Source organism: Novosphingobium sp. (assembly GCF_020852455.1).
Lineage (GTDB): Bacteria > Pseudomonadota > Alphaproteobacteria > Sphingomonadales > Sphingomonadaceae > Novosphingobium.
This window is the reverse complement of sequence record NZ_JADZAT010000030.1, coordinates 1-48,024: the sequence shown is the minus strand read 5'-3', so window position 1 is coordinate 48,024 and position 48,024 is coordinate 1. Positions and strand designations below refer to the sequence as shown.

Genomic DNA, 48,024 nt, shown 5'->3' with positions numbered 1-48,024 from the left:
CCCCCGCCGAGATCGCCGGCCAACGTGTCTGGGGGCATGCCCCCAGACACGTTGCCATCCCATCAAACAACCATCATGAAAGAGCCAGACTCTCCCTCTGAATGGTAACAATCAGGGGAGCACGTCAAGCTACACCCGCCCGGGGGATGGATCCTTGCCACGGGCGCGCTTGGCGGTCAACACGAGTCCGCAAGGAGAGGGCAGGATGAGCGAACAGCCGATTACGATTGAAGCGCGCGGGGGCATCGAGGTGGTGAGCCTCAACCGGCCTGACCGGCTGAACACCATGAACGAGCCGCTGATCGCCGCACTGCTCGACTATTTCACCGGCCTGCGCGATCGGCAGAGCGTACGGGTGGTGGTGCTGCGCGCCGAGGGGCGGGCGTTTTGCGCCGGGCTTGACCTGACCGGGTGGGCACCCGATCCCGATGCCGGCCCGATCCGCCAGAGCTGGCGCACCCAGCGGATGATCGCGGCGGTGATGCAGGCGATGCGCAAGTGCCCGCAGCCGGTTATCGTGGCAGCCCAGGGGCCGGCCTGCGGTGGCGGTTTCTCGCTGCTGCTGGCCAGCGACGTGCGCTATGGCGCGCCGGACCTTCGGATGAACGCCGCCTATATCAAGATCGGCCTGGGCGGCTGCGACATGGGCGCGAGCTATTTCCTGCCGCGGCTGGTCGGATCGTCGGTGGCCAGCGAGTACCTGCTGACCGGCAAGTTCATGAGCGCCGAAAAGGCCCTGGCCTGCGGTCTGATCAGCGAGATCGTTCCGCATGACGCCCTGCTGGACAAGGCGCTGGCGCTGGCTGAGGAAATGCTGCTGACCAGCCCGATGGGGCTCAGGCTGACCAAGGATGCGCTCAACCTCAACATCGATGCGGCAAGCATGGAGCACGCCTTTGCACTGGAAGACCGGCAGCAGGTGATGCTGGGCCAGGCCGGCGATTTCGCCGAGGCCAAGGCTGCCTTCTTCGAAAAGCGCCCGCCGAATTGGCAGGATCGCTAGTGGCGGCTTTGGCTGCTCGGTCTGAATAGTTCGCGCAGAGAGCGCAGAGAAGAAAGCGGAGACGCAGAGATGTTGTGCTCGCGGCGCAGCCGCTTTCTATCTCAAGGGTTCGGCCAAACGGAAGATCAAGATCAGGCGCGCCTGCGGCGCGTTGCGCTTCTCCTCTGCGCCTCCCCTTTCTTCTCCGCGGCCTCTGCGTGAACCCTAAAGTCCCTGCCCTGCAGCAAAAGTTACAGTCCAATCAGCCAGTCTGGGTCCGCCCGCGTTCCATCACCGCGCGGCGGCGGTCCTCGACCTCGCCGCCCGAGACCTGCGCATTGCGCGCCGAGCTGACCCGGTGTTCGGTTTCCAGCGCGGCACCGAAGGTCTGGGCATAGCCCTCGTCGATCAGCGCCTTGTAGGCCTGGAGCATGGCCGGATCGATTCCGGCCATGTCATGCGCCAGTGCCGTGGCGGCAGTAAGCAGTTCGTCCGCCGGCACCACCCGGTTGACCAGCCCCCACTGGCAGGCGGTCTGCGCATCGAGGAAGTTGCCGGTGAACGACAGCTCCTTGGCACGGCTGATCCCGATCATCCGGCTGAGCTTCTGACTGAGCCCCCAGCCGGGCAGAATCCCGACCCGGGCATGGGTATCGGCAAAGCGCGCGTTCTCGCTGGCAATCAGCACGTCGCAGGCGAGTGCGACCTCGAACCCACCGGTGATCGCGACGCCGTTGATCGCGCCCACCACCGGCTTGCGGCACTGCTCGATCGCCTTGACCGGATTGGTCGCCGGTTCTTCGGCATTGGCGGCGCCCAGGCCCTGCTGGCCCAGTTCCTTGAGATCGAGCCCGGCGGTAAAGGCGCGGGTGCCCGCACCGGTCAGCACCACTGCGCAGATGCCATCATCCTGATCGAGCGCGACCATGGCCTGCGCCAGTTCGGCGCGCAGCGCGCCCGACAGCGCGTTCATCGCCTCGGGCCGGTTGAGCGTGACGACCGCCACAGCTCCGTCGCGTTCGACCGTGACCAGGCTCACATCCGCACCCGTGCGCTCTGGCCATCGTCGATCCGGATCGTTGCGCCGGTCACGCATTCGCTGGCCGGGGCGACGAGGTAGAGCAGCGTCGAATCCATCTGTTCGGGCACCGGCACGCGCTTCCTCGGCAGGTGCTGGGCGGGGTTGCCGCCCATCCGTTCGAACATCCCGTCGGTCATTTCGGAGACGAACATGCCCGGTGCGATCGCATTGACGTTGATCCCGTAATGCGCCCATTCGACCGACAGCGCCTCGGTCATCCGGGCGATCGCGGTCTTGGTCACCGCATAGAGCGCGGCGCCGCCGCCATCGTAGCGGAAATGCGCGACCGAGCTGATGTTGACGATCCGCCCCGGCTTACCCGCCGCGATCAGCCGCCGGGCAACCTCGCAGGCGAGGATCCACGGGCCGCGCAGGTTGACGCCCAGCACCTGGTCGATCAGCTCCACACTCATCTTGTGGGCGCGCTGGGCATCGGGCATCCCGGCATTGTTGACCAGAATGTCGATCGTGCCGAAGGCCTCCTCGCCCTTGGTCACCGCGGCCATCAGGCTGTCAGCCTGGGTGGCGTCCATCTGCACCGCCAGGGCGCGGCCGCCGTTCGAGCGGATCTTCTCGGCCAAAGCCTCAAGCCGGTCGAGCCGCCGCGCGGCGAGCACTACCGCAGCGCCCTGGCCAGCCAGCACTTCGGCAAAGCGCGCACCCAGCCCCGATGAGGCACCGGTGACCAGCGCGACCCGGCCGGTGAGTTCGCTGGAATTGTAAGGCAGGGGATAGTCGCTCATAGTCCAAACTCCGTTGGCGCGGCAAATTCAATCGCGCGATTAAATCGCACGATGCCTTGCCGATCGCGGGTTGTCTAGACGCTGGCGGCCTCGACCACGTCGCGCAGGCGGTCCTTGCCGAACCACATTTCATCACCCAGGAAGAAGGTTGGGATGCCGAAGACGCCGCGCTTAACGGCGGCCTCGGTATTGGCGACCAGCGCGGCCTTGACCTCATCGCGCGTGACCGCTGCCGACAATTCCTGCCAGGGCAATTTGTTGATCTCCAGCACACCTGCCCAAACCGCAGGGTCGGCCATGTTGAAGCCGTCTTCCCACATCGCGATCATCATCGTCTCGATATAGTCGGCCGCGCAGCCCAGCTGTTCTGCCGCCACCGCGCCGCGCATCATCAGCAAGGTGTTGACCGGGAAATTCGGATTCATCCGGAAGCGGTCAATGCCGTGCCGGTCCATGAACCGCCGCATTTCCAGGAAATCATAATCGCGCTTGGCTGCAATGTGGCCATAGGTCTGCATCGGGCTCTGGTTGCCGATGGCCTTGAAGATCCCGCCCAGCAGCACCGGGACATAGCGGAACGCAACCCTTCCCCCGGCCACGATCGCCGGCAGGGCGCGGTGGACGAAATAGGCGTTGGGGCTGCCGAAATCGTACAGAAACTCGATCTCGCGGGTCATCACCAGGTCTCCCCATAGGGCCGGATCACCTGCTCGAAAGTCCAGGCGCTTTTCGGCTGGTTGTAGAGCGTCCAATAGGCTTCGGCCACCGCTTCGGGCGGCATCAGCAGGTCGGGCTGCGCGGCCAGGGCCTCGGCCCCGATCCGTTCGGTCACGCGCTGGCGGACCCATGCGGTATCGACCCCGGCATCGATCACCAGGTGGGCAACATGGATCCCCTGCGGCCACAGTTCGCGCGCGGCGCTTTCGGCGGTCAGCCGCAGCCCGGCCTTGGCGGCGGCAAAGGCGGCATAGCCCGGATTGCCGCGCAGGCCCGCCGTGGCGCCGGTCACGAACACCTTGCCCGCGCCGCGCGGCAGCATCAGCCGGGCCGCTTCGCGCAAGGTGGTGAAGCCGGCAAAGCAGGCCATTTCCCAGACCTTGCGAAACACCCGGTCGGTGGTTTCCAGCAGCGGGAACTGGACATTGGCGCCGACGTTGAACACCACCAAGGCCAGCGGAGCGATAGCCTCAGCCTCGGCCAGGAAGGCAGCCACATCCTCGCTCTCACGCGCATCAAGGCTGCGCCCGGTGACATTGCCGCCCAGCAGGGGCGCCAGCTTGTCGCCATTCCGGCGCCCGGCGTGGACATGGAACCCTTCAGCAGCGAACTTGCGGACGATCGCTGCCCCGATAAAGTCGCCCGCGCCCAAGACGGCGACCGACTGGCTGGGGGCGGTCACTTGCGATCCAGCGTAATGACAGCGGCGGTCATGCGTGAAAGGCAGACCAGCTTGCCAGCCTCGTCTTCGATCCTGATCGTCCAGACCTGCGTAGTGCGACCAAGCGACTCGGGCCGCGCGGTGGCATAGACCCAGCCCGAATAGGCCGGACGAATGTGGTTGGCGTTGATCTCCATGCCGACCGCGGCAAATCTCTCCCGGTCAACGCAATAGCTGGCTGCGACCGAGGCGATCGTCTCGGCCAGGGCCACCGAGGCCCCGCCGTGTAGCCGCTTGAACGGCTGCTGGGTGCGATGATCGACCGGCATCCGCGCACGGATCCAGTCATCGCCGCAGTCGACGAATTCGATGCCGAGATGCCCCGGCAGGGCGCCTTCGCCCAGCCCGGTCATCGGTGCCAAAGGCGGGCGCGTGCCGCCCCACCAGATTGATGCGTTGCTCATTGCAACGCACTTAACGGCAAAACGGCGACGCTGGCAATCCAGCGCCGCCGCCTTGATCGCACTGGAATTTCTGTCAGGCCGGCTCGGCCACCTTCTTGCCGGCGCGCACGCCGTCATAGAGGAATTCGCTGCCCTCCAGATCGGTGTTGGGGATCTCGTCGCGTTCGGCCCAATAGTCCTGGTTGTGGCGCCATTCGGGCTTGTCGCCGCGCTTGGGCATCTTCTTGAGCCCCCGCATCAGGTAACCGGGGTTGAAGTTCTCGCTTTCGATCCAGTCGGACAGCGCCATGCCCTGATCTTCATCGCGCAGCGCAACCTCGACCCGCTTGGCGTGCTTCTTGTCCATGTGGTTGAGCAGGTTGCAGACGAAATCACCCAGCATGTCGACCCGCAGTGTCCAGCTGGCGCGGAAATAGCCCATCACCCAGACCATGTTAGGCACGCCGGTGAACATCATCCCGCGGTAGTTCACAGTGTCGTGCCAATCGACTTCCTGGCCATCGACATAGAACGGGATGCCGCCCATCATCAGCAGGTTGAAGCCGGTCGCGGCGACAATGATGTCGGCCTCGATCTCGGTCCCGCCCTTGGTCCGCACACCCTTTTCGGTGAAGGTTTCCAGCTCGTCCGTAACCGCCGAGACCTTGCCTTCGACCACACCCCTGAAGATGTCCCCTTCGGGGCAGAAGGCCAGCCGCTGCTGCCAGGGGCGATACTTCGGGGTGAAGTGCGGTTCGAAGGGGAAGTCCTCCTTGCCGGTGAAGGCGCGGACCAGCATCTTGAGCTCTTCGAACACGGTGTCGGGTTCTTCGATGCAGCGCTTGGTCATGACGTCCTGATCATGCATGATCTGGGCGCGGACCACGCGGTGGATGGTCGGCTCGTCAATCCCGCCGGCGCGCAGCTTGTCGGCCAGCTCGTTGCGGTTTTCCGAGCAGTAGAAATAGGTCGGCGAACGCTGCAGCATGGTCACATGCGCGGCCTTTTCGGCAAAGGCCGGGATCACCGTCGCGGCGGTGGCGCCCGATCCGATAACCAGGATCCGCTTGCCGGTGTAGTCGATCTTGGGATCCCACAGCTGGGCGTGGATGAACTGGCCCTTGTACTGGTCCATCCCCGGCCAGTCGGGAGTGTAGGGCTTTTCATGATCGTAATAGCCCTGGCACATCCACAGGAAGTTGGCGGTGAAGGTTACGCTGGCACCGTCGCTCTTGCGGGTGGCTTCGACCGTCCAGAGGTTGGCCGCGCTGTCCCACGCGGCCCTGGTGATGGTGTGGCCATAGCGGATGTGCGGAGCGATTCCGTTCTCGTCGATCACCTCGCCCATATAGTCGAGAATCGCCTGGGCCGAGGCAATCGGCGTGCCGACCCAGGGCTTGAAGCGGTAACCGAAGGTGTAGAGATCGCTGTCCGAACGCACGCCGGGATACTTGTGGGTTTCCCAGGTGCCGCCGAAAGTATCCATCCGCTCAAGCACCACGTAGCTCTTGCCCGGGCACTGTTCCTGCAGGTGATAGGCCGAGCCGATCCCCGAAATGCCTGCGCCGACGATCAGCACATCGACGTGGGTCGCATCATCCTTCGCTGCCACTGCTGCAGTTGCCATCCTCATCCTCCATTTTGCTGCCGGCGACAGAGCGCCATTGCGACGGGTTTCGACTCGCTACGCAATTCGAGCATTGACCGGGATCAAGGGCAAGCACGTTTTTAGGGTGAACGCCCTAGATTGCTCCCTGCCAGGTCCGCACCGCATCGAGCGGCCAGACCAGCATCAGCACGTTGAGCGTCAGGTTGTCGCGGATCATGAACAGGGTGAACAGTTCGAACACGATGGCCATGGCCAAGCTGGCCTTCCACGGCAGCCGGCTGGCGATCCAGAAACCGAGCGCCATGAAGCCCAGGTCGGACAAGGAATTGAGCACGCTGTCGCCGCTGTAACCGAAGCTCACTGTCACCGCGCGGTAGCGATCGATGATCAGCGGCGAGTTTTCAAGCAACTCCCAGAAACCCTCGAACGCCACCGCGATCGGCAAGGCCCAGATTGCCGGCTTGCCGCCCAGCAATTTCCACCTGCGCCACAGCAGGTGCGCGAAGAAATAGAACAGCAGCCCATGGATCACGTGACTGAAGCTGTACCAGTCGGCGATGTGCTGGCTGTTCTCGCTCGACTGGACCACCCCGTGCCACAGCTTGATCGTGCCGCATTCGCAGATCGGCACCCGGCCCATGCCGAGCAGGATCCCAGCGATCGCGGCGGCCATCGCCAGGGACAGGATCACACCCCGGCGATCGGGTAGCAGGCTGGTCATTGCGGTTCCTCCCCGGGCGGTGTCGTGTCGCCCTCGCCCAGCGGGCGTTGCATGTAGGTGGTGTCGAGCCAGCGCCCCTGCTTGCGGCCGATGCCGCGCATGGTTCCGGCATGGCTGAAACCCAGCGCGGCATGCAGCGCGATGCTGGCGGGTTCAGCTCCGCCGATCACCGCGATCATCTGGCGAAAGCCATAGGCTTCGCAGGCGCCGAGCAATGCGCCGAGCAGCGCCTTGCCCAGCCCCTGGCCGCGGCAATCGTGGCGGATGTAGATCGAATCCTCGCAGGCATAGCGATAGGCCGCGCGGTCGCGGAACTGGCTGGCATAGGCATAGCCCAGCATCCTCCCCGCAGCGTCGCGCGCCACCAGCCAGGGCCAGCCGGGCTTCAGCACCTTGGTCATGCGCGCGGCCATTTCGGCGGGATCGGGCGGCACGGTTTCATAGCTGGCAGTGCCATGCAGCACATGATGGGCATAGATTTCCGCCACTTCGGCGGCATCGGCAAGGCTGGCCGGGGTGATCGAGACCATGCGCGCACCCTGCCGCATCGCGCGCGCTTCGCCAAGGGGCGTTGCATGATCCATGCACCGGCGTAAAACCCGCCCGGCAATGGTCAGACTAGGCAAGAACCCGGAACACGACCCGACCCGCCGCAGCACCTGCGTGATCGGGGCCGGGCTGGGCGGGCTGGCGCTGGCGATCCGGCTGCAGGCAGGAGGCGTGGCGACCACGCTAGTCGAGGCGCGAGGCGAGCCCGGCGGCTGCCTGCGGCGCTGGCGGCGCGACGGCTTCACTTTCGAGGAAGGCCCCTCGCTGCTGGCCGACCCGGCCCCGCTGCGCGAATTGTGGAGCCTGACCGGCGAGGATCTGGGCGATGCCGTGACCTTTGCCGAAGTCACCCCGGCCTGCCGCTATAGCTGGACGGATGGCGCGCAGTTCGATGCCGGCAGCGGCGAGGCTGAGCTGGCGCGCCAGCTGGCCCGGCTGGCCCCCGGCGACATTGCCGGGTTCGAGGAATTCGCCCGCTGGGCCGCCGCGGCCAGGATCGATGGCTGGCAGCGCCTGGGCGAAAGCGCACTGCACAGCCCCGCCGCCGCCGCCCGGGCCTTGCCGGCGCTGGTCCGCAGCCAGGGCTGGCGCAGCGCCTGGGGCCTCACAGGCCACTACGTCAAGGAACGCCATCTGCGCGAAGCGCTGGCCTTTCCGGTGCTGCAGGCTGGCGGCAATCCGCTTGCCACCAGCGCGTTGCACCTGCTGGGCCAGCCGCTGGCCAGCGGCACCGGCGGCTGGTGGCCGCGCGGCGGAATGGTTGCGCTGGCCGAAGCCATGGCCGCACGGTTTGAGCAGCTGGGCGGAACCCTGCGCCTGCACGATCCGGTGGTCCGGCTTCACGCGGTTGGCAACCGGATCGCCGAGGTTGAGACGCAGAGCGGCTGGCGCGCGCATTTCGATGCCGTGGCCAGCAATGCCGATGCCATGCACACTTACCGCGATCTGCTGCGCGACCTGCCGCGCGGGGCCCAGCAGGCGCGACGGCTGGCCCGGCGCGACTATTCGCCATCAGCCTTCTCGGTCCATTTCGCGCTGGAAGGGACCTGGCCGGGGATCCCGCACCAGTCGGTGCTGTTCGGCCCGCGCTTTGGCGAGCTGATCGCCGACCTGTTCGATCACGGCGTGCTGCCGCAGGATTTCGTGCTGACCCTGCACCACCCCAGCCTGACCGACCCGGACCTGGCCCCGCAGGGCAAAAGCGTGTTCCGCGCGACGATCCCGGTGGCGCACCTGGGCAAGCTGCCGATCGACTGGGAAACCGTCGCCCCGCTGATCGAGCAGCGCATTCTTGACGAGATCGGGCGCCGCCTGATCCCCGATATCCGCGACCGGGTGATCACCAGCTTCGTCACCACCCCGCGCGATCTGGCGCTGGAGCTCAACTATCACATGGGTTCGGCCTGGAGCCTGGCGGCCAGCGCGCTGCAATCGGGCCCGCTGCGGCTGGCCCACCGCGATCGGAAGCTGGCCAACCTGTACCTGGTCGGCGCCGCGACCCATCCCGGCGCGGGGCTTGCGGCAGTGCTGGCCGGTGCTAAGGCGGCAAGCCTGCAGCTGCTGGAGGAGCTTTCGTGAAACGCCTTGCCGTCTATTGTGGGTCCGCCACCCCCGCCGATCCGCGCTATATGGAACTGGCGAGCGAGATCGGCAGCAGCCTTGCCAGGCGCGGGATCGGAGTGGTCTATGGCGGCGGGCGGCTGGGGCTGATGGGCGCGGTGGCGCGCGGCGCGCTCGATGCCGGGGGCGAAGTGATCGGGGTGATCCCCGAAGCGCTGGTTTCCAGCGAGGTTGCCAACCACGATTGCAGCGAACTGATCGTGGTGAAGGACATGCATGAGCGCAAGGCCGCCTTCACCCGCCTGTCCGACGGGTTCCTGACGATCCCCGGCGGGGTCGGGACGATGGACGAGCTGTGGGAAGCGGTCAGCTGGGCCCAGCTGGGCTATCACGCCAAGCCGGTGGGCCTGCTCAACGCCTTCGGGTTCTATGACCACCTGATCGCCTTCAACCATCACATGGCCGCGGTCGGCTTTATCCGCCCTGCCCATCAGGGCATTATCATCGCCGAGCCCGAACTCGATCTGCTGCTGACCCGGATGGCCGCGCACGAACCGCACACCCCGATCTTCGCGATGAAATCCAGCGACCTTTGAATGTGAAATCAGCGCAATGATCTAGTGCGCCAAAGCCACACATCCGCAAGAATCGGAAAGCAAACCTGAACGTCAGATTGACAAGCCCGCCTGCGGCAATAGCCCTGCCGCACCGCGATGGGTCTTGGGGATGATCGCGGATAAACACAATACGGAGAATTCTATGCGAATTAACGCAAGCCGTAGCATGAAGAAGGTCGCTCTGGCCGCTTCGGCAGCCAGCCTGGCGATCCTTTTCGCCGATCCGGCACTGGCACAGGATGCGCAGGGATCGGACGAAGAAGCCTCGGCCCCTGAAGGCATCGTGGTCATCGGCACCCGCCGTGCCGACCGCACCGTAACCGACAGCGCTTCGCCGGTTGACGTGATCGGCACCGAGGATCTGGCCACCCAGTCGGCCTCGAACATGCTCGACACCGTCAAGAACGTCGTGCCCTCGTTCTTCGTCGGTCAGAACACCATTTCCGACGCTTCGACCTTCGTGCGTGCGCCCTCGCTGCGCGGGCTGCCGGGTGACGAAGTGCTCGTCATGCTCAACGGCAAGCGCTTCAACCGTTCGGCGCTGGTCCAGGTCTATGTCGGCGGCGATACCGCGCTGTCGTTCGGTTCGCACGGCTCCGACATTTCGGTGATCCCGTCGATCGCGATCAAGAACCTGCAGATCCTGCGCGACGGCGCGACCGCCCAGTACGGGTCGGACGCCATCGGCGGCGTGCTCAACTACGGCCTGCGCGACGATGCCGGGCTCGAACTCCAGGCCCGCTATGGCCAGACCTATCGCGGCGACGGCAAGAGCTATCAGCTGGCCGCCAATGCCGGCGTGAAGCTGGGTGATCGCGGCTTCATCAACGTGTCGGGTGAATACTTCGACGATGGCCAGACCAGCCGCGGCGCAACCCGCCCGGTTGCCGTGGTCTTCGCCACCACCAATGCCGCCAACCCGACCCTGGTCAACCAGCTGCCCAACTATCCGGGGCCGGTGCAGATCTGGGGTTCCTCGCCCGTCAAGGGCTGGAAGGCAGTCCTCAACGCCGGGTTTGACATCACCGACAACACCCAGCTCTACATGATCGGCAACTTTGCCCATTCGAAGGGCGACCAGAGCTTCAACTATCGCTCGCCGATCACCGCCAACAACCTGTCGGTCAATGACGGTTCGGGCCTCTCGACCCGTTCGCCGGGCCGCAACTCGGCCTTCGCGCACCCGATCTACCTGACCGCGTGCACGGGTGCCGGCGCAACCGCCTGCCCGGTCGGTGCCAACAATTTCGTCATGTCGAACCTGGCCAACACCCAGCAGACCTACAACTTCTCGACGATGTATCCGGCCGGTTTCACGCCGCGCTTCGTCGGCAAGGTCGATCAGGCCTATGGCGTTGTCGGGATCAAGAACAAGGGCGGCAAGCTGACCTGGGACCTCGCGGCCTCGCTCAGCAAGTCGCAGCTTGACCTGTCGATGTACAGCTCGCTGAGCCCGTCCTACGGTCCTTCGACGCAGACCTCGTTCGAATTCGGCAAGCTGATCCAGACCGAATTCGACGCCTACCTCGACATGACCTACGAACTCGACGCCGGGCTTGCCAGCCCGCTGACCCTCTCGTGGGGCGCGGAATACCGCAAGGAAGGCTATGAGCAGACCGCGGGTGACCCGCAGTCGTACGGCGCTGGCCCCTATGCCACGCAGAACCTCTATGTCGAAACCGCGCCGGGCGTCTGGAGCTTCAACTCGACTGTCGGCATGCCGACCGGTGCCAGCGGCTACGGCGGCACCAGCACCACCTTTGCCGGCAAGTTCAACCAGTCGAGCTATGGTGCCTATGTCGGCCTTGAAGGCGATCTGAGCGAAGCCCTGACCTTCGGCCTCGCCGGGCGCTGGGAACACTATGACAGCTTCGGCGACACCGTGGTCGGCAAGGCCAACTTCATCGCCCACATCAACGATGCCGTTGCTGTTCGCGGTACGGTTGGCACGGGCTTCCACGCACCGTCGCCGGGCCAGAACAACGTCTCGATCCTGACCACCAACTTCATTGGCGGCAACCAGGTCCAGACGGGTACCTATCCGGTGACCAGTTCGATCGCCCAGTACTATGGCGGCGCTCCGCTCAAGCCGGCCAAGGCCACCAACTTCGGTCTGGGGATCGTGATCACCCCCAGCCCGGCGTTCAACCTGGCAATCGACGGCTATTCGGTGCGCGTGCGTGACCGGATCGGCATCTCGCGCAACTTCACCGTCACTGCGGCCGATATCGCCGCGCTGCCGGCGCTGATCGCGGTCGGTGATGGCGGGGTGGTGAACTACTTCACCAATGCCTTCGACACCACCACCGACGGTGTTGACGTTGTGGCCACCTACAAGACCGAAGCGTTCGGCGGCAAGCTGAACCTGACCATGGCCTACAACTACAACATGAGCCGCGTGACCAAGTTCGACCCGGCGCTGATTGGCCCCGAACAGCGTGCGGATATCCGTCACCTGGCGCCCAACCACCGCATGAACCTCTCGGCCGCATGGCAGAGCGGGCCGTGGTCGGTGAACATTGCCGAACGCCTGTTCGGTTCGTGGGCGACCGAGAACGACTATCCGGGTCAGGTCTTTGGGGCCAAGCTGACGACCGATTTCGACATCAGCTATACCTTCAAGGATCACTACACGCTGACCCTGGGCGCGAACAACCTGTTCAACGCCTATCCGGACAAGATCGCGGCTTCGTCCGCCAACCCGATCTACCTGCTGACCAACAGCACGGCTGACGGGCAGATCTATCCGCGTTCGGGTGGTCCTTTCGGGATCAACGGCGGGTTCTGGTACGCTCGCCTCAAGATCAAGTATTGATCTGACGCTCCCCACGGGAGCGACGGTGAAGGGCGGGGCGGCTGCGGCTTCCCCGCCCTTTCCTTTTGTGCCAAGGCTGGTGCCAAAGGGAGGACGGGCATGCGGTTTCTGAAAGCAACGGTCTCGATCGCGGTTTCGCTGGCACTGGCCGGATCACAACTGGCCCAGGCGGCGGCACCGGCGCCGGTCGCGGCCGAAAACGGCATGGTGGTTTCAGCCCACCACCTGGCAACCAGGGCCGGGATCGACGTGCTGAAGCAGGGCGGCAATGCGGTCGATGCCGCAGTCGCGGTGGCCTATGCCCTGGCAGTGACTTTCCCTGAAGCCGGTAACATCGGCGGCGGCGGGTTCATGACGATCCGCATGGCCGATGGCCGCGTGTCGTTCATCGATTTCCGCGAAACCGCGCCGGGCAAGGCGACGGCGACCATGTACCAGGACAAGAACGGCAACGTGATCCCCGGGCTTTCCACTCGGGGACATCTGGCCGCCGGGATCCCGGGGACGGTTGCCGGGCTGGAACTGGCGCGGACCAAATTCGGCACCCGCGCCCGCGCCCCGCTGATGGCGGCGGCGATTGCCCTGGCCGCCAGGGGCTTTGTCCTCGATCAGGCCGATGCCGACATGCTGGCCGAAGGCGCCGTCGATTTCGCCAAGGACCCGGCCAGCGCGGCAATCTTCCTCAACCGCGGCAAGCCATGGAAGAAGGGTGAGCGCTGGATCCAGGCTGATCTTGGCCGCACGCTGGCGGCTATCGCGGCGGGCGGCAATGCGGCGTTCTACAACGGGCCGATCGCAGCCAAAATCGCCGCTTCGAACCAGCGCCACGGCGGGATCATGACCGCCGCCGATTTCGCCGCCTACAAGGCGGTGGAACGCAAGCCGATCGAATGCGACTATCGCGGCTTCCACGTGATCAGCGCCCCGCCGCCCAGCTCGGGCGGGGTGGTGCTGTGCCAGACGCTCAACGTGCTCGAAGGCTATCCGATGGGGCAGCTTGGCTTCCATTCGGCGCAGGGGGTGCATTACACCGTTGAAGCGCTGCGCCGGGCCTATCGCGACCGCAACATGGAACTGGGCGACCCTGATTTCGTCAAGGCCGATATCGCCCGCTTTACCAGCAAGGCCTATGCCGAAAAGCTGCGCGCCGGCATTTCACCCGACAAGGCTACCCCGTCGTCCAGCCTGCCCGGCCCCGGCGCGGGTCAGGAAGGCAAGAGCACCACCCATTTCTCGGTGGTCGACAAGGCCGGCAATGCGGTCTCGCTGACCTACACGATCAACGACTGGTTCGGTGCGCGGGTGACCGCCGATGGCACCGGGATCATCCTCAACAACGAGATGGATGATTTCTCGGCCAAGCCCGGCTTTCCCAACATGTACGGCCTGGTTGAAGGCACCAACAACGCGATCGCCCCGGGCAAGCGGCCGCTCAGCTCGATGACCCCGACGATCGTCACCAGGGACGGCAAGCTGTCGATGGTGCTGGGCACGCCGGGCGGCAGCCATATCCCCACCGGGGTGCTGCAGGTGATGGTCAATGTGATCGATTATGACATGACCCTGACCGAGGCGGTTGATGCGCCGCGGATCCACGCGCAGTGGCTGCCCGATGTGATCTATTACGAAAAGAACTCGCTCAGTGCCGATACCATGGCCGCGCTGCAGGCCAAGGGCCACAAGCTGGAGCAGATGGATTACTGGAACCAGATCGCCGCGATCCTGGTCGGCGGGCCGTCGCTGACGATCAAGCCCAACCCCGCAACAGGTAACACGTCGCGGTATTTCGGAGCGATCGACCCACGGCTGGCGGTGGGCAACGCGGCGGGATACTGATGGCCTTCACGCACCGGCTGGCGAGCGAAGCGGATCTGCCCGCGCTCAAGGCGCTGATGACCCGCGCGATCGAGAGCCTGCAGAGCGAATTCCTCAGCCCGGCACAGATCCGGGCCAGCCACGGCACCATGGGGCTCGACAGCCAGCTGATCGCCGACCGGACCTATTTCGTCATCGAAGAGGGCGGGGTTCCGGCCGGCTGCGGCGGCTGGTCGTGGCGGGCAACACTGTTTGGCGGCGATGCCAGCGTGATTGCCCGCGAACCGCGCGCGCTCGATCCAGGGGCCGAGCCGGCCAAGATCCGCGCAATGTACACCGAACCGGCCTTTGCCCGGCGCGGGGTTGGCCGGCGGGTGATGGAACTGTGCGAACAGGCCGCGCGGGAAGCCGGGTTCCAGCGGGTCGAGCTGATGGCAACGCTTGCCGGCGCGGCGCTCTATCGCACATGCGGCTACCGCGTGGTCGAGGAACTGGACAGCCCGCCGGTTGACGGCGTGACCGTGCCGTTGCTGCGGATGGAAAAAGCGCTATAGCGCGCCGCGATGCACAGCTATCCCGCCCCCGCGCTCGCCCTGGTCGAGGAAATGGTCGCCAAGGCCGCCACGGATCCGGCGCGTGCGGTTTCGTTTCAAGGGGCGCCGGGCTGCAACGGGCATCGCGCCGCGCTGGAATACGATCCTGAGTGCCTGCCGCTGCCCTGCTTCAGTTTCGAGGACGCGCTGGAAGCGGTGAAAGACGGGCGCGCCGCGCGGGCGATCATCCCGATCGAGAATTCGCAGCATGGCCGCGTTGCCGATATCCATTTCCTGCTGCCCGAAAGCGGCCTGTCGATCGTTGGCGAACACTTCCTGGCGATCCACCACGCGCTGATGGCGCTGTCGGACGGACCGTTCACCGCGGCCTATTCGCATCCGCAAGCGCTGGGCCAGTCGCGCTTTTACCTGCGGGAACGCGGGATCGTGCCGATGGCCTATGCCGATACCGCCGGTGCAGCCGCATTGGTGGCCGAAATGGGCGATCCCCAGGCCTGCGCCATCGCCCCGCGGATCGCAGCCGCGCTCTATGGCCTGAAGATCGTGGCCGAAAACGTCGAGGACGCGGCCGACAACACCACCCGTTTCGTGGTCCTGTCACGCCAGCCGCTTGACCCGGCCGGTCTGACGGATCGCACGACGATGACCACCTTCGTCTTTGAAGTGAAAAACGTCCCGGCCGCGCTCTACAAGGCGATGGGCGGTTTTGCGACCAACGGGGTCAACATGACCAAGCTGGAAAGCTATCAGAAGGGCGCCAGCTTTGCCGCGACGACCTTTTACGCTGACATTGTCGGCGCTCCGGGCGATCCGGCGGTCGATCGGGCACTGGAAGAACTGGCGTTCCATTGCAAGGAACTGAGAATGCTGGGAACCTATCCGCAGGAACGTGCGCGCGGTTAACCCTCTTTTCTTGGCGACTACTTCTTGCCGCGCGCGGTGCGGCATGCCACCAAGGCATCCGTGAGCACCAGTGAACCTGCGATCAAGGGGGCCGAAGCGGCACAGAACGCTGCCGAGGCGTGGCAGAAGGTCCACGCCGACCCGTCGATCCAGTACACCCCGCTTGATATCACCGCCAAGCCGCCCGAAGTGCCGGGCTGGCTGCAGGCGCTGGGCAAATTTCTGCGCAGCCTGTTCGAACCGGTCGGGCGGGCATTGGGGGTATCCTGGCCGGTCCTGCAATGGATCCTGCTGGGGCTGGTGGTGCTGTTCATCCTCTACGCCGCCTGGCGCTTTGCCGAGCCTTTGCGGCTGGGCTGGAAGCGCAAGGACAAGGCCCTGGCCGAGCCGGAGTGGCGCCCCGATCAGGCCGAAGCGCTGGCCTTGCTGGAAGATGCCGACCGGCTGGCCGGTGAGGGCCGGTTCGACGAGGCGACCCACCTGCTGCTGCGCCGCTCGGTCCAGCAGATCCAGGCCGCGCGGCCCGATTGGGTCAAACGTGCCAGCACCGCACGCGAGATCGCCGGGATCGCCGCCTTGCCCGATACCGCGCGCAGCACCTTCACACTGATTGCCGAGCGGGTTGAACGCAGCCTGTTCGCGCTGCGCAGCCTTGATGCGGCCGACTGGCAGGCGGCCCGCGCTGCCTATGCCGAATTCGCGCTGGAACGGCTGCCGGCATGAGCACGCGCCGCTCCGGCCCGTTCAGCCCGCGCACGGCCCTGGCTCTGGTGCTGCTGGGAGCATTGGCCTTTGTCGCGCTGCTGTGGACGATCGGTTCGGGCATGGCCGATCCCGACCCGCAGCCTTCGGGCGGCCATGTCGGCGGCAAGGGGCTGCACGGCTATGCCGCGCTGGCCGGCTATCTCAAGGCGCGCGGGTTCGAGGTCGGCCGGGTCCAGTCGCGGCCCGGCTTGAAGCAGGAAGGGCTGCTGGTACTGACCCCGACCCATGATGCCAAGATCGAAGAGATCGCGGAAGTTGTCGAGCAGCACCGCTTCGTCGGACCGACGATCCTGATCATGCCCAAGTGGCTGGCCCTGCCCATCCCCAGATCGCTCAACCCCAAGGCCAAACCGGGCTTTGTCATGCTGGCCGAACCGCGCATACCGGAGTGGAAGGGTTTCCACGACGAGATCGGGGTGGAACTTGAGGCGCAGCGCAACGAGCCGCGGGCGCAGGAATGGTTCGGCTTTGGCACCAATGCCCGGATGGCCGATCCCGGAAACGTGGTTTCCGCACGTGGCGGGCAGTTTGTCCCGCTGGTCGAAACCGGCACCAGCGCCCGGCTGCTGGCCGGTTACCTGGCCGACGGCGGTGACTATCCCGGATTGCGCAGGGCGGCCCTGACCGCAGAGCCTGAGCCGGAACAGACCGGGCTGGAAGGCTATCCCGATGCCGATGTGCCGATAACCGAGGACGAGAGCGAGGACATTCGCCAGGACGGGCCGCCAGCGGTAGTGGTCGGCCCCGGCCAAACCGGCGACTATGCGGAAGCCTATCCGCTGGTGCTGGTCTTCGATGCCGACCTGCTCAACAACTATGGCATGGCCCGGCAGGCCAATGCGCTGATGGCCGAGCGGCTGTTCAACGCCGCGCTGGACGGCGATGACAAGAAGGTGGTCTTCGATCTGACGCTGGCCGGCTATGGCCGCTCGCAAAGCCTGCTGCAGCTGGCCTTTACCCCGCCGTTCCTGGCAGCGACGCTGTGCCTGCTGCTGGCTGCGGCGGTGGCGCTGTGGCGGGCCTATTTCCGCTTTGGCCCGGCCCTGATCGCGCGGCGCAGCCTGGCCTTCGGCAAGCGCGCGCTGGTCGGCAATGCCGCCGGGCTGCTGCGCCGGGCCAAGCGGCTGCACCTGGTTGGCGCGCCCTATGCCGATGCCGCGCGTGACCGGCTGGTCAAGGCGCTGGCGCTGCCCCAGCGGCTGGATGCCGAAGCCGCCGAGCGCGCGATCGACCGGGCGCTGGCTGCGCGCGATCCCGCCGCCACCCTCTTTTCCACCGCCGCTGCGAACCTGCGCAGCGCCAAGGGCCCGCGCGACATGCTGCGCGCGGCCCAAGTGCTCCATTCGCTTGAAAGGACCCTGACGCGATGACTGACGCAACGATGACCCTGGCCGAGGTCGGCAACCTTGCCGCGCGGATCCGGGGCCAGGTGGCCAAGGGAGTGGTCGGGCAGACCGGCACGGTCGATGCCTTGCTGATCGCCCTGCTGGCGCAAGGCCACGTCCTGCTGGAAGGGCCGCCCGGCACCGCCAAGACCTTTTTGGCGCAATGCTTCGCGGCCAGCCTCGGGCTCGATTTCGGACGGATCCAGTTCACGCCCGATCTGATGCCGGGCGATATCCTGGGATCGAACCTGTTCAACTTCCAGACCAACCAGTTCACGCTGACCCGCGGCCCGATTTTCTGCGACCTGCTGCTGGCCGACGAGATCAACCGCACCCCGCCCAAGACCCAGGCCGCCCTGCTGGAGGCGATGCAGGAACGCCGGGTGACGCTGGACGGCACCGCGCACCCGCTGTCCGCCAGCTTTCTGGTGGTGGCCACCCAGAACCCGATCGAAAGCCAGGGGGTCTATCCCCTGCCCGAAGCCCAGCTTGACCGGTTCCTGTTCAAGCTGCTGGTGCCCTATCCCAGCGCGGCCGAGGAAGCGAAGATCGTCGCCACCTTTGGTGAGCGCGCCGGCCCCTCCCGCCCGGCCGACCTGGGGATCGAAGCGGTCGCCGATGCCGCCACGCTGGCCGCTGCGGCAAGAGCGGTAAAGGGCATCACCCTGGCCGAAAGCGTGATCGACTATGTCGTCCGGCTGGTCCGCGCCACCCGCGAGAGCGCGGACCTGGCCAGCGGGGCCAGCCCACGCGCGGCAGTGCTGCTGGCCAATGCCGCCCGCGCCCGGGCCGCAATCGAGGCGCGCGACTATGTCCTGCCGGACGACGTCAAGGCCCTGGCCGCGCCGGTGCTGCGCCACCGGCTGCTGCTGTCACCCGCCGCCGAAATCGAAGGCAAGCAGGTGGAGGCACTGGTCGCCGAACTGGTCGAAAGCACCGAGGCGCCGCGCTAGGTCCGATGTCAGCTCGCGCCACCTTCGTCCCTACGCCCCGCGCCGCGCTGCTGGTGGCAGCCGCAGCGCCGGTGGCCTTGCTGCTGGCGGTGTTCGTGCCCGGCAGCTGGGCCGCTGCGCCCGCGCTGGGCACGGCGGTGCTGGCACTGGTGGTGATCGACGCGCTGCTGGCCGGCCGGGCCGAAGATGTCCGGCTGACGATCATTCCCGATGTCGAAGTGGGCGAAGAAGGCTGGTTGCAGCTGTTCGCGCGCTTTTCCGGGGGGCTGCGCAGCCAGGTCCATTGCGCGATCGCCAGCGATGAACGGCTGCTGGCGGGCGGGCGCAGCGAAGCCGCGCTGTTCCGGCTGGAGGACGGCGCCTGGCAGGTCGCGATCGGCTATCGCCCGACCCGGCGCGGGACCGGCGAGATCGAAGAGCTGTGGCTGCGCTGGGCCGGGCCGCTGGGGCTTGGCGCGCGTCAGATTCGCAAGCCGGTTGAGCAGGACGTCAGGGTCTGGCCCAATCTGGCCCCGGTGCGCAGCCCGGCCTTGCAGACCTTCCTCAAGGATTCGCAATTCGGCCTGATCGCGCGGCGGATGCGCGGCGAAGGCACGATGTTCGAGGCGCTGGCCGAATTCCAGCCGGGGATGGACAAGCGCCGGATCGACTGGAAGTCGAGCGCGCGCCACGCCCACCTCTATGCCAAGGAGTATGAGGCCGAGCGCAACAACCAGATCGTCTTCGCGTTCGATTGCGGCCAGGCGATGTGCGAACCGGTTGATGGCCTGCCACGGATCGACCGGGCAGTCACCGCCGCGCTGACCACCAGCTATGTCGCGCTGAAGGGCGGCGACCGGGTGGCGCTGTTCGGCTTTGCCGCGCGGCCCGAACTGTTCACCCCCTTCGTCACCGACGCGCGCGACTTCCGCCGGCTGCAACAGGCCGCCGCCGGGCTGGACTATCACGCGCAGGAACCCAACTTCACCCTGGCGCTGGCAACCTTGGCCGGACGGCTGCAACGCCGCAGCCTGATCGTGGTCTTTTCCGATTTCACCGATCCGACCAGCGCCCAGCTGATGATCGAAAGCATCGGCCGACTGGCCGCGCGCCATCTGGTGCTGTTCGTCACCATGCACGACGAGGAGCTGGAACATATGGCCCAGGACGATCCGCAGGACCTGCAGCGGCTGGCCATGGCGGTTTCGGCCGACGCCCTGCTGCGCCAGCGCGCGCTGGTGCTGTCGCAATTGCGCCAGCTGGGGGTCGATGTGATCGAGGCGCCCTATGGCCGGATCGGCACGCGCCTGATCGATGCCTACCTGGCAATCAAGCGCAAGGGCGCGATCGGATGAGGAGCGCGGACTGATGGCACTCTTTTCCCTTACCAAAGGCCAGGAAGCCCAGGCCGCGATCGAAGCGGCGGCGCTGCGCAGCGACCGGTTCCGGCAGGACCGCGAAGGCGACTGGAAGCGGCTGGAAGCGATCGTCACGCGGATGGAGAAGGGCCGCCTGCGCCGGATCGCGGATGAGGACGTGCTGGCCCTGCCGGTGCTCTACCGCACGGTCGCGTCAAGCCTGTCGGTCGCGCGCGAAACCTCGCTCGATGCGGCGACGCTCGCCTATCTTGAAAGCCTGGTCCAGCGCGCCTGGTTCCTGGTCTATGGCCCGCGCACCACGCTGTGGTCATGGCTGGGGCGGTTCTTTGGCGGCGAGTGGGGCCGCGCGGTCCGCTCGATCTGGCGCGAAATGGCGGTGGCCTTGCTGCTGATGATCGCCGGCACGGTGATCGGCTGGCAGCTCTGCCTGCACGATCCCGACTGGTACTATGCCCTGTTCCCCGCCGATGGCGATCCGCGCGTGCCGGGCGCCAGCGCCGCAGAGCTCAAAGAGGTGCTGTTCGGCAATCAGGGTCAGGAGGGTCTGTCGGTCTTTGCCGCCAGCCTGTTCAGTCACAACGCCGGGGTGGCGATCCTGTGCTTTGCGCTGGGCTTTGCCTTCGGGATCCCGCCGCTGCTGCTGCTGATCCAGAACACCACCCTGCTGGGCGCGATGCTGTGGCTCCACGATGACAAGGGCCTGCTGATCGACCTGATCGGCTGGCTTTCGATCCACGGCACCACCGAACTGTTCGCGATCCTGCTGTCGGGCGCGGCCGGGCTGCATGTCGGACGTTCGATGGCCTTTCCGGGCGATCGATCGGTGCTGGAAGCCGCCGCTGCGGCCGGACAGCGCGCCGCCGTGGTGATGGCCGGGGTGGTCTTCATGCTGGTCTGCGCCGGCATGCTCGAAGGGCTGGGCCGGCAATTGATCAATGACACCACCCAGCGGCTGGTGGTGGGCTACACGATCCTGGCCTTCTGGCTGGCCTATTTCTTCCTGTTCCGCCGGGTTCCGGCGACGAGCGACGCCGAATGAGCGAACACGCTGTCAAGAACCCTGGGCGGCCCAAACGATCGGACCGGCGGCGCACGCTGGTCACGCCCGAGGGCATTGCGCTGCCGCTGACGCTGGCCAGCCGGGGCACGCGGTTCGGCGCGCTGCTGATCGACCTGGCGATCATCCTGGCGGCGGTGATTCTGGTTACGGTCGTGCTGGCCTATTCGGGGATCGGCATGCTGCGCTCTGTCGGCGAGGATCTCGATAAGCTGCAGGGTTCGGCCCGGTACAGCCTGGAGTTCCTGATCATCCTCTACATCGCACTGATGTTCCTGTTCCGGCACGGCTATTTCCTGTATTTCGAACTGGGCCCGCGCGGGGCCACGCCGGGCAAGCGGATGACCGGGATCCGCGTGGCCGCACGCGATGGCGGGCGGCTGTCAACCGAGATGGTGCTGGCCCGCAATCTGCTGCGCGACGTTGAACTGACCCTGCCGCTCGCCGCCATGGCCGAAGTGGTGGGTGGCGGCGGAATCGTGGCCTGGGCGGCGCTGGCCTGGCTGGCGGTCTTTGCCCTGTTCCCGTTCCTTAACCACGACCGCCTGCGCGCCGGCGATCTGGTCGGCGGGACCTGGGTGGTCGAGGCCCCCAAGAGCAAGCTGGAAGCGGCGATGAGCACCGGGGCCGCAGCCACCACTGGCACCAGCCAGACCACCGGCGCGGCCTATCGTTTCGGCGAGGCCGAGCTGGCGATCTATGGCGAGTTCGAGCTGCAGACGCTGGAACGCGTGCTGCGCGAGAACCGGCCCGAGGCGCTGGTCGCGGTGCACGAGGCGATCTGCCGCAAGATCGGCTGGAACCCCGGCGCGGGCGACGAACGCGCATTCCTGGAGGCCTATTACACCCAGCTGCGCGGCCGGCTGGAAACCGGCATGCGGATGGGTCAGCGCAAGGCCGACAAGCATGCCTGATACGCTGTCCTACACGATCATCGAGGATGACCTGAGCGGCCCGGAAGTGACCGCGCTGCTGCAATTGCATCTCGATGAAATGCACGCCTGGTCCCCGCCCGAAAGCGTCCATGCCATGCCGGTCGAACGGCTGCGCGAAGGCGACGTGACGTTCTATTCAGCCTGGCACGAAGGCAGGCTGGCCGCCTGCGGGGCGATCAAGCAGCTTGATCCCGGCCATGGCGAGCTGAAATCGATGCGCGCCGATCCGGCCTATCGCGGCAAGGGCGCGGGCCAGGCGGTGCTTGACCGGTTGCTGACCGAAGCCCGCACGCGCGGCTATGCCCGGGTCAGTCTGGAAACCGGCGCCCCGCAAGACTTCGCGCCCGCCCACCGGCTGTACCTCGCCAACGGCTTCGTGGACTGCGGTCCTTTTGCCGACTATCAACCGGATCCCTTCAGCCGCTTCATGACCCTGGACCTATGACCGAACTTACCCTGCGCCCCGCAACCCCCGCCGATATCCCCGCGCTTTCGCGGCTGGCGATCGACAGCTTCAACGCCAAGTTTGCCGAACTCTATTCGGCACAGGACCTGGCGACGTTCCTGGCCGAGAGCCTTGAGGAAGGCCCGATCGCCGCCGAGATGGCGAACCCGGACCGGGTTTACCAGCTGGCCGAGGCCGATGGCGTCCTGGTGGGCTATTGCAAGATCAGCCTGACCTGCGGCTTTCCCCAGCATGCCCGCGGACACAGGGTGATGGAGCTGAAGCAGCTTTACGCCGCCGCCGGGGCCACCGGCATGGGCATCGGCAAGGCGCTGATGGACTGGGCGATGGCCCAGTTCGCCGCGCGCGGAGCAGACGAGGTGCAGCTGTCGGTCTATTCCGAGAACGAGGGCGCGCACCGGTTCTATCAGCGTTATGGCTTTGAAAAGGTCGCCGACATCACCTTCAAGGTCGGCGAACAGTACGATCCCGAATTCCTGTTCGCGCGGATGCTCTGAAATTTGATCCATTCGGTTTGACGCGGCGGCGCCAGCCGCTATCGGCGCAGGCATGATCGCGCGAAATCCTGTCTGGCGACGCAGCGGCTGGCTCTTGCTGGCGCTGGTGCTGCTGGTCCGCGCGATGCTGCCGCAGGGAATGATGCCGGTCGCCGCGCCCGATGGGATCCGCGTGGCGATCTGTACCGGCAGCGGCCCAGCCTTCATGGTGCTGGGCGAGGATGGCAAGCTGCACCAGGAGACGCCCGAACAGAAGGGTGCGCCCTGTCCCTATGCACTGGCCACCGCACTGGCCGATCTGCCGCCTGCGTTGATCCTGCCCGAACCGCCGGCGCTGCAAGCGCCGGTTCCGCCCGCCCTGCTTGCCGCGCGGCTGGTAGCCGCCCGCACGCTGCGACCTCCGGCCCGGGGACCGCCCGAAACCGCCTGACCTTCGCCTTTTCCCGATATTCGAAGTTCAAGCGAGTTTTCCCATGACCAGACTGCTTTGCAGCGCCGCGCTGGCGCTGCCGTTGCTGCTGTGCGCCATGCCGGCCGCAGCCGAAGATGATGACGCCGCCCCGCTGACCGACACCATCGTGGTGACCGGCCAGCGCCAGACCCCGCTCGAAGAAGCAACCGATCCGCTTAGCGGCCATGCCAGCCTGCCCGATGCAGCGGCGCTCACCGCGCGGCTGCCCGGCGCGGCGCTGATCGGCAATGGGCCGATTTCCGGCCAGGTCCAGTTTCGCGGGCTGTTTTCCGATCGCCTGGCGATCCGGGTCGGCGGGCAAAGCTTCCAGACCGGCGGGCCCAATGCGATGGACCCGCCGCTGCACTATGCCCCGGCGATCCTGCTCGATACGATCAAGGTCAGCCGCGGCGCGGCGCCGGTCAGCGAAGGGCCGGGAATGGGCGCCATGGTCGATGCCCGGCTCAAGTCGGTGCGCTTTGGCAGCGGCACGGAGCTGGCCCCGCAGGCCAGCCTGGCAGCCAGTTACCGCAGCGCCGATCAGGGCTATGCCGCCGGCGGCGTGGCGGGGCTGGCCAGCGAGCGGTTACGGCTGGGCGTGATCGCGTCATGGGAACAGGGCAGCGACTATCGCATCCCCGGCGGCCATGCCCGCGACACCGGCTATGAACGGCTGACCTATGGCCTGTCCGCCGGCTTCCGCAGCCAGGGGCAGACCTTGTCGCTCGACCTCAGACGGCAGGAAACCGGGCCCAGCGGCAACCCGCCCTATGCGATGGATATCGACTATTTCCACACCGACTTTGCGCGGCTGGGCTTCGACGGGCGGATCGGCGCGCTGCCGCTCGCGCTTGAACTGGGCTATGTCGATGTGCGGCACGGAATGGACAATTTCAGCCTGCGCCCGGCCCCGACCAGCGCCGCCCAGTACCGCTATTCCTATGCCGAGGCCCAGACCATGACGGCCCGGGCGCGGATCGGAATCGGCCCGCTGGCGCTGGGCGCCGATCTGGCCCAGGTCGATCGCACGGTGACGATCAGCAATCCCAACAACCCCGCCTTCTTCATCGCCTCGCTGGATCGGATCGAACAGTCGCGGCTGGGCTTGTTTGCCGAGGCCAGGTTCGATCGTGCGGGCTGGCAGGCCGATCTTGGCCTGCGGATCGACTGGCACCGGGCGCAGATGGCCAATCCGGCGGTCGGCAGCGGCGTTCCGGCCATGATCGTCAACCTTGCCAACCAGACCGCGCTGGGCAACGCGCCGCGCCGCGACACCACCTGGGACGCGGTGCTGCGGGTGTGGCGCGAAGACGGCGCGCTGCGGCCGCGGCTGGTCCTGTCGCGCAAAAGCCGCGTGCCCAATGCGGTCGAACGGTTCAGCTGGCTGCCGACCGAGGCCAGCGGCGGGCTGGCCGATGGCAACATCTACATCGGCCGGCAGACGCTGCGCCCCGAAGTGGCCTGGGCCGCAGAGGCCGGTGTGGATGTGATCGTGGGCGGTGTGAGCCTGCGCCCGTCGTTGTTCTACCGCCGGGTCGATCATTACATCCAGGGCGGTCCGGTGCCCGCCAGCATGCCGCTGCAGATCGCGATCGCGACCATGAACGGCGATTCTACTCCGCTGATCGCCAGCAATGTCGATGCCGAATTGTACGGCTTCGATGCCGATCTGGGCTGGCAGATCCTGCCGCAACTGCGCTTCGATGCGACCGTCAGCTATGTTCGCGGCCAGCGCCGCGACCTGGCTGACAACCTTTATCGGATCGCCCCGCTGAATGGCCGGGTGGCGCTGGCCTGGCAGGGCACAGGCTGGTCGCTGAGCGGCGAACTGGTCGGCGCTGCGGCCCAGCGCAAGGTTTCGGCCACCAATGGCGAAGCACCCAGCTCCGGCTGGGTCAGCGCCAACCTGTGGTTCGGGCTTGATCTGGGCAAGACGGTCCAGCTCAGCGGCGGGATCGAGAACCTGTTCGACCGCCGCTATGCCGATCATCTGGCCGGCCGCAACCGCGTGCCGGGCGGCGATGTCGGCCTGGGTGAACGCCTGCCCGCCGCCGGGCGCAGCCTGTTCGTGCGGCTGGGGCTGGACTTCTGATACCGGAAGGCGGTGCACGGCCGCAGTGCCTGCACCGCCTCTCCATTTGATCCGCAGCACCGGCGCGCCTATATGCGCGGCCATGTCTATTCGTCCGTGGCGCGATATCGCGCGTCGTCAGTCCCGTCAGATCATGGTCGGCAAGGTCCCCGTTGGCGGCGATGCGCCGATCACGGTCCAGACCATGACCAACACCCTGACCAGCGATGCCGCAGCAACGATCGACCAGATCCGCCGCTGCGAGGATGCCGGGGCCGACCTGATCCGCGTCTCCTGCCCGGACGAGGCGAGCACTGCCGCGTTCCGCGAGATCGCCCGCGCCGCCACTGTGCCGCTGATCGCCGACATCCATTTCCACTACAAGCGCGCGCTGGAAGCGGCCGATGCCGGCGCGGCCTGCCTGCGGATCAATCCCGGCAATATCGGATCGAGCGAACGCGTGGCCGAAGTGGTCCGCGCGGCCAAGGCCAACGGCTGCGCGATCCGGATCGGGGTCAATGCCGGCAGCCTGGAAAAGGACCTGCTCGAAAAATACGGCGAGCCCTGCCCCGAAGCGCTGGTTGAGAGCGCGCTCGATCACATCAAGCTGCTGCAGGATCACGATTTCCACGAATACAAGGTGGCGGTGAAAGCCAGCGACGTGTTCCTGGCGGTCGCCGCCTACATGCAACTGGCCGAAGCGGTCGATTGCCCGCTGCACCTGGGGATTACCGAGGCCGGCGGGCTGATCGGCGGCACGGTCAAGAGCGCGATCGGGATCGGCAATCTCCTGTGGGCCGGGGTCGGCGATACGATCCGCGTCTCGCTTTCGGCCGAGCCCGAGGAGGAAGTGCGGGTCGGATACGAGATCCTCAAGAGCCTGGGCCTGCGCACCCGGGGAGTGCGGATCGTCTCCTGCCCAAGCTGCGCGCGGCAGGGTTTCGACGTGATCCGCACGGTCGAACGGCTGGAACAGGCGCTTGGCCACATCAAGACCCCGATGTCGGTTTCGGTGCTGGGCTGCGTTGTCAATGGCCCCGGCGAAGCCCGCGAAACCGATATCGGCATCACCGGCGGCGGTAACGGCAAGCACATGGTCTACCTTTCGGGGGTGACCGACCACCACGTCCAGGACGCCGACATGATCGCGCACATCGTGGGGCTGGTCGAAGCCAAGGCCGCCGAGATCGAGGCCGGTCAATCGGTCAGCATGGACGTGACCCACGGGAAGGCGGCCTAGAGCCTGTCCTGTTTAGCTGGAGGCATCGTCATCGCATCAGGAAGGCCGCTGGATAGGAGCGGCGAGCAGCAGGGGCTGGTTGCCCCTGCAAGCGACGCGACGCCGCCAGCGGCCTTCCTGATGCGACCCCGCAGGGGCGGGCCGAATTTGGCCCAGCGCCACGTTGCTCGTCGGTCACTATGCGACGGCATGGCTCCCTCCTCGCGCCTCACGCTGAGCCAAATTCGGCTCCGTGCCGACGCCTCCGCCTAATCAGGACAGGCTCTAGCGCCTTCAAGCTTTCGGTAACCTGCCGGCGCTAGGCTGCGGGCCATGCACCGGCTCTATGCCATTGCGCTCCTGGCCGTTGGCCTGATGAGCCTGCTCGCAGTGGCAATCCCGTCGCCCGAACCGGACGTCGCGGTTGCCAGTGCCGATGCGGCAGATCAGCACCCGGACAAGCCCGTGGGCGAGAGTGACGCACTGCTGCTCAAGCGCGACAGCTCGGGCCAGTTCCACGTCAATGCCGGGGTCAATGGCAACGATGTACGCTTCCTGGTCGATACCGGGGCCGACATGGTGGCCCTGACCGAGGCCGAGGCCGATGCGCTTGGGCTGACCTATGGCGAATTCCAGCCGATCATGCAGACCGCTTCGGGCGTGGGCTATGGCGCGCCCGTGATGCTGGACGAAATCGAGGTCGCCGGGACCCAGTTGCGCAATGTCGATGCGGTTGTGGTCCAGGGGCTCAACGTCAACCTGCTGGGCCAGACCGTGCTGCGCAAGCTGGGCGGGGTCAGCCTCAACGGTGACCGCATGGTGATCCGCCCGCGCTGAAGCCCGGTTGCCAAGTTGCAATCGAAAACCTAGGGCTGGCGGCAATGACCGCTGCGCGCCCCGGCCTGCCCCTGCTCCACCTGCTGCTGGCCCTGGCCGTAACCGCGGTCTGGGGTTCCAACTTCGTGGTGATCAAGTTCGGGGTCGAGCATCTGCCCCCGCTGACCCTGGCCTTTCTGCGCTTTGCCCTGGCCTTCTTTCCGCTCGCGCTGGTCCTGCCGCGCCCCCGGGTGCCGTGGCGCAACCTGGCGGCCTATGGCGTGCTGATCGGAGCGGGACAGTTCGGGCTGCTGTTTACCGCGATGCGCGCCGATATCACCCCGGGCCTGGCCAGCCTGGTGGTTCAGGCCCAGGCCTTCTTCACGATCGGACTGGCCGCCTGGCTGAGCAAGGAACGCCCCGCCGCCTATCAGCTGGGCGCGCTGCTGCTGGCCAGCGCCGGGATCGTCATCATTGCGCTGCACACCGATGGCAGCGCCACCCCGCTGGGGCTGGTGCTGGTGCTGGGCGCGGCGGGCGGCTGGGCCGGGGGCAACATGGTCAGCCGCGCGGCCGGGCCGGTCAACATGCTGGCCTATGTCGTCTGGTCGAGCCTGTTCGCGCTGCCACCATTGCTGGGCTTTGCGCTGGTGCTGGAAGGCTGGCCGCGGATCGCCGCCGGGATCGCCAGTGCCGACCGGGTGACCTGGGCGGCAGTGCTGTGGCAATCGGTCGGCAACACCATGTTCGGCTATGGCGTCTGGGGCTGGCTGCTGGCGCGCCACCCCGCCAGCAGCGTCGCGCCGCTTTCGCTGCTGGTGCCGGTGTTCGGCCTGGGCACGTCGGCCCTGGTGCTGGGCGAGCCGCTCCAGACCTGGAAACTGACCGCTTTCGCACTGGTCATGGCGGGCCTCGCGCTCGGCGTGCTGTGGCCGCGTATCAAGGGACTTCTGGCTTCATGACGCTTTCGATCCGCCCCGCCACCCCGGCCGACCTGCCGCTGATCGCGCAGTTGATCCGCGATCTGGCCGAATACGAAAAGCTGGCCCACGAGGTTCGCTTTGACGAGGCCGTGCTGGGCGAGAAGCTGTTCGGCCAGCGTCCCTATGCCGAGGTGGTGATCGGCGAGATCGACGGCACGCCGCAAGGATTTGCGCTGTTCTTTCACAATTTCTCGACCTTCGAAGGCAAGCCCGGGATCTACCTTGAAGACCTGTTCGTGCGGCCCGAGGCGCGCGGATCGGGGCTGGGCAAGGCATTGCTTGCGCACCTCGCCATGCTGGCCGGTGAACGCGATTGCGCGCGGCTGGAATGGTCGGTGCTGGACTGGAACGCGCCGGCGATCGGCTTTTACCAGAAGCTGGGTGCGCGGCTGATGGACGACTGGACGGTGATGCGGGTCGATGGGGCCGATCTGGCACGGCTCGGCGCAGCAGCGCGCTAATCCGCCGATTCCGACTGGCGACTCGTTCAGCACTTGGTTATCCACAGGGCGCTATGACGGGGGTCATGAAACGTCGCGACCTGATTCTGGGTGGCCTTGCCGCCGGTGCCGCACTGGCGGTGCCCGGGCGTGCGCTGGCGCGCCAGGTGCTGGGTGACGAATTCGACAAGACCTTCGGCCTTACCCCCGCTCCGGTCGAACCGGCCGTGCCGGCCCCGCCGCCGCTGCCGACCGAAGTGGTGCCCAATCCGGCCTACGACCGCAAGATTCTGGAAATTGCCGCCCGCGAACGCGATCGCGCCGGGGCTGCGCTGTGGCGCCGCGACATCGTTGGCGTGGCCGATTTTGCCCGGCCCAGCACCCTGCCGCGGCTCCATTTCGCCAATCTTGAAAACGGCACCGTGCGTTCGTTCCTGGTCGCCCATGGCCGCGGTTCGGACCCTGAACATTCGGGCTTCCTGCAGCAGTTTTCCAACGTGCCGGGTTCCGAAGCGACCTCGCGCGGGGCCTATATCACCGCCGAATGGTACAAGGGCAAATACGGCACCTCGATCCGCCTGCTGGGCCAGGATTCCGACAATTCGACCGCGCTGCAGCGCGCGATCGTGATGCACCCGGCGAGCTATGCCACCGAATCGCACATTGCCCGGTTCGGACGGCTGGGCCGCAGCGAAGGCTGCTTCGCGATGAGCCCGGACCAGTTCAACGAGGCACTGTGGCACCTTTCGGGCGGGCGCCTGCTCTACGCTGACCGTATCGGCGACGCTTGAACCGTTCACAACGCATCCTGGTGGGCATCGGCCTCGCCGCGCTGGCCGCGATGGCCTCGCCCTATCTCCTGCGCATGGTGGTGGACAGCCGCGCTACCGCAGGCAAGGCGCTGGTGCTCGATCGCGAAAGCAGGACCGCGCAGAAGGAACTGGTGCTGTGCCTGATCCGCCAGCCCGGCGCGCTGCGGCTCGAAGTGGCCAGCAACGATACCTACACCGACCCCGCCAGCGGCCTGGCAATCCGCGTGGACGATGCCGGCGCCAGCCGCCGCGTGCGGATCTGGTTGCCCGAAGGCAAGGCGCTTGATCCGGCGCAGGCGGCGCAGGTCAAGACCTGCATCGGCTGAATACAGCGGGCCGACTATAGGGGCCCAACTACAGGGGCCAACTACAGCGGATTGTCGAGCTTGATCACCTTTTCGGTGGTCTTGCGCTTGCCATCCCAGGCCTTGCGCGGCGCGGCGAAACTGGCCAGCACCTTGGTATCGCGGCCGTAGAGGTCCTTGAAGGTCCCCATCTGGCCCTTGATGTCCGTCGCCATGGTGAAATACATGATATAGACCGGGAAGGTCTTGGTCATCGGCACCAGGGTGTACTGGCCCGAAGTCGAGATCGTGACCAGCTCCTCCGGGGTTTTGCCCGCCCCCAGGATCGCCATGGTCATGCCCAGTTCGGTCGCGCGTTCGGTGCGCACGCAGCCGTGGCTGAGCGCACGATAGGGCTGTGCGAACAGTCCGCGCGACGGGGTGTCGTGGATGAAGATCGCATGATCGTTGGGCATGTCGAGCTTCATCAGGCCCAGCGAATTGCCCGGGCCGGGCTGCTGCACGACCGTGATCACGCCGTTCTTGGCCTTGGTCGCCTTATAGCCCTGGCGCGCGGCCGAGGCCGGATTGCCGATCAGGCGGGCACCCAGGCCTTCGCCGACCACGATCGATTGCGGCACGGTCCAGGTCGGGTTGAAGACCACGCCCTTGACCACCGAGGCCAGCTGCGGGGTGGCCGTCTTGCCAACCTTGCCGACGATCGTCCGGTAAGACCGGATGATCTCGTTCTTGACTGTCAGGCGCAGCTGGAATTCGGGCACATTGGTCAGGAGGTAATACTGGCCCAGTTCCCGGGGCAGCCAGCGCCAACGATCCATGTTGATCCGGATCAGCGCGCGCTTGGCCTTGTCGGCCTTGGGGGTCACGGCCAGCAGGCCCTTGAGCGCGCCGTAATCGGGCGCGGTCGGGATCAGTCCGGCGATCGCGCCGGGCACATCGTGGCTGGCCAGCGCCCGGGCCATCAGCGCCGAGGTTGGGTTGCTGTCGATATCGGTATCGACCACGAACCACTGTTCGCGCGAATCCATCCGGGTGCGCCCGTCGCGCATGTCTTCGACCAGCCAGGCGAACGAGCGGCTGGCCTGGGCATCAAGCGCGGCCTGATCGCCCGAAGCGATCGCCGCGCGCAGCTTTTCAGGCTGGTAGTCATCGGGAAACAGGCCATCGGCATCGATCCCGCCGATCACGCCCAGCAGGGCCTGGGCGTCAGTCTTGGTCCAGCTGACCACCGGCTCGTCGATCGGCACCTGCGCAACAATCGTCGGTGCAGCGCTGGGTGCCGCGACCGGCTGATTGGCCTTGGCCGCCGGGCTGGCGGGCGGTGCGGGTTCGGGCAGGATGCTTTGCGGCTGGGCCGCCGCCATGGCCATGGCTGAAGTGGCCAGCGCAACCAGTCCTGCCCCGCCAATCACCCTATTGCCCCTGATCCGCATTACGCCAACTCCAATTCCGGGCAGGCACAACACGCCCGCTTCATCGCAATATTGCCCGTTTCGCCGCACTCCTTCAAGTATTGCACTGCAACACAGGCTGAACGGCGCCAAGCTTTCCCCTGAAAAGGAAATGCCGGAAGCGTGCTTGGGCACGCTTCCGGCAAGATTGCAGGTATCGACCGGGTCGCAGTAGCCGACACCTGCCCCAATCCGGAGGACCGGAGAGGTGAACCGCTCTTAGCCCGGACGGACGATTCCCGAATTGGTAAAATTATCCGCAACCGGCTGGTTGAGCGAATTTTTCTTGTAGCACATCGCCTGCCCGCCGCGCGCCCGCGGATCGACCCAGGTGAAGCCCTTGCAGCTGGCGTCATCCGCACAGGCCTGCGCGCAGGCCAGGCCCTGATCGTTGGCGGTGGCCAGGCCCTGGGTATAGTCACCCGACGGCAGATTGAGCCGCGGCATCGAGCGGAACCGGGCTGGCGGCGAACTGCCCATGCCCGGGATCGGCAGCCAGCCGAATTCCAGCGCATCCCGGCGGTTGTAGTCCTCCACCAGATCGGCGTGGGGATCGGCGATCACGAAGTTCTGTCCGCCGGTCGCCGCATTGCAGCGCTCCAGCACCACCGAAACCCCGCTGCGCACCTGCCCGCCCTGCGCGGTCCAGCAACGCGCGTGGAGGAAATCGCGGATCTGGAAGGTGTGGACCGGTCCACTGCGCACCAGATACCACATCTGGTCCGAAATGCCGCGGGGAATGCCATCAGCGTTGCGGCCGCATTCCACTTCGTCAACCGCCGGGGGCCCGAACACCACCCCGCGCGCGGCTGTCAGGCAGCGACCGTTGAACGGTGTGGTCATCCGCCATGTTACGAACGACGGCTGGTTGAATGGGCTGGGCGCGGTGCCCGTGGCCTCATTCGGGATGCCTTGCCAGGTAACGGGGGTCAGCGCGATCGACTGGAACGCGATCGGGGTTGCACAAGGACGCAGCACCATGTGCGGCAGTTCGGTGCTGGTTGAGCCCGGCTCGCGATTGACGCACAGATCGGTTCCGGCGGCCTTGATCCGGTAAATCGCGGGTGCAGGATCGGTCCACAATTCGGGACCGAAGAAGTTGGGTGGCAGCGGCTGGGCCAGCGCCAGGCCGGTCAGGCCCAGCGCTGCACCCAGCGCGGCAAACTTCAGCATGCGATGCATAGGCGTCTCCTTGTCTGCCCGGTCACATCCGCACTATGCCGCTGATCAGCTTTCCGACACTGCGCGGTCCGCGATTGATCGGGTTGCCGGCAGTGCTTCTCCAGAAGCATTTGGCTGGATCGGTGCCGATGTAGGCCGGACCGGTCCAGGTCCAGGCCTTGCACTCTGCCAGCTCGGCGCAGCGGCGCTTGCAGTACTCACCCTTGTCGTCGATCGTCTCGAAGCTGGTATAGGCCGCGCCGCTCAGGTCCACACCATCCGCACCGGCCAGACGATAGTGTCCGTCAACGAAGGGGAACCATTGGCCCAGCGCCAGTGTATCGGCTTCGAGTTTCGCCGGAAGCGGCCCCAGCCATTCCAGCGCAAATCGCTGGTCGGCATTCCCGTTGCAACCCCATTTGATGTAATCGGTGCCCTTCTCGCGCGACCCGCCGCGCGCTGCAATGCAATCCGGGCTCTCGGGATTACCCTCGGCCAATTGCAGTTCCCAACTGCCCGCAGCCATTTGCAGCACCATGAAGCGCTGGCCAGAGCCACCGGCCCTGGTCCAGCCTGCCCCGTTCGGGATATCGCAGCCGCGGGCCTCGATCCGGGCCGGACCCAACACCACACCAGGGGCGACAGTCAGGCAGGTTGAGATCTGGTTCGGCACCGGGGCCCGTCCATTGAATTCGGCCCAGACCATCGGGCGGACTGTGTAGCCGCCATCGGGATGCGGGATCATCGCGAACTGCCCGGCGGGCCGGTTGGGATCCTGCTCGTTGCAGGGATAGGCCAGCGGGCGGTCCTGCCGGTCAAACATGTTGCCGCCCTGCATGATCCAGACGCACTGCCCCGAATGCAGCGAACGCAGACGATAAAGCCCCGGACGCGGGCCGCGCGGGGCATAGAGCGCCTTGCGTTGCTGGGCGGTGATCGTGCCCTTGATCGGAACGGCCACACCGGGTCCGTCCATATCGACCGACTGGCCGATCTCGTCCTCGGCCGGCGCGGCCACGCCCAAGGCCGCTAGGGCCAATGCACCAAGTGCGGTGACAAGTTTGAGCTTCATGGGAAAATCCCTCCACAATTCCTGGTTGCGAAGAGAATGCCAGCTGCTTGATACCCGCGCCCTACTCCTTTGGGTAGCAAAGCGCTTTTCAGGAAATCGGCGGCGGCAGGTCCGAAGTGGGCAATTCGCGCGCCCATTGCAGCGGGGCGGCGGTCAGCAACTGGACCAGTTCGGCCTGGCGGCTCACTCCGGTCTTGGCGAAAATGCCCTTGAGCAGGAACCGCGCGGCATTGGTCGAAACACCGCGCAGCTGACAATGGTCCTCGATCGAGCCGCCTTCGGCCAGCACCGAGGCAAGCCGGGCTTCGGCGTGGGTCAGGGCGAACCAGTCGCGCAGCCGGTCGATCTGGGCCTCGTTGATTTCGGGGTCGTTGGCGGCGACCACCATCAACCGGGCCGTACCCGCATCGGTTGCCGCACCGCCGATCCGCGCCGGATCGACCCGCATCGCCAGCGCCGGAACCTCGCCCCCGTCGCAGCAGCTGAGGCGCAGCGCCTGGCAATGGCTGGCCTGGCCAGGTTCAAGCAGGCGCCGGATATCGTCGTGCAGCGCCGCGCTGCCCAGGCGGATCCGCCCGCTGACATCTTCCAGCCGATAGCGTTCGATCAGGATCCGCCCGGCCGGGTTGGCATAGGCCAGCTCGAACCCTTCGGTCAGCATCAGCACCGGCGAGGGGGCATGATCGAGCGCCGCGGTCGAGCGTGCCGCAGTCAGTTCGGCCTGACCAAGCCGCCGCGCGATCCGGACCGAGCGCTGGATATGCGGGATCAGCAGCCGCACTGCTTCTTCCAGCACCTCGACCGGGCCGTTGTCGGGCCCGGGCAGGCACAGCCCCAGATGGTCCCCCCCGGCCTTGTCGAGCGCGCCGATCAACCCGACCTGCATGTCGAACATGGCCAGGAATTCGCGGAAGAAGGCGGTCTGGAGGAAGTCGGGCCGTGCGATCAGCCGATCGGAATGAACCACGCTGCCCGGCGGCAGCGAATGGCCGCGCAGGCTCCATTCATTGCGCCCGGCGTGCATCTGGAGATAGGCGGCGCGGGCCATCTCGTGCACCCCGCAGGCCGCGACAAAGCGTCCGCCGAACGGATCGATCCGTTCCCACACCAGCATCGCCACATCCCAGCGCGGGGTCCCGAACCGGCTGACCAGCCCGGTCAACGCCGTATCCCAGTGGGCCGGCGACAAAGACGCTTCATAGATGTCGGAAACGACCGCACTGAAATCGGCCGTATCGATCAGACCCTTCATCGCTGTGCAGCCTAACAGCGGCCTACCGGTTTGGGTAGCGCTGTTGTTGCTGCGAAGGCCCAAATTGCTGAATCATTCCACCCGATCTGCAACAGAGGATAGCCATGCCCCACGTCCGCTTCGCAATGCTTGCCGCCAGCCTGGCCCTGCTTTCCGCCTGCCAGGGCGAGGCACCGCCCGCCGCCGATGCCAGCGCCGCGCCCGAACCCGCCGCCCAGGCTGCCCCGGTTGCACCGGCAGTGGCGGGGATGGACCCGGCCAAACTGGCCAATCCCTGCCTGCTCGACGCCAAGGCGGTGGGCGATGCGCTGGGCTTTGCGGTCGAAAAGGCCGAGCCCAAAACGATGGGTGCGATGTCAGGGTGCAACTACCAAGGTGCCAATGCCTCGTTGCGACTGAACCTGATCGCCCACGATCCGGCCTATTTCGACAAGGCCACCCAGATGACCCGCGCCTCGCGCCCGGGTGACAAGCGCGACCTCCCCGGTGATGGCGACAAGGCCTGGATCCAGCAAGAGGGCAGCCGCGCACCGATCCTGCATTACTACCGCCAGAACGTGGAAGTGGAACTGCTGGCACTGGGCGTTGGCGGCGATTCCAAGGCGATCGAAGCCGCCTTGCTCAAGCTGCCGCGCGTGCCGTAACCGGGCCTTGCCTCAACGCACCGTAAAGCGCACCTGATCGACCATTTTGCCGCTGGCATCGAGCAGCGTCAGCAAGTGGCTGCCTGGGATCAGCGGAACCTGCCGCGCGCTCTGATCGGCGGGCAATGGCCGCCCGTCGAGCGTCAGGCGCAGATCGCCCGAATCGCCCGAAATCGCGATCCCGATCGACTGGCGATCGCCGGGAATATCGGGATCGCGGGCATAGACCGCTCCCGACACCGGGTTGGTGATCCGGGGGCGGCGGGCAAAGGCCGGGGCCTGGGCCATGGTCTGCTGCGCGGTGCCTTCCAGAAACCATTCGCTGCGCGGCGGTTCGCGCCCGGTGGCGAAATTGACCGGCGCGGCCACCACATTGGCCGGGCGCGCGGGCTGCTGGCCGGGCTTGCCCTGGTGCAGGCCGATCATCACGTCGCGCCAGACCGGGGCCGCGCCGCTGGTGCCCGAAACCGCGCGCATCGGATCGCCTTCCAGATTGCCGACCCACACCGCCACGGTGAAGCGGTCCGAATAGCCGATGCACCAGTTGTCGCGCATCGCCTTGGACGTGCCGGTCTTGGCCGCCGCCCAGAACGGCAGGCGCAGCGCTGAATCGACCCCGAAGGTGCTGGCCCGGGCCGAGGCATCGGACAGCATGTCGCCAGTGATCCAGGCCGCCCCGGGATCGAGCACCTGGCGCGGTTCGCCGGCCGGATCGTCGCTGCGGATCCGGAAGGGTGACCAGCGGCCCAGATTGGCCAGCGTGCGATAGGAATTGGCCTGTTCGAGCAGGGTCACTTCGGCCGAACCCAGCGCCAGGCTGAACCCGTAATAGGCGCCATCAGCCTCGAGCCCGGCATAGCCAAGATCGGCCAGCCGGTCGCGAAAGTCCTGCACCCCGTCGAGCAGCAGGGCCCGCACTGCCGGCACATTGAGCGAATTGGCCAGCGCACGGCGCACCGAAACCGGCCCCATGAAGGCATTGTCGTAATTGCGCGGGACATAGAGCCCGGAGGCGGTATCGAGCTGGACCGGCGAATCTTCGAGGATCGAGGCCGCAGTCAGCCACTTGCGCTCGATCAGCTGGGCATAGAGATGCGGCTTGAGCGTCGATCCGGCCTGGCGCGGGGCCGAGGCGCCATCGACCGAGGCGGCGGTCGATCCCAGCCCGACCCCGCCGACATAGGCCAGCACTTCGCCGCTGGCATTATCCAGCACCACCACCGCGCCATCGCGCGCGCGGCTGGCCCCCAGGCCCTGCAACTGGTGCTGCAAGGCCGAAGCCGCCAGGCGCTGGACCGCCGGGTCGATCGTGGTGGTCACCTTCATTCCCGGTTCGGTCAGCAGCCGCGCGGCGAGGTGCGGGGCAAGCCCCGGATCGATCGCCTTGAGGCTGCCGGTCCCGGCCACGGCTTCGGCCAGCACCTGCAAGGCCGGGCAGTCAGCCGGCTGCATCAGGCGGCAGGCGCGCTGGCCGACCTGATCGGGCCGGGCCACCGGATTGCGCAGCAGCGCCGCCATCACCGCCGCCTCGCGCGGGTCAAGCGCGGCCGGGCGCTTGCCGAACAGCGCCAGCGATCCCGCCCCCACGCCCTGGTTCTCACCCCGGAACGGCGCGAGGTTGAGGTAGGCTTCAAGGATCTGGTTCTTGTTCCAGCTGGCTTCGATCGCCCAGGCGGTGCGCATCTGGCGCAGCTTGTCGAACCAGCCGCGCGCGCCGGGGCGGCCGATATCGGGCCACAGGAAGGCCGCGGTCTGCATGGTCAGCGTCGAGGCACCGCGCGCGCGCTTGCCCTGCACTGCATCGCGGATCGATCCGCCCAGCGCCAGCCAGTCCACCCCGCCGTGCTTGAGGAAGCGGTGATCCTCCAGACCGATCACATCCTGCCCCAGCGCCGGGGCAATCTCGCCCAGCGGCACCCAGGCCAGCCGCCGCTGCGCGAAATCGACCCGCACTTCGCTGAGCAGGCTGCCATCGCGGGCGTGCAGCCAGGCCTCGCTCGATTTCCAGCTGCGTTTGAGATCGGCATAGGCCGGCACCGTAGGCGGCGCGGTCCACCACCACAGCATGGCAAAGGCCAGCGCCACCAGCCCCAGCAGCAGCCGGGCCGGGTGGCGGCGGAGGGTCTCGACGACCTGTGCTAGTTGGCCCACACCGTCACCGGCGCGATCGGCAGCTGCGCGCGGATCGCCGGGGCGTACATCGCTTCGACCCGCGCCGGGGGCAGCGCAAATGTGCCCGCGGTGTTGATCCGCACGGTGTATTCAACCACGGTGGTGCCGCGCGGCAGCCATTCGAAATAGGCCCGCCACGATCCGCGTGAGCTTTCGGTGTAGCTGGGCCAGCCGCCATAGCCATCGCTGCCCGAAGTGGCCGCTTCGCTGGCGAACTTCGCCCCGGCGTTTTCAAGCAGCTGCGAACTGCCACCCAGCCCCGACATGACCGAGGCACCGGGCACCAGCGGATCGGCCAGCACCACCCAGTTGCGTTCGGCCGAAGACTGGATCGTCAGCCGCACCCGCAGCACATCGCCCTGGCTGATCTTGCCCGGCTGTTTGGCCGTCAACACCGCCACTTCGCGCTTGAGCCGGTATCCGGCCATCAGCGGTTCCTTGAGCGGCACGGCAGCATGGACCGCCACCGTCGCCCACGGCCCCGCGCCGCCGGCCTGCGCCAGCTTGAGCGGCGCATCGACCAGCGGCAGCTGCACCGGTTCGATCGGCGCGGTGCGCGGCCAGGGCACCTGGAAGCTGGCCTGCCCCAGCCCGATCTGGGTGGTCCCGGCGATCGCGCTGGCCGGATAGGCGGCGGCAAAGCGGCGCGAAACCAGCACGCCCCAGGCATTGGCCGGGGTGGTATCCCAGTGTCCGCGCATCTGCCGCGCGGCGACCCCGACCATCATCTTGGGTATTTCAGCGCTCCAGCCGGGCTTGCCGATCACCGCATCAAGCGCCTTGATCGCCATTTCATCGGCCCCGGTCATCATCCACCACGGCGCGTTCTGGGCATCGGCCAGATCCAGCCGGGTGCCTTCATAGACCAGCCGGCGGCGCAGTTCGGCTTCGGCGGCGGCGCGCAGCACCGGGGTGCCGGGCGCCGCGCGCAAGCGGTCAAGCGCGACGATCCAGTCGGCCAGGGTGCTGGTCGGCATGTCGGCGGGGACCATGTCGATCCGCGCGATCAGGCGCGGGTCAGCGGCCCCGGCGCGGGCCAGCGCGGCCAGCGCGGCAATCCGCAGCGGCCGTTCATCGACCCGGATGTAGCGCTTGCGGGTCAGCTTGCCTTCAACCACCCGGGCCAGCGCGGCCACCATCTTGCGGCGCGGCTCGTCCGGAATGGTCAGCCCGGCGGCGCTGGTGGTGGCCAGCACATAGGCGGTCAGCTCGGGCGATCCGCTCAGCCGCGGATCGGGCCAATAGCGCACCAGCCCGTCCTCATCGAGGTAGGTCGGCAGGGCATCGGCCAGCGGCTTCCACGCGCCCACATCACCGGTCGCGACCAGCCGCGACAGGCGCTGTTCGAAGCAATCATAGGGATAACCCAGCATATAGGCGCGTACCCCGCCCAGCGGCGCGGCGAGGCTGTCACTGAGATCGACCGTCACAAAGCCGCCCGGCAGCGCGCCCTGCGGCGCGGCGATGGCGAGGGCCGGATCGCCGACCCTGAGCAGGCTGGCGGCCCAGACCTCGACCGGGACGGCGGGCAGCACGTCCTGCATGGCGGTTACCGTGTCGTTGGCCTTGCCGTCGCCCGAGCGGGCATTGAAGGTCCACTTCAGCGCGCCCGGATTGGCCGGAGCCATGACATTCCAGCGCAGCGTGGTGGCACCCCCGGCGGGCACGGTGACCGTCTGGGCCTTGAGCCCCTCGATCGCCGGTTCGACCCGCGGCGCGGCTTCGATCTTCATCGGCTTGTCGGTGCCGTTGCGCAGCGTGAAGGTGGCATCGAACCGGTCGCCGGTGCGCACCAGCTGCGGCAGGCCCGGATAGGCCGACAGGTCCTGCGCGGTGCGCAGCGCGGCCTCACCCGAGCCGAACAGCTGCGCGCCTTGCGTAGCCACGGCGACCAGCCGGAAGCTGGACAGCGCATCGGACAGCGGCACCGGCACGGTCGCGCGGCCCTGGCCATCAAGCGCCACGCGGCCCTTCCACAGCAGCACCGGCTGGAAGTTCTGCCGATTGACCGCCGAGGCATCGCCCCCGCCGCCGCCCGCCGCCACGGCTTTCTTGCCATAGTGGCGTTTGCCCACCACCTGCATCTGCGCGGTCGAAGTTGCGACCTCGAGGTAGCGTTCCGACATCATCGCCTTCAGCACATCCCACGACGGGTTGGGCATCAGCTGCAACAGCGCTTCATCGACCGCGACGAAGGCCACGTCGGCGTTCTGCGCCGGGCTGCCGTCGGGCCGGGTCACGGCGATCCCGACATTGGCGGTCTCGCGCACGCCATAGCGCTCGCGCTCAGGCTTGACCGCAACGCCCAGGCGGTGGCCTTCCCAGCCGACCTTGATCTCGCTCATCCCGATCCGGTAGCTCGGCTTGGCAAGGTCGATCGTCGCGGTGGGCGCAACCTTCTGCTTGTCGCCCAGCGGAATCCCCAGCCCCTGCGCCAGCTTGACGATCCAGCTTTCATCGCCGGCCACCCGCCCGCGCACCGCCATGACCGAGACATAGACATTGGGCGCGAAGTTGGCCGGCAGTTTGACCTCAACCACCGGATCGGTGCCCGACAGCTTGGTCACAAAACTTTCCAGGACGCCTTCGCGTTCAACCGTAACCAGCGCGTTGGCCTCGCGGAACGGCATCCGCACCTGGAAGCGCGCGGTCTCGCCGGCCTTGTACTCGGGCTTTTCGGGGATCACGTCCATCCGGTCGCCGTTGTCGCCGCCGAACCACCAGTCATCCTTGCCGGCCAGCCAGACCGACTGCGCCGCGCGGCTTTCGCGCCCGGCATCATCGCGGGCGCGGGCGACCATGGTGATCTCACCCGAGACGCCCGGGGCCAGCTGGCACGATGCGCGGCCCAGCCGGTCGGTGGTGGTGCGGCAGCTTTGCGAGAGCTTCTTGACCTCTTCCTGGTTGTCATAGGCATAGAAGCCGCCGATCAGCCGCCGCCGCGCGGTGATCACCCGCCGCGAATAGAGATCGACCGTTACCTGCTTGGCCGCCAGCGGCTTGCCATCCAGCCCCAGCACCACCAGCTGCAGGCGCAGATCATCGTCGCGCATCATCCAGCCGTCGGTCTTCATGCCAACCTGCAGCGCGGCCGGATAGAGCGTCAGCCGCCGCGACGTGGTCAGCGTTTCGCCATTGGCGTCGGGATAGTCCATCTCGACCATCAGGCTGACCGGATCGGTGATCGGCTGGCTGACCGCCACCTGGGTGCGCGCGGTGCCATCGGCGCCCAGCGTCACCGGCAGGGTCTGCGCGAAGGGCATTTCATCGCCGACCGGCTCTTCAGCGCCATCGCCGCCCAGCGCGCGGGTGCCTTCCTTGACGTCGGCCCCGCCAAAATTGAAGCTGTCATAGCCGCGCGGCACCGGGACATAGCCGTTGAAATCACTGCGCAGCGTCACCGGCAGGGCCCCGGCCCCGCCGCCCGAAAGATAGCCGACGAACAGCGACAGCGGCACCATGGCGGGCTGGACCAGCGCTTCCTTGGGGCCGGTGATCGTGGCCCGCATGTTGGGCAGCTTGTATTCATCGACCCGGATCGTCTGGCCGCCCGAAAAGCTTCTGTCGCCCACTTCGAAGCGCAATGAATACTCGCCCAGCGGCGCACCCGAAGGCACGCTCCACTCACCTTCGGCACTGCCCCCGGCGCCGATCGTCACATCCTGCGAGAATTCGGTGTCGGACCCCAGGTGGCTGAACACCAGTTTGCCGGTGAAGCCCTTGGCATAGGTGAACCCGGCGCCGACCGGGCGGCGCAGCAGATGCTTGAAGTGGACGGTTTCCCCGGCCCGCACCAGCGCGCGGTCGAACACGGTGTGGATCAGATCGTCGGGCTCGTCGCCATAGCCGAACGACATCTCGAAATCGTAGGGGCTGATCCCGTCGTTCCAGTTGCTGAGCGTGAAGCTCATGTCATCGCCGGCCCGAGCCGAAACCATCAGCGGATGATCCGAATCGGGATCGCAGCTGCCGCCGGTCTGCGGCTCGCCCAGCAGGGCGCCCAGCTTGAACAGGCCCGCGGCATCGGTCTGCCCGCTGGCCAGCAGCTTGCCGGTGCAGCTGTCGGAAATCCGTACCTGGGCATTGGCGACCGGCGCGGCATCTCCCAGCGAGGTGACCCACACCAGCGAGCTTTCGCGGCCCCATTTGAAATGGACCGCCATATCGGTGACCAGCGCGCCGGCCGCGACATAGCGCGGTACCGGCCGCCCCAGCAGCGCCGCGCCCAGCGCCGGGCTGGCGAATTCAACCAGATGGAAGCCCTTGCCCGACAGCGGCACGCCGACCACTTCGAAATCCTTGCCCTTGCCCGGCAGCGCCAGGTCCATCGCCGTGCCGGTAGGCGGCAGCAGCGGCTTGTCGCGCGTGTGGTTGACCGCAAAGCTGGTCCCGTCCTTGCGCTTGACCCATTCATAGTCGCTGCGTTCGGCCTTATCGAGCTTGCGCAGCCAGGCCGCGATCTCGGCATCGTTGGTGGTGATCCGCACCGCCTGCCCGGCGATCGACTTGGCCTTGCCGATCAGGGCGGGTTCGACCGCGCGCACCGTGACCGGCAGGGTCGCACCTTCGCGCGCCTCGATGATCCCGAATTCGGCGGCGAACTTGACCAGCGGCGGAGTGGCGGCAAAGCCGACCGCCAGCGGGAAGCGCGCGGCATTGGCCAGAGTCCGGCCCGACAGGTCCTTGAGCCCGGCCGGCATGGTCACGCTGGCAGCCATGGCGGCGGGGAACGGCCCGTCGAAATAGATGTCCGAAATCTCGGCCTGATCCTTTTCCTCGGAATCGGCGCGCGGGCTGCGTTCGCTGCCGTCGGCCAGCTTGAGCCGCATCGCCAGCGCCTGGACACGCGGAACCGGCGCGGTGAAGGACACATGCACCGGGGTGATCGGGTTGCAGGCCGCCTTGCCGTTCGAACGGGTGCAATCGAAGCTGGCGGTAAAGGCCTCGCGCACGGTGTAGTCGAAGCGCTGGTCGCGCCCGGCCAGCTTGCCGTTGCGATCGGCGACGGCCTTGGGCCAGACCAGCGCCATGTCCTTGCCCGGGGGCAGCGGCCGGCGGCAGCGCAGCGCCAGCACATTGGCCAGCGCCGCATCGCGCGCGCGGGCGTCGCTGGGCAGCGGGGTGGAAATCCCGGCTTCGGACAGGAAATCAACGGTCCGCCAGTCATCGGTGCCCAGCCCGGCCAGGACCGTCGCGGCGGTTCCGGCCGGCAGCACGTCGATCGCCGCCACTTCGCCCACGCCATCGATCGCGCAGCCCGCCTTGCCGGCGACCGAGGCCGGATCGGCCGGCGTGTTGGTGGCGACCAGGAAGACCTGATCCTCATCGATATCGCTGCCGCGTTCACCCGGCGCGAGCACCGCGCGCACCGATGGACCGGCGGTGTCGATCGTATAGTTTTCCTGCCCCTGCACGCGGATCCCGGCCTGGGTGGTCAGCCCGCTTTTCAGCGTGACCTTGCAGGTGGTGCCGCCCGGCAGCGGGCGCTGGAAATCGATCACGAAGGTCTGCTGGTCAACCCAGCGTCCGGCGCTGGCGCCCGGGCAATCGCTGGTCGCGGCCGGTTTGACGCGCGGATCGCCCAAGGGGACCATCGGATCGGAAAAGCGGATCGTGAAGCGGTCAATCGCCCCGCTTGACGGCATTGCGGTGCCGGAAGTGGCGAGCACAACCCGCGGCGGATTATCACCCCGCGCGGCCAGGGGAAGCAGGATCAAAGCTGGCAGGGCAAGCTTCCAGACCGCGCGCATAAGGGTGCCTCCGGGGCAAGGATGGTTTGACTTGCGCCATCATCTCCTACGGACGCGCACTTGTCGATTGTAGGAAACCGCCAGAGACAAAAAAAGGCTGCGGACTCTTCGTAGGTTTGCGGCTCCGGCGCCCGGGCAGCGCGCTTCCGGGGGCCGATAGCCAATGATGCACCGGTGCAATTGAGGCGATTGCCGCCGTGTGCATTACTGTATTACTACAACAACACCAAAGGGAGGCAATCATGGGATTTTCGCAAGGAATGCTGCTGGGCGGTGCGCTGGTCGCGGCGACGGTGGTGCTGACCGGTGCAGCACGAACCGGCAAGTTCGCCACGATCGACGTAGAGCGGATCAATGTCCGCGAAAAGGACGGCACCTTGCGTTTCGTGCTGGCCGGACGCGATTCCTTCCCCGGCGCTTTCGATCATGGCAAGGAAATCGACCGGCCGGACCGCCGCCATGCCGCCGGCATGCTGTTCCTGAACGATGAGGGAACCGAGAATGGCGGGCTGATCTGGGCCGGCAAGAGGGGGCAGGACGGCCGGATCAATGCCGGGGCCAGCCTGACCTTCGATCGGTATGGAAACGATCAGACAGTGCAGCTGCTGCAAACCGACAGCGGCACCAGCGACGGTTCGGCCCTGATCTTTTCCGACCGCCCGGGAAAGCCGTTCGATCATGCCGCGATCGCTGCGGCTGCCAAGCTGGCCGATCCTGCCGCGCGCCAAAAGGCGATGAGCGATGCCGGGGTTGGCGGCGCACCGCGGCTCTACCTCGGCCGCTCGCGCGACCGGAATGCGGTGGTCATGCTGCAGGATCAGGACGGCCGCCCGCGCCTGATGCTGATAGTTCAGCCCGACGGCACCGCAGCGATCCAGTTCCTGGATGAAAACGGCACCCCCGTGCGAACCATTTCGCCCAAGGACGAAGGGAAATGAGGTTGCGGACTAGGGTCAGGACCTAGCTGCTGCTGAACAACAAAAGGCCCCGCCGGATCGCTCCGGCGGGGCCTTGTTCGTGTGCCTGTCTGGCTAGCGCGGCTTATTCTTCGCCGTCGCCGTCCACCAGGTAGTCGCCCGCATCGGCATCAGTGCCATGCGTTTCACCTTCGACCGCGGCCAGCGGATCGACGAAGCCGGCGGCTTCGGGGCCCTGGGCCAGTTCGGCGGCGTGCTCTTCCTCGGCGCTGTCGGGCGCGATCAGCGCTTCCTGCAGCTTGCGGTACGAAGCGCGCAGCGCGGCGTCGCGGCTGGAAGCGGCAACCCGCAGGCGGTTCATGCCAGCGCCGGTGCCGGCCGGGATCAGACGGCCGACGATGACGTTTTCCTTCAGCCCGATCAGGCTGTCGCGCTTGCCTTCCACGGCCGCCTGGGTGAGCACCCGGGTGGTTTCCTGGAACGAAGCGGCCGAGATGAACGAACGCGTCTGCAGCGAAGCCTTGGTGATGCCCAGCAGCACCGGCTTGCCCACCGCCGGAGCCTGATCAGGCGCCAGCTTGGCGTTGTATTCGTCCATTTCCTCGCGATCGACCTGTTCGCCGGCCAGCAGCACGGTATCGCCGCCGTCGGTGATCTCAACCTTCTGCAGCATCTGACGAACGATCGTCTCGATGTGCTTGTCGTTGATCTTCACGCCCTGCAAGCGGTACACTTCCTGGATTTCGGCGACGAGATATTCGGCCAGCGCCTCAACCCCCAGCACTTCGAGGATGTCGTGCGGGTTGGGCGAGCCCGAGATCAGGTTGTCGCCCTTCTTGACCCAGTCGCCTTCCTGGACGTCGATCACCTTTGACTTGGGGATCAGGTATTCTACCGGATCACCTTCCTCGGGAACAATCGCGATCTTGCGCTTGGCCTTGTAGTCGCGGACGAATTCGATCCGGCCCGAGATCTTGGCAATGATCGCATTGTCCTTCGGGATGCGGGCTTCGAACAGTTCCGCAACGCGCGGCAGACCGCCGGTGATGTCGCGGGTCTTGGCGGCTTCGCGGCTGGCGCGGGCCAGCACGTCACCGGCTTCGACTTCCTGTCCATCCTCGACCGACAGCGTGGTGCCCGGCGCCAGCATGTAGCGACCGGCCTCGCCCGACGTTTCGTCGAGCAGGGTAAGCCGCGGACGCAGGTCTTCCTTCTTGCTGCGGCTGGCGGCGCGGTTTTCGGTCACCACGCGGCTGGTCATGCCGGTGGCTTCGTCGGTCACCTCGGTCAGGGTCTTGCCGTCAAGCAGGTCCTGATACTTCACCACACCCGACTTTTCGGTGATGATCGGGGTGGTGAACGGATCCCACTCGGCCAGGCGATCGCCTTCGTTGATGATCGCACCGTCTTCGTGGAGCAGGTGGGTGCCGTAGGGGACCTTGTGGATCGCCCGTTCGCGGCCTTCGCTGTCCATCACCACCACTTCGCCGCTGCGGGCCAGGCTGAGCCGGCGGCCGCGCTTGTCAGTGATGGTCGGGATGTCGCGATAGACGACGCTGCCGTCGCAGATCGCTTCGAGGTGCGACTGTTCGTTGACCTGCGCCGCACCCCCGATGTGGAAGGTCCGCATGGTCAGCTGGGTACCGGGTTCACCGATCGACTGGGCGGCGATAACGCCGACCGCTTCGCCGATGTTGACCGGGGTCCCGCGGGCCAGATCACGGCCATAGCAGGTGGCGCAGACGCCCTGTTCGGCTTCGCAGATCAGCGGCGAGCGGATCTTGATCGCCTGGACGCCCGAAGCTTCGACCTTGGCGGTCGCGGCTTCGTCCAGCAGCGTGCCCTTGGGCATGACGATATTGCCGTCCTTGTCGGCAATATCTTCAGCCAGGGTCCGGCCCAGGATGCGTTCGCCCAGCGAGGCGATGGTCGAACCGCCCTGCACGATCGCCCGCATTTCCAGCGCGCGTTCGGTGCCGCAATCGTCGATCACCACCACGCAGTCCTGCGACACGTCAACCAGACGGCGGGTCAGGTAACCCGAGTTGGCGGTCTTCAGCGCGGTGTCCGCCAGGCCCTTGCGGGCGCCGTGGGTCGAGTTGAAGTATTCAAGAACGGTCAGGCCTTCCTTGAAGTTCGAGATGATCGGGGTTTCGATGATTTCGCCCGAAGGCTTGGCCATCAGCCCGCGCATCCCGGCCAGCTGCTTCATCTGGGTCGGCGAACCACGCGCGCCCGAGTGGCTCATCATGTAGATCGAGTTGATCGGCTTCTGGCGCCCGGTTTCGGGATCGACCGGCGAGGCCTTGATCTCGTCCATCATGGCGTTGGCCACCTGGTCGCCGCAGCGGCTCCAGGCGTCGATCACCTTGTTGTACTTTTCCTGCTGGGTGATCAGACCGTCCTGGTACTGCTGTTCATAGTCAGCCACCAGCGCCTTGGTTTCATCGACCAGTGCCACCTTGCTGTCGGGGATGATCATATCGTCCTTGCCGAACGAGATCCCCGCCTTGAAGGCGTGACGGAAGCCTAGCGCCATGATCGCGTCGGCGAACAGCACCGTGTCCTTCTGGCCGGTGTGGCGATAGACCTGATCGATAACGCCTTCGATTTCCTTCTTGGTCAGCACCTTGTTGACCACGTCGAAGGGCACGGTGTGGCTCTTGGGCAGGCATTCGCCAATCAGCATGCGGCCCGGAGTGGTTTCGAACCGCTTCATGTACTGCTGGCCGGCCTCGTCGGTCTGCGGCACGCGGGCCACAACCTTCGAGTGCAGCGTCACCGCCCCGGCGTTGAGCGCCTGGTGCACTTCGGCCATGTCGGCCAGCACCATGCCCTGCCCGGGTTCGCCTTCGCGATCGAGCGAGAGGTAGTACAGGCCCAGCACCATGTCCTGCGACGGCACGATGATCGGCTTGCCGTTGGCGGGGCTGAGGATGTTGTTGGTGGACATCATCAGCACGCGCGCTTCCAGCTGGGCTTCCAGCGACAGCGGCACGTGGACCGCCATCTGGTCACCGTCGAAGTCGGCGTTGAAGGCCGAGCAGACCAGCGGGTGCAGCTGGATCGCCTTGCCTTCGATCAGCACCGGTTCGAACGCCTGGATGCCCAGACGGTGCAGCGTCGGCGCGCGGTTGAGCAGCACGGGGTGTTCGCGGATCACTTCGTCCAGGATGTCCCAGACTTCCTTGCGTTCCTTTTCGACCCACTTCTTGGCCTGCTTGAGGGTCATCGACAGACCCTTGGCGTCCAGCCGCGCGTAGATGAACGGCTTGAACAGTTCGAGCGCCATCTTCTTGGGCAGGCCGCACTGGTGCAGCTT

The 48,024-nt window shown here is 66.6% G+C and carries 40 protein-coding genes; 25 read left to right on the top strand and 15 right to left on the bottom strand.

Translation table 11 applies throughout. From position 1 onward, the window contains the following. Positions 1 to 205: 205 nt before the first annotated feature. Positions 206 to 1,003, top strand: a complete 798-nt coding sequence (locus tag IT549_RS13845) for an enoyl-CoA hydratase/isomerase family protein (protein ID WP_292974164.1) — start codon at positions 206 to 208, stop codon at positions 1,001 to 1,003. 241 nt (positions 1,004 to 1,244) lie between these two features. Here the strand turns inward: IT549_RS13845 and IT549_RS13840 are convergent, their stop codons facing one another. The 8 genes from IT549_RS13840 to IT549_RS13805 all read right to left on the bottom strand — a co-directional run bounded on the left by IT549_RS13840 (position 1,245) and on the right by IT549_RS13805 (position 7,541). Beyond that, complete coding sequence (locus tag IT549_RS13840; protein WP_292974163.1) at positions 1,245 to 2,021, bottom strand: enoyl-CoA hydratase; 777 nt, start codon at positions 2,019 to 2,021, stop codon at positions 1,245 to 1,247. Continuing rightward, positions 2,018 to 2,806 carry an SDR family NAD(P)-dependent oxidoreductase gene (locus IT549_RS13835; protein ID WP_292974162.1) on the bottom strand — a complete coding sequence of 263 codons (789 nt, stop codon included), beginning with the start codon at positions 2,804 to 2,806 and terminating at the stop codon, positions 2,018 to 2,020. Before IT549_RS13835 ends, IT549_RS13840 begins: the two co-directional genes overlap by 4 nt. A gap of 74 nt (positions 2,807 to 2,880) precedes the next feature. Further along, positions 2,881 to 3,483: a 2-hydroxychromene-2-carboxylate isomerase gene (locus tag IT549_RS13830; protein WP_292974161.1), complete on the bottom strand. Its 603-nt coding sequence runs from the start codon at positions 3,481 to 3,483 to the stop codon at positions 2,881 to 2,883. Next, on the bottom strand, positions 3,483 to 4,205 hold the full coding sequence (locus IT549_RS13825) for an SDR family NAD(P)-dependent oxidoreductase (RefSeq protein WP_292974160.1): 723 nt from the start codon (positions 4,203 to 4,205) through the stop codon (positions 3,483 to 3,485). The genes IT549_RS13830 and IT549_RS13825 overlap by 1 nt, the downstream gene beginning before the upstream one ends. Continuing rightward, positions 4,202 to 4,648: a hotdog fold thioesterase gene (locus IT549_RS13820; protein WP_292974159.1), complete on the bottom strand. Its 447-nt coding sequence runs from the start codon at positions 4,646 to 4,648 to the stop codon at positions 4,202 to 4,204. Before IT549_RS13820 ends, IT549_RS13825 begins: the two co-directional genes overlap by 4 nt. A 73-nt stretch (positions 4,649 to 4,721) precedes the next feature. Then, positions 4,722 to 6,254 carry an NAD(P)/FAD-dependent oxidoreductase gene (locus IT549_RS13815; protein WP_292974158.1) on the bottom strand — a complete coding sequence of 511 codons (1,533 nt, stop codon included), beginning with the start codon at positions 6,252 to 6,254 and terminating at the stop codon, positions 4,722 to 4,724. A 115-nt stretch (positions 6,255 to 6,369) separates the two neighbouring features. Continuing rightward, positions 6,370 to 6,957, bottom strand: a complete 588-nt coding sequence (locus tag IT549_RS13810) for a DUF2585 domain-containing protein (protein ID WP_292974157.1) — start codon at positions 6,955 to 6,957, stop codon at positions 6,370 to 6,372. After that, positions 6,954 to 7,541: a GNAT family N-acetyltransferase gene (locus tag IT549_RS13805; protein WP_292974156.1), complete on the bottom strand. Its 588-nt coding sequence runs from the start codon at positions 7,539 to 7,541 to the stop codon at positions 6,954 to 6,956. Before IT549_RS13805 ends, IT549_RS13810 begins: the two co-directional genes overlap by 4 nt. On the opposite strand from IT549_RS13805, the gene crtI reads away from it, so the two are divergent. The 22 genes from crtI to IT549_RS13695 all read left to right on the top strand — a co-directional run bounded on the left by crtI (position 7,540) and on the right by IT549_RS13695 (position 30,304). After that, positions 7,540 to 9,084, top strand: a complete 1,545-nt coding sequence (gene crtI, locus IT549_RS13800) for a phytoene desaturase family protein (RefSeq protein ID WP_365777206.1) — start codon at positions 7,540 to 7,542, stop codon at positions 9,082 to 9,084. The genes IT549_RS13805 and crtI overlap by 2 nt on opposite strands. Beyond that, positions 9,081 to 9,662: a TIGR00730 family Rossman fold protein gene (locus IT549_RS13795; RefSeq protein WP_292974155.1), complete on the top strand. Its 582-nt coding sequence runs from the start codon at positions 9,081 to 9,083 to the stop codon at positions 9,660 to 9,662. Before crtI ends, IT549_RS13795 begins: the two co-directional genes overlap by 4 nt. A gap of 187 nt (positions 9,663 to 9,849) precedes the next feature. Beyond that, positions 9,850 to 12,498: a TonB-dependent receptor gene (locus IT549_RS13790; RefSeq protein WP_292974154.1), complete on the top strand. Its 2,649-nt coding sequence runs from the start codon at positions 9,850 to 9,852 to the stop codon at positions 12,496 to 12,498. A gap of 99 nt (positions 12,499 to 12,597) precedes the next feature. After that, positions 12,598 to 14,334: a gamma-glutamyltransferase gene (gene ggt / locus IT549_RS13785; RefSeq protein ID WP_292974153.1), complete on the top strand. Its 1,737-nt coding sequence runs from the start codon at positions 12,598 to 12,600 to the stop codon at positions 14,332 to 14,334. After that, on the top strand, positions 14,334 to 14,867 hold the full coding sequence (locus IT549_RS13780; protein ID WP_292974152.1) for a GNAT family N-acetyltransferase: 534 nt from the start codon (positions 14,334 to 14,336) through the stop codon (positions 14,865 to 14,867). The genes ggt and IT549_RS13780 overlap by 1 nt, the downstream gene beginning before the upstream one ends. A 9-nt stretch (positions 14,868 to 14,876) precedes the next feature. Next, positions 14,877 to 15,770 (top strand): prephenate dehydratase, encoded by an 894-nt coding sequence (locus tag IT549_RS13775; RefSeq protein WP_292974151.1) that lies wholly within the window; start codon positions 14,877 to 14,879, stop codon positions 15,768 to 15,770. A 60-nt stretch (positions 15,771 to 15,830) separates the two neighbouring features. After that, on the top strand, positions 15,831 to 16,493 hold the full coding sequence (locus tag IT549_RS13770) for a hypothetical protein (RefSeq protein ID WP_292974150.1): 663 nt from the start codon (positions 15,831 to 15,833) through the stop codon (positions 16,491 to 16,493). Then, a complete protein-coding gene (locus tag IT549_RS13765) occupies positions 16,490 to 17,905 on the top strand; it encodes a DUF4350 domain-containing protein (protein WP_292974149.1) in 1,416 nt (471 codons plus the stop codon). Before IT549_RS13770 ends, IT549_RS13765 begins: the two co-directional genes overlap by 4 nt. Then, a complete protein-coding gene (locus IT549_RS13760) occupies positions 17,902 to 18,873 on the top strand; it encodes a MoxR family ATPase (RefSeq protein WP_292974148.1) in 972 nt (323 codons plus the stop codon). The genes IT549_RS13765 and IT549_RS13760 overlap by 4 nt, the downstream gene beginning before the upstream one ends. Before the next feature lie 5 nt (positions 18,874 to 18,878). Then, positions 18,879 to 20,207, top strand: a complete 1,329-nt coding sequence (locus IT549_RS13755; RefSeq protein WP_292974147.1) for a DUF58 domain-containing protein — start codon at positions 18,879 to 18,881, stop codon at positions 20,205 to 20,207. 13 nt (positions 20,208 to 20,220) lie between these two features. Then, positions 20,221 to 21,270, top strand: coding sequence for a stage II sporulation protein M (locus IT549_RS13750; RefSeq protein ID WP_292974146.1), 1,050 nt, complete (start codon positions 20,221 to 20,223; stop codon positions 21,268 to 21,270). Then, complete coding sequence (locus IT549_RS13745) at positions 21,267 to 22,202, top strand: RDD family protein (RefSeq protein WP_292974145.1); 936 nt, start codon at positions 21,267 to 21,269, stop codon at positions 22,200 to 22,202. Before IT549_RS13750 ends, IT549_RS13745 begins: the two co-directional genes overlap by 4 nt. After that, complete coding sequence (locus IT549_RS13740; RefSeq protein ID WP_292974144.1) at positions 22,195 to 22,668, top strand: GNAT family N-acetyltransferase; 474 nt, start codon at positions 22,195 to 22,197, stop codon at positions 22,666 to 22,668. Before IT549_RS13745 ends, IT549_RS13740 begins: the two co-directional genes overlap by 8 nt. Further along, positions 22,665 to 23,186 (top strand): GNAT family N-acetyltransferase, encoded by a 522-nt coding sequence (locus IT549_RS13735; protein WP_292974143.1) that lies wholly within the window; start codon positions 22,665 to 22,667, stop codon positions 23,184 to 23,186. Before IT549_RS13740 ends, IT549_RS13735 begins: the two co-directional genes overlap by 4 nt. 52 nt (positions 23,187 to 23,238) lie before the next feature. Further along, a complete protein-coding gene (locus IT549_RS13730; protein WP_292974142.1) occupies positions 23,239 to 23,616 on the top strand; it encodes a DUF2946 family protein in 378 nt (125 codons plus the stop codon). Positions 23,617 to 23,659: 43 nt separating this feature from the next. Further along, positions 23,660 to 25,729, top strand: coding sequence for a TonB-dependent receptor (locus IT549_RS13725; RefSeq protein ID WP_292974141.1), 2,070 nt, complete (start codon positions 23,660 to 23,662; stop codon positions 25,727 to 25,729). 82 nt (positions 25,730 to 25,811) lie between these two features. Continuing rightward, positions 25,812 to 26,948, top strand: coding sequence for a flavodoxin-dependent (E)-4-hydroxy-3-methylbut-2-enyl-diphosphate synthase (gene ispG / locus IT549_RS13720; RefSeq protein WP_292974140.1), 1,137 nt, complete (start codon positions 25,812 to 25,814; stop codon positions 26,946 to 26,948). Positions 26,949 to 27,260: 312 nt separating this feature from the next. Next, positions 27,261 to 27,764, top strand: a complete 504-nt coding sequence (locus IT549_RS13715) for a TIGR02281 family clan AA aspartic protease (RefSeq protein ID WP_292974139.1) — start codon at positions 27,261 to 27,263, stop codon at positions 27,762 to 27,764. Positions 27,765 to 27,808: 44 nt separating this feature from the next. Further along, positions 27,809 to 28,705: an EamA family transporter gene (locus IT549_RS13710; protein ID WP_292974138.1), complete on the top strand. Its 897-nt coding sequence runs from the start codon at positions 27,809 to 27,811 to the stop codon at positions 28,703 to 28,705. Continuing rightward, the gene (locus tag IT549_RS13705; RefSeq protein ID WP_292974137.1) at positions 28,702 to 29,187 is read left to right on the top strand and encodes a GNAT family N-acetyltransferase; all 486 of its coding nucleotides are present in this window, start codon (positions 28,702 to 28,704) and stop codon (positions 29,185 to 29,187) included. Before IT549_RS13710 ends, IT549_RS13705 begins: the two co-directional genes overlap by 4 nt. 65 nt (positions 29,188 to 29,252) lie before the next feature. Continuing rightward, on the top strand, positions 29,253 to 29,957 hold the full coding sequence (locus IT549_RS13700) for a murein L,D-transpeptidase catalytic domain-containing protein (RefSeq protein WP_292974135.1): 705 nt from the start codon (positions 29,253 to 29,255) through the stop codon (positions 29,955 to 29,957). Between the two features lie 20 nt (positions 29,958 to 29,977). Next, entirely contained in the window at positions 29,978 to 30,304 is a 327-nt protein-coding gene (locus IT549_RS13695) for a hypothetical protein (RefSeq protein ID WP_292974133.1), read from the top strand. Between the two features lie 41 nt (positions 30,305 to 30,345). Here the strand turns inward: IT549_RS13695 and IT549_RS13690 are convergent, their stop codons facing one another. From IT549_RS13690 to IT549_RS13675, 4 genes are all read right to left on the bottom strand, one after another. After that, positions 30,346 to 31,716 (bottom strand): L,D-transpeptidase family protein, encoded by a 1,371-nt coding sequence (locus IT549_RS13690; protein WP_292974131.1) that lies wholly within the window; start codon positions 31,714 to 31,716, stop codon positions 30,346 to 30,348. Between the two features lie 237 nt (positions 31,717 to 31,953). Beyond that, the gene (locus IT549_RS13685; protein ID WP_292974129.1) at positions 31,954 to 32,916 is read right to left on the bottom strand and encodes a PAN domain-containing protein; all 963 of its coding nucleotides are present in this window, start codon (positions 32,914 to 32,916) and stop codon (positions 31,954 to 31,956) included. Between the two features lie 22 nt (positions 32,917 to 32,938). Further along, positions 32,939 to 33,967, bottom strand: coding sequence for a PAN domain-containing protein (locus IT549_RS13680; protein ID WP_292974127.1), 1,029 nt, complete (start codon positions 33,965 to 33,967; stop codon positions 32,939 to 32,941). 88 nt (positions 33,968 to 34,055) lie between these two features. Further along, a complete protein-coding gene (locus tag IT549_RS13675) occupies positions 34,056 to 35,219 on the bottom strand; it encodes a hypothetical protein (protein WP_292974125.1) in 1,164 nt (387 codons plus the stop codon). A 104-nt stretch (positions 35,220 to 35,323) separates the two neighbouring features. Between IT549_RS13675 and IT549_RS13670 the strand changes: the two genes are divergently transcribed. Then, on the top strand, positions 35,324 to 35,863 hold the full coding sequence (locus IT549_RS13670; protein WP_292974123.1) for a hypothetical protein: 540 nt from the start codon (positions 35,324 to 35,326) through the stop codon (positions 35,861 to 35,863). Between the two features lie 12 nt (positions 35,864 to 35,875). Here the strand turns inward: IT549_RS13670 and pbpC are convergent, their stop codons facing one another. Together pbpC and IT549_RS13660 are read right to left on the bottom strand one after the other, a co-directional pair. Then, on the bottom strand, positions 35,876 to 37,930 hold the full coding sequence (gene pbpC, locus IT549_RS13665) for a penicillin-binding protein 1C (protein WP_292974165.1): 2,055 nt from the start codon (positions 37,928 to 37,930) through the stop codon (positions 35,876 to 35,878). A 71-nt stretch (positions 37,931 to 38,001) separates the two neighbouring features. Continuing rightward, positions 38,002 to 43,752, bottom strand: a complete 5,751-nt coding sequence (locus tag IT549_RS13660) for an MG2 domain-containing protein (RefSeq protein ID WP_365777189.1) — start codon at positions 43,750 to 43,752, stop codon at positions 38,002 to 38,004. 275 nt (positions 43,753 to 44,027) lie between these two features. Between IT549_RS13660 and IT549_RS13655 the strand changes: the two genes are divergently transcribed. Continuing rightward, a complete protein-coding gene (locus IT549_RS13655) occupies positions 44,028 to 44,723 on the top strand; it encodes a hypothetical protein (RefSeq protein WP_292974119.1) in 696 nt (231 codons plus the stop codon). Between the two features lie 103 nt (positions 44,724 to 44,826). On the opposite strand, the gene rpoC is transcribed toward IT549_RS13655, so the two are convergent. After that, positions 44,827 to 48,024, bottom strand: a 3,198-nt coding sequence (gene rpoC, locus IT549_RS13650; protein ID WP_292974117.1) for a DNA-directed RNA polymerase subunit beta', incomplete at its 5' end; no start/stop codon positions are given.

Bases quoted from the DNA above. Each gene is read 5' to 3' on its own strand.
- IT549_RS13845 (WP_292974164.1), top strand. From the start codon at position 206: ATGAGCGAACAGCCGATTACGATTGAAGCGCGCGGGGGCATCGAGGTG.
- IT549_RS13835 (WP_292974162.1), bottom strand. From the start codon at position 2,806: ATGAGCGACTATCCCCTGCCTTACAATTCCAGCGAACTCACCGGCCGG.
- IT549_RS13830 (WP_292974161.1), bottom strand. From the start codon at position 3,483: ATGACCCGCGAGATCGAGTTTCTGTACGATTTCGGCAGCCCCAACGCC.
- IT549_RS13820 (WP_292974159.1), bottom strand. From the start codon at position 4,648: ATGAGCAACGCATCAATCTGGTGGGGCGGCACGCGCCCGCCTTTGGCA.
- IT549_RS13815 (WP_292974158.1), bottom strand. From the start codon at position 6,254: ATGGCAACTGCAGCAGTGGCAGCGAAGGATGATGCGACCCACGTCGAT.
- IT549_RS13810 (WP_292974157.1), bottom strand. From the start codon at position 6,957: ATGACCAGCCTGCTACCCGATCGCCGGGGTGTGATCCTGTCCCTGGCG.
- crtI (WP_365777206.1), top strand. From the start codon at position 7,540: ATGCACCGGCGTAAAACCCGCCCGGCAATGGTCAGACTAGGCAAGAAC.
- IT549_RS13805 (WP_292974156.1), bottom strand. From the start codon at position 7,541: ATGGATCATGCAACGCCCCTTGGCGAAGCGCGCGCGATGCGGCAGGGT.
- IT549_RS13790 (WP_292974154.1), top strand. From the start codon at position 9,850: ATGAAGAAGGTCGCTCTGGCCGCTTCGGCAGCCAGCCTGGCGATCCTT.
- ggt (WP_292974153.1), top strand. From the start codon at position 12,598: ATGCGGTTTCTGAAAGCAACGGTCTCGATCGCGGTTTCGCTGGCACTG.
- IT549_RS13780 (WP_292974152.1), top strand. From the start codon at position 14,334: ATGGCCTTCACGCACCGGCTGGCGAGCGAAGCGGATCTGCCCGCGCTC.
- IT549_RS13775 (WP_292974151.1), top strand. From the start codon at position 14,877: ATGCACAGCTATCCCGCCCCCGCGCTCGCCCTGGTCGAGGAAATGGTC.
- IT549_RS13765 (WP_292974149.1), top strand. From the start codon at position 16,490: ATGAGCACGCGCCGCTCCGGCCCGTTCAGCCCGCGCACGGCCCTGGCT.
- IT549_RS13760 (WP_292974148.1), top strand. From the start codon at position 17,902: ATGACTGACGCAACGATGACCCTGGCCGAGGTCGGCAACCTTGCCGCG.
- IT549_RS13755 (WP_292974147.1), top strand. From the start codon at position 18,879: ATGTCAGCTCGCGCCACCTTCGTCCCTACGCCCCGCGCCGCGCTGCTG.
- IT549_RS13750 (WP_292974146.1), top strand. From the start codon at position 20,221: ATGGCACTCTTTTCCCTTACCAAAGGCCAGGAAGCCCAGGCCGCGATC.
- IT549_RS13745 (WP_292974145.1), top strand. From the start codon at position 21,267: ATGAGCGAACACGCTGTCAAGAACCCTGGGCGGCCCAAACGATCGGAC.
- IT549_RS13740 (WP_292974144.1), top strand. From the start codon at position 22,195: ATGCCTGATACGCTGTCCTACACGATCATCGAGGATGACCTGAGCGGC.
- IT549_RS13735 (WP_292974143.1), top strand. From the start codon at position 22,665: ATGACCGAACTTACCCTGCGCCCCGCAACCCCCGCCGATATCCCCGCG.
- IT549_RS13730 (WP_292974142.1), top strand. From the start codon at position 23,239: ATGATCGCGCGAAATCCTGTCTGGCGACGCAGCGGCTGGCTCTTGCTG.
- IT549_RS13725 (WP_292974141.1), top strand. From the start codon at position 23,660: ATGACCAGACTGCTTTGCAGCGCCGCGCTGGCGCTGCCGTTGCTGCTG.
- ispG (WP_292974140.1), top strand. From the start codon at position 25,812: ATGTCTATTCGTCCGTGGCGCGATATCGCGCGTCGTCAGTCCCGTCAG.
- IT549_RS13715 (WP_292974139.1), top strand. From the start codon at position 27,261: ATGCACCGGCTCTATGCCATTGCGCTCCTGGCCGTTGGCCTGATGAGC.
- IT549_RS13710 (WP_292974138.1), top strand. From the start codon at position 27,809: ATGACCGCTGCGCGCCCCGGCCTGCCCCTGCTCCACCTGCTGCTGGCC.
- IT549_RS13705 (WP_292974137.1), top strand. From the start codon at position 28,702: ATGACGCTTTCGATCCGCCCCGCCACCCCGGCCGACCTGCCGCTGATC.
- IT549_RS13700 (WP_292974135.1), top strand. From the start codon at position 29,253: ATGAAACGTCGCGACCTGATTCTGGGTGGCCTTGCCGCCGGTGCCGCA.
- IT549_RS13690 (WP_292974131.1), bottom strand. From the start codon at position 31,716: ATGCGGATCAGGGGCAATAGGGTGATTGGCGGGGCAGGACTGGTTGCG.
- IT549_RS13685 (WP_292974129.1), bottom strand. From the start codon at position 32,916: ATGCATCGCATGCTGAAGTTTGCCGCGCTGGGTGCAGCGCTGGGCCTG.
- IT549_RS13680 (WP_292974127.1), bottom strand. From the start codon at position 33,967: ATGAAGCTCAAACTTGTCACCGCACTTGGTGCATTGGCCCTAGCGGCC.
- IT549_RS13675 (WP_292974125.1), bottom strand. From the start codon at position 35,219: ATGAAGGGTCTGATCGATACGGCCGATTTCAGTGCGGTCGTTTCCGAC.
- IT549_RS13670 (WP_292974123.1), top strand. From the start codon at position 35,324: ATGCCCCACGTCCGCTTCGCAATGCTTGCCGCCAGCCTGGCCCTGCTT.
- pbpC (WP_292974165.1), bottom strand. From the start codon at position 37,930: ATGCTGTGGTGGTGGACCGCGCCGCCTACGGTGCCGGCCTATGCCGAT.
- IT549_RS13655 (WP_292974119.1), top strand. From the start codon at position 44,028: ATGGGATTTTCGCAAGGAATGCTGCTGGGCGGTGCGCTGGTCGCGGCG.